The organism is Mycolicibacterium sp. lyk4-40-TYG-92, assembly GCF_030209435.1.
Taxonomy (GTDB): domain Bacteria; phylum Actinomycetota; class Actinomycetes; order Mycobacteriales; family Mycobacteriaceae; genus Mycobacterium.
Genome location: NZ_JARVRX010000002.1, coordinates 1 through 56429, shown reverse-complemented (window position 1 = coordinate 56429; position 56429 = coordinate 1). Strand labels below are relative to the sequence as shown.

The following is a 56429-nucleotide window of genomic DNA, read 5'->3' as shown; positions in this document are numbered from 1 at the left end:
GGTTGGTCACCCAACGATCTGCACGAGTTCGCTCGCCGCCGCCTCGATACGTCAGCGGTTGGCTATGTGGCTGAGGCCGTCGTGCGCGAGTCCCGGCAGTATCCCGTCTCCACCTTGCACCCGCGGTGGCGCGCCGAACTCGCCGCGTTGCCCGCGACAGTCGTGCCCGGCGCTTGGCAGCTACGGGACTGGGCGGACCGCAATGCCGTCGACCACCACGCGGCGTTGACGGTCGTACTCAAGGTGCTTCGGTTCTTGGGAACCCTCCCGAAACTCCAGCCGTTGCAGCCGTTGCCCGGCGAGAACCAGCATTCGGCGGTCGAGCCGAATACGGCCGACGCCAAAGCGCTCAGCCGGGTGCGCGCGCTGCTGGCCAAGGCTGAGGCCACCAACTTTCCTGAAGAAGCCGAAACCCTGTCAGCCAAGGCGCAAGAACTGATGAGCAGATACTCGCTGCACCACGCGATCCGAGACCACGAACGCGGCCTCGCAGCCGAGGCCACCGCTCGACGAATCTGGATCGACAATCCCTACGTCATCGCCAAGTCAGCATTGGTGCAGGCCGTGGCTACCGCCAACCGGTGTCGCATCGTGTGCGCGGAGAAGGTCGGATTCGTCGCCGTCATCGGTGCCGACTGCGATCTGGAATTCGTTGAGCTGCTTTCTACTTCGCTGTTGGTCCAGGCCAACCGCGCGATGCTGGCGGTGGGCCGCACGACCACCGGCACGCAGGCCCGGACCCGCTCGTTTCGACAGTCATTTCTCCTCGCGTACGCCGCACGCATCGGTGAACGCCTCACCGCCACCTCGACGACGGCGGCCACCGAACTGGACTTCGACAGGCTCCTTCCCGTGTTGGCAGCGCGCAGCCAGGCAACCGATGACCTCACAGACAAGCTCTTCCCATCGACGATCCCTCGCATGATGTCGGCGTCCGACGGTGCCGGATGGTCAGCCGGGCGTATCGCCGCCGACCTTGCCCAGCTGGATGTGCGCCGCCCAATCGCGGGGTAAGCGGTGCTCGGCCCGACGGGTCGCGCTACCAGGGACTCTTCCCGTAGTCCTTCAAGAAGCACCCGTAGAGGTCCTCGCCCGATTCCCCACGCACAATCGGGTCATACACGCGCGCAGCACCATCCACCAGATCCAGCGGTGCGTGGAATCCTTCCTCGGCGAGCCGCAGCTTGGTGGGATGCGGACGTTCGTCGGTGATCCAGCCGGTGTCGACGGCGGTCATGAGAATGCCGTCCTGCTCCAGCATCTCCCCGGCACTCGTGCGGGTCAGCATGTTCAGCGCGGCCTTGGCCATGTTGGTGTGCGGATGCCCGGGCCCCTTGTAGCCGCGGCTGAACTGGCCTTCCATGGCCGACACGTTCACCACGTACTTGCGCCGGGCGGGCGAGGCGGCCATCGCGGGACGCAGCCGGCTGACCAGAATGAACGGCGCCGTCTGGTTGCACAGCTGCACCTCCAGGAGCTCCATCGCGTCGACCTCGTGCACGCGTTGGGTCCAGCTGTTGATCGACGCGGTATCCGGCAACAGCCCACCCGCATCGATCGCAAGGCCCGCGGCAATCCGCTCCGGAGACGCGCTACGGGCTTGCAGCGCAAGCGATGTCAGAGCGTGCGCCGTCGGATGCTCGCCGAGACTTCCCGCCAGGGCATGCGGATGCGCGTCACTGACGTGGTCGAAGGTGACGACGTCCACCAACTCCGGCGGCGGGGTGCGCTCGGCCTCCACCAGCGCGGCATACGAGCCGGGCGGGCGGCGCACCGTCTGCGCCGCGTTGTTGATCAGAATGTCCAGCGGCCCCTGCGCGGCCACCTCGTCGGCCAGAGCGACCACCTGGGCCGGATCCCGCAGGTCGATCCCGACGACCCGCAGTCGGTGCAACCAGTCGGCGCTGTCGTCCATCGCGGCGAAGCGGCGCACCGCGTCGTTGGGGAACCGGGTGGTGATCGTGGTGTGCGCGCCGTCGCGCAACAGCCGCAGCGCGATGTACATGCCGATCTTGGCGCGTCCACCCGTGAGCAGCGCGGTGCGCCCCGTCAGATCGGTGCGGGCGTCGCGCTTGGCCCGGTTGAACGCTGCGCAGTCGGGGCAGAGCTGGTGGTAGAAGGCATCGACCACGGTGAAGTGGTTCTTGCAGATGTAGCAGTGCTGTGAACGCAGCAGCGTGCCCGCCGTGGCCCCGGCCGCGGTGGACACCAGGGGCAGACCCTGCGTCTCGTCGTCGATCCGTCCTGGCGCACCCGTGGCGGTCGCGGCGATGACGGCGCGGTCAGCCGCCGCAATCTTGTCGCGCGCGGCGGCCCGGCGCTCCTTCTTCAGCTCCTTGAACATCTTCGCGGTGGCCTGCCGTACAGCAATGGCGTCGGGGTGCTCGGGCGGCAGCGCGCTCACCTCGGACAGCACCTTCAGGCAGGTGCTGAGCTGGTCAGGATCGATCGCGGTCACCGTGGAAGGGTACGGCGACGGGGCCGCAGCAGGCCAACAAGCGAACCGTCTCGCTCAATCTGCGGTCAATGTCAGTGCCTGCTCGTACGGTGGCCCTCATGAGCGAAGACACGACTCCCGACCTTGGCGTGTTGGCCACGGAGGCCCTCGACCTGCTCACCGCCGCCGTCCGTGACGTGCCAGCCGAACGGTGGGACGATCCGTCGATCTTGCAGGACTGGACGGTGCGAGAGTTGGTCGCGCACGCGACGGGCAGCGCCACCCGGATCATCGTGCTCGTCGAAGACGGTGAGCTCTGGGACGGACCTTCCGCACCGTCGGACTGGATGTACGACAATCCGGCAGACCAGTTGAGCGCGTTGGGTATTCGCCTTCGCGAAGCCATGCCCACCGCTGATTTCGATGCCCCGCGCAAGTCCCCGCAAGGCGAGGTTCCGCTGCGCCGGGCACTCATGTTCCCGATTGCCGACCTTGCTCTGCACACCTGGGATCTACGCCAGTCGCTGGGCGAGTCGATCGAGCTCTCCGACGACCTGCTGACCCTGGCCGAAGGACTGGTCCAGTCGGTGCCGGCACAGATGCTGCGGCGCCCGGGTGCTTTCGGGCCGGAGCAGCCCGCACCGGCGGGCGCGTCGCGCACCACCAAACTGATGGCGTTCCTCGGCAGGACCGTCAGCCCGGATGCGTAAGGCCGCCCCGTCGATGACAGGGGCGGCCTCAGCGGGGACAGAGAGTCTCAGCGGTGGTTGTGCTGGTGGTGGTGATGCACCGGGCTGCCCGGCTGCGGGGCGTTCTGCTGGTGCGGGAACGCGTGGTGCGTGCCGACCGGGCTGCTGGCGGTCGTGACGTCCGCGTGGGCGGTGGCGGCCCCCAGGAAGATAACGGCGGGTGCGGCAGCGAGGGCGAATCCGGCGGCGATGCGGCGGGTGATGGTCATGTTGACTCCTTTGTGCGAGAAGGCTTTTCAAGTTCTTTCCGGGGTGTTCCGGTGTTGAACTAAGAATGCCGCGCACAGCCGTCGCCCGGTATCCGCCGACCGGCCCCTCCGCCGGGTGAAAGTCCTGTCCCCCGATTGGCGGACAGGACCGGACCACGACGAGGATCCACCAGCCCCAGACCAGCGCTCCGTACTTGTCACGGCCTTGCCGTCGGCCGGTTAGCTCGGCCCCAGCGCCGGGCTCGCGTCAACTCCCAGTGGGTTAGCGGTCAGCTCGGCAGGCGGCTCAGCCACTCTTCGTCGTTGATGACCTGTCCATCGATGACGACGAGCGGCACGCCCGGCTCCGGAAACTCGTGCAGGAGGGTGAGGTTGTTGGCGGCGATGACTTTGGAGTCGTACCCGACGGGCAGGCCGAGACGGATCAGGTCCTGCGCCGACTGCGGCGCACCCGCCCGGCCTGCCAGCTCGGCCAACTGCTCGTTGCTCAGGTCCCTGTCGCCGCCTTCACGCGGCTGGTTCTCCTTCGAGAAAATCTGCTGAATGAAACGCCACGCGACATCACTCGACTTCGACTCGCCGGCCACGGCGAATGCCGCGTAAATGGCGCGCCGATCGTATGTGCCACTGGCCGAGTACTTTTCGAGGAAGTTCACGAACCGCACGTTCACCCGCAGCGCCCCGTTGTCAATGCGCCGCCCCAGCTCCTCGCCGTCGGACCGGATCAGCTTGCCACTGAACGGGCAGATGGGATCCAGGTAGAGGTCGATCTGCCCGAGCGCGTGCGGGTCGCCGATGGAGATGACGTCCCCGGCGGGTGCGGCAGCGGCGGCGTGCGCCTGGCCGGCGATCGGTCCGCCCATGAGCAGCCCGATCAGCAGCCCGACAACGACCCCGAGTACACCACGCCAGTTCACGTTCACGCCTCCATTCTGGCGCAACGTGGCAACACCCGGCCGCTAAATCCCGAGGCGTCCCGACAACCGGTTCAGTCGGTCCGCGCTCGCGTCATCAAGCCCGACGAACCGCACCGTCTTTCCCCGTGACGCGTACTTCAGCCGGATGGCGTCCAGCGTCGCGACCGACGAGGCATCCCACACCGCGGTGCCCGATAAGTCGACCACGACGTCGGCGGGGTCGCCCGCGTAGTCGAACTGATGCACCAGGTCATTGCTCGAGACGAAGAACAGGTCGCCGCACACCCGATACGTCCCCGGTTCCACCAAGGACACCGAGGTGAAGTGCGCGACGCGGCGGGCGAACGCGACCATCGCGGCCAGCACCCCGAGCGCGACGCCGATCGCCAGGTTCCCCGTGGCGACCGTTGCACAGACGGTGATCCCCATCACAAGAGTTTCGCTGCGCGGCAACACTTTCAGCGTCCGCGGCGCCACGCTGTGCCAGTCGAAGGTGGCCACCGAGACCACGATCATCACCGCGACGAGCGCTGCCATCGGAATCCGGCCGACCAGGTCCCCGAGTGCCAGCACCAGGATCAGAACGAACACCCCGGTCAGCAGCGTCGAGAGCCGGGTCCGGGCGCCGGCGATCTTGACGTTCATCATGGTCTGCCCCACCACCGCGCAACCGCCCATGCCGCCGAACAGCGCGGTCACCACATTGGCGATGCCTTGCCCGCATGCCTCGCGCGTCTTGTTCGACGGGGTGTCGGTGATGTCGTCGACAAGCTTGGCTGTCATCAGCGATTCCAGCAGCCCGACCAGCGCCGCCCCCACCGCGTACGGTGCGATGATCTGCAACGTGTGCAAGGTGAACGGCACGTCCGGAATGCCGGGTAGCGGCAACGAATCCGGCAGCGCCCCTTGATCTCCCACGTTAGGTACGTGCCACCCGAAGGCCACGACGGCGACCGTCAGCACCAGAACCACGACCAGCGGCGGCGGCACGGCGGTGGTCAGCCTGGGCAGCAGCACCATCAACGCGATGCCCGCGGCGGTGAGCGGATACACCAGCCACGGCACATCGATCAGGTGCCGAAGCTGGGCGACAAACACCAGAATCGCGAGGGCGTTGACAAAGCCGACCATCACGCTGCGCGGGATGAACCGCATCAGCTTGGCCACCCCGACGAACGCCAGCAGCATCTGGATCACCCCGGCCATCGCGATGGTGGCGACCAGATAGCCGACACCGTGTTCGTGCGCCACCGGCGCCACGACCAGGGCCACCGCCGCCGTCGCGGCCGACACCATGGCCGGGCGTCCCCCGGCGAACGCGATGGTGATGGCCATGGTCACCGACGAGAACAGCCCGACGCGGGAATCGACGCCCGCGATGACGGAGAAGGCGATGGCCTCCGGGATCAGCGCCAGCCCGACGACCAGCCCGGCCAGCACCTCGGTGCGCAGCACGGCGGGTGACAGCAGGGACGGCCGATCGGGACCGGACGCGGGCGCGCGGAACCCAGGCAGGGTGATGCTCATCGAATCTCCTTGGCGGGAAGCCAGTTTGGTCAGGCGGCCGGACGGTGACCGAGGAAGTCCAGGATGTCGCGACGGCGCCGCTGGTAGGACTCCTCGAATTGCGCCTCGGGGGTGCGGGGTTGCTCGATGGTGATGACGTCGGCGACAGTGGCAGGCCGGTGGCTGAGCAGCACGACGCGGTCGGCCAACAGCAGCGCCTCGTCGACATCATGGGTGACGAACAGCAGCGTCATCTTATGGTCCGCCCACACCGACATCAGCAGCTGCTGCATCTCCAGCCGGGTCTGCGAATCCAGGGCGCCGAACGGCTCGTCCATCAGCATCACCCGCGGCTTGCACGCCAGGGTGCGGGCCAGCTGCACCCGCTGACGCATGCCGCCCGACAGCTGGCTCGGTAGGTGGTGCAGGTAGGCGCCGAGCCCGACCTGCTCGAGCCGCGCCGTTGCTGTCTCCTTGAGCTCCTTGCCGCGCACGCCACGGAGCTTGAGCGGGAACTCGACGTTCTTGAGGGCACTGCGCCATGGGAACAGCGCGTCTTCCTGAAACACCATGGCGCACTGGGCCGCATTGCCGGTGACCGGCGCACCGTCCACCGTGGCGGTGCCACCCATGGGCTTGAGCAGCCCGGCCAGCGCCCGCAGGATGGTCGACTTGCCGCAGCCGGACGGCCCGAGGAAGACGACCACTTCGCCCCCCTCGATAGCCAGGCTGATATTGGCCGCGACCACCCCGTTGAAGCCCAGTTGCAGCTGCTGCAGATCGACAGCGCCGGCGCTCATCGGGCGGCCCTCGGCAGCCAGCGGTTGACCCGCCGTCCGACCCGTTCCACCAGCCACGCGGTACCGAGCCCCAGCGCGCCGATGGAGATCATGCCGACCACCACACCGGCGTAGTCGAGCAACCCGTAGGCCTGCCAGGTGTAGTACCCGATGCCGTACTGGCCGGAGATCATCTCCGCGCTGACCACGCAGATCCACGCCACGCCCATCGCGACCGAGAGTCCGGCGAAAATCCCCGGCAGCGCACCCGGGATGATCACGTGGAGCAGCAACGACATTCGCCCGGCGCCCATGGTCTGCGCGGCTTCCTCCCACACCTTCGGCATCGAGTCCATGGCGTGGATGGTGCTGACCACCACCGGGAAGAACGCGGCGAAGAACGTGATGAACACGATGCCCTGCTCGCTGGACGGGAACAGCAGGATGGTGAGCGGCACCAGCGCGATCGCCGGGATGGGCCGGATCAGTTCGATGAACGGCCGCAGCGTCATTCGGGCGATCTCCGAGCGGCCGATCAACACGCCCAACCCGATGCCGACCACGGCGGCCAGGCCGAAGCCCAGCAGGATGCGTTGCAGGCTGGCCAGCAGGTCGTCGTAGAAGCCGCCCGAGCTGGCCCGCGTCAGCAGGGTGTGGAACACGGCCTCCGGTGCCGGCATCCGGTTGAACCGCAGCCAGGCCACGACGTTGTGGGCCGTCAGCAGATGCCACAGCGTGAGGAAGACTGCGATCGGGATCAGGGGCAGCAGCACCGCCGGCAGTCGCCGGGCGATGGCGCTGGACCGCAGATCGGTGAACTTGTGCCGCATCGGTTTTCCGGTCCGGTTCGCCGGTGACCACAGTCGAGGGACGGCCAACGTAGGTCTGGTCATGAGCTCGGTCATGCGGTTCCTTTCTCTCCTGGTGGTGTGATCAGCCGGCGGCGCGGGGCTGCCCGATGGCAGCGGCGTAGCCGACGGTGACTGCTTGCGGGTGGTTGGTCCGGTACGTGTCCGCACCGGCGGCCGTGGCGAAAGGCTTGTAGCGCTGGGCCGGCGGTGCGTCCGGATCATCAAGCCAGACAGCGTGATCGGCGAAGATGCGCAGTCCGGTCGATGCATCGGGAACGTACGACGCCCGGACGTGCGGCGTCGCGGCCAGTCGGCGGAGCAGACAGGTCGGGGTGGCGGAGACCGCGGTATCGGTGCCGGACACCCACACTTCGGAGGCCTGCGCGGCGTCGTTGACCGGCAGTCCGCACACCTCGTCGAAACCGGTGAGTGTCATGGGATTGGCCACGCTGGCCTGCCGCTGCGTATAGCCGGGTCCGAACAACTGCCGCAGGTATCCGTCGTTGACGAACTGGGGAACGTCGAAATCCTTTGTCACCGCGCCACGCCCGACCAGGTAGGCCTTGATGGGCTTGAACGCCGCGAGCACCTGGTCCTTGAGTGTCATGTCGAAACTCACAAAGCCGTTGGGGCCGTTGTACAGATAGATCACTTCAGGTTCGATCCCGGTCAGCGCACTGACCCGCAGGGCCGACTGGAGCGGGTGCGCCACGATCTCGTCGGTGGTGCTCTTCATGGCCCGCAGGAACGCCGCCATGACTTCAGGATGGCCGTCGACGAACTGCCGGCGCGCGACGACGCCGTGGGAGGTGGGCACGTTGTTGTCGCCGCCGTCGTACAGCAGCCGCCCCTGGTTTCGGTAGATCACGAGTTGTGGCCACGGCACGAATTGCGCAAGGGCGTCGACCTGGCCGCCATCGATGGACGACGCTCCGACCGACGGATCCTGATTGACAATATGTAGCGAGTCCTTGTTGATGCCAACGGTTTTCAGCGCGGTGGACAGCATGCCGTCGCCGGCCGATCCGAGGCTGGTGGACACCTTCTTACCGCTCAGATCGGCGAGGGTCCGTGCCGGCGAGTCCGACCGCACCACCACCTGATTCAGCGAGCCGCGCAAGTTGTAGCCGGTGGTTGCGACCAATTCCGTTGCCGCGTCGCCGTATTTGCGGGTCTTGGAGCCGTTGGTCAGCAGCGGGTAGTCGCCCATCGAACCGATGTCGACGTGGGTGGCGATCATCTGTGCCGTCAGCGGGGCACCGGACGCGAAGTCCTGCCACACCACCCGGTACTTCGTGTTGGTCGCCGCGCCCAGTTCTTTGAGCTGGTTCTCGAAGTCCCCACGGTCGCGCAGCAGCGTGCCGGCGTTGACCGTGTTGATGGTCTTGGATTGGTAGCCAACGTTGACGACGACGGTCGGTTCCGACAGCAGGCCGCACCCCGTCAGCAGTGGAGCCCCACCAACCGTGAGCGCGGCCAGCAGAGCAACCGAGCGGGCCTGCCACGGGCGGCCAGTGCGCTGTTGCTTGTCCATGTCCACAAGAGTCGACCGTTTCTGTTACCTCGCTGTCATCTGAGGTTGCGCGATAGTTACGCCATCTACGGCAGCAGAAACCACAGGTCAGGCACCCAATCGCGCGGATTGCGCCGCGCCGCCGACACCGTGAATTAACACTCTGTTACGCCACCACCGGCGCCCTGGCATGACACAGAGTTTTCGGAAACCCTTGTACCCATGGACATTTCGAGCGTGACGGCTACCCGCACCCCGATCGAGCCCGATTACCGGTTCACCCTCGCGAATGAGCGCACGTTCTTGGCGTGGCAACGCACGTCGCTGGGGCTGATGGCCGCCGCGGTGGCGGTCGTCCAGTTCATGCCGGAGCTGGCCATACCGGGCCTGCGGCACGTCCTGGGCGTCGGCGTCGGCGTCATGGCGGTGTTGACGGCGGTCGCGGGACTGCGGCGCTGGAGCCAGGTGGACCGGGCCATCCGCAACGACGAGCCCCTGCCGCAGGCCTCCGCCCCCACGTTCCTGACCACCGGCCTGGCGCTGATCGGACTGATCACCATCGTCCTGGCGATCAGCGCCACAGTGCGATGACGCTCACCCAGGATCGCGGCCTGCAGGCCGAACGCACGGCGCTGGCCTGGAACCGCACTGCACTGGCGATCGCCACGTCGGGCGTTCTGGTGCTGTTGCGCAACGCCGATACGTTACACGGCGGTCACGGCGCCACGCGGATCATTCTCGTCGCCGCGGTCGCGGTGCTCGCCGCTGTGGTGTGCGGGTTCGGTGCGAGCCGGCGCCGCCAGTTGGCGCGCGGGCACTATGCCGCGATGCGGCACCTGCCGGCAGTTGGCCTCGCGGTGATCGCCGAGGGTGTGCTGGTACTGATGTATCTCATGCCGCTCGGCTGACCGGTCAGACGTCCAGAAACCGAATGTCTTTGGCGTTGCGGACGATGAAGCTCCGGCGTGCTTCGACGTCCTCGCCCATCAGGATCGAGAACAGTTCGTCGGCAGCTGCGGCGTCATCGAGGGTGACCTGACGCAGGACCCGGACGGACGGATCCATGGTGGTTTCCCACAGCTCCTTGGCGTCCATCTCACCCAGACCCTTGTAGCGCTGGATGCCATCGTCCTTGTTGATCTTCTTCCCCGCCGTGAGCCCCGCATCCAGGAGCGCGTCCCGGTGCCGGTCGGAGTAGGCGAATTCCGGTTCACTGCGTTGCCATTTCAGCTTGTACAGCGGCGGCTGGGCCAGGAACACGTGGCCATGCTCGATGAGGGGTCGCATGAAGCGGAACAACAGGGTCAGCAGCAGGGTCGAGATGTGCTGGCCGTCGACGTCGGCATCGGCCATCAGCACGATCTTGTGATACCGCAGCTTCGACAGGTCGAACTCGTCGTGGATACCGGTGCCCAGCGCCGTGATGATGGCCTGGACCTCGTTGTTCTTCAGCACGCGGTCGATGCGCGCCTTCTCGACGTTGATGATCTTGCCGCGCAGCGGCAGGATCGCCTGGAACATCGAGTCACGACCACTCTTGGCCGAGCCACCGGCCGAATCGCCCTCCACCACATACAGTTCCGACGTCGTCGGGTCGGTGGAACGGCAGTCGGCCAGCTTGCCGGGCAGGCCACCGATATCGGTCGCGCTCTTACGCCGCACGAGCTCCCGCGCCTTCCGCGCGGCCACCCGTGCCTGAGCCGAGGACGCGACCTTGGTGACGATGACCTTCGCCTCAGCCGGATTCGCCTCGAACCAGTGCGTCAGCTCCTCATGGCAGACCCGCTGTACGAATGAGCGGATGGCGGCGTTCCCCAGCTTGGTCTTGGTCTGCCCTTCGAACTGCGGTTCGGCGACCTTGACGGAGATGATCGCGGCCAGGCCCTCCCGGATATCGTCACCGGTGAGGTTCGGGTCTTTGTCTTTCAACAACTTCTTGTCTTTGGCGTACTTGTTGACCACGCTCGTCAGCGCCGCACGGAAGCCCTCTTCGTGGGTACCACCCTCGTGCGTGTTGATGGTGTTCGCGAAGGTGTGCACCGACTCCGAGTAGCCGGCGTTCCACTGCATGGCGACCTCGACCTCCTGGCCGGGTCCCACACCGTCGAACGCGATGATGCTCGGCTGGATGGGCTCTTTCACCCGGTTGATGTGGTGGACGTAGTCGATCAGTCCGCCCGGGTGGTGGAAGACGCGGGTCTCGGGGTCGGGCACGCGTCGGTCGGTCAGCGACAACACCAGGCCTTTGTTGAGGAACGCCATCTCCTGAAGGCGGCGGGCGATGGTCTCGGCGCTGTACGTGGTCGTCTCGAATATCTCTGGGTCCGACCAGAATCGGACCGTGGTGCCGGTGCGGGTCGACGCCTTCCTCTTATCGAGGGTGCCGGGCACCGAGCGGTCGTAGTGCTGGAACCATTCGTGCCCGTCCCGGTGGATGTGTACCTCCAGCCGCGTCGACAACGCGTTGACCACCGAGACGCCGACGCCGTGCAGACCACCGGATACCTGATAGGAGTCGCCATCGAACTTGCCGCCGGCATGTAGTTGGGTCATCACGACATCGACGGTGGGAATCCCCTTGGCGTGCATGGCAACCGGGATGCCGCGGCCGTCGTCGCTGACTTCGACGCCACCGTCGGCGAGCAGCGTGACATCGACACGGCTGGCGTGGCCGGCCATGGCTTCGTCGACGCCGTTGTCCACCACCTCCCACACCATGTGGTGCAGGCCGCGCTCGCTGGTCGACCCGATGTACATACCCGGGCGTTTGCGGACGACGTCGAGCCCTTCGAGGATCGTGATCGATTGGGCGCCATAGCTGGACACGGCTGCACTCCTTTGACAGTCGAGCACGGCCCCCGACATGCGGGGGCCGTGCTGCGCCGGTGCTACTGGTTACGTTCGGGGACGAAATCGATGGGCGCCCCGGCCGGGATGAGTTGTTCGGTCTCGACGCTGGCTTCGAATTCCTGGATGAACCGGTAGGCGTGTTGCATCACCCACCACCGCACCCACGTCTGGTTGACGGCCTCGCGTTCCTTCGGATCCTCGAGAAGGTTGGTGATGCGGGCGAAGCCCAACGGGATCTCCGGGTCGTGGAAATGCTGCTGCCGCTTGAAGTTGATCTTGAACTGCGACCACTTCACCGCGTGAAGCTCCTCGTTGAGCCAGACCATGCAGCCGTCCCGCTTGGATTCCTCGGCCCCGCCGAAGAATTCGCGCTGATCGATGCCGTCGATGATCCGGTCGTCGGGTACGTCGCAGCCCACCCACCGCAGCAGCGTCGGGAACATATCGGTGACGTGCACCATCTCGTTGCTCTCCCGCACCGGCACGTGACCGGGCCAGCGGATCAGACAGGGTGTCCGGATGCCGCCCTCGGCCGAGCTGAAGTACGAGCCGTCGAAGAAGCCCGCAGTACCCCGGCCGGCGAGGTGGTCTTCGGCACCGTTGTCGCCGGCCATGATGACGATGGTGTTGTCCTCGATGCCCAACTCGGTCAGGTAGTCCAGGATGCTGCCGAAGTCGTGGTCGAGCATCAGCAGCGAGTCGCCCCAGTTGCCGTTGGTGCTCTTGCCCTTGAACTCCGGACGGACCTCCATCGGGAAGTGCATCAGCGAGTGGTTGTGATACAGGTAGAACGGCTTTCCCGCTTCGACGCTGCGCTTCATGAAAGCCTTGGCCCGGCGGTCGTATTCGCCGTCGACCTCACCCTTGAGCTTGACGGTCAGCTGCTGGTCGGTGGTCGTGACGCCACCTTCCTTGGTGCCGTCGTACATGAAGGAGTAGCCGTCGCGTTCGGCTTTGTACCAGGGGTCGTCGGGCCACAGGCACTCGTCGTAGGTGCGAGCCGGACCGTACCATTCGTCGAAGCCGTGGTCGGTCGGCCAGCGACCGTCCTCGGCGCCGATATGCCACTTGCCGAAACATGCTGTGGCATAACCGGCTTCGGACAGGATGTCACCCATGGTGCGTTCCCACGCCACGATGCCGCCGCCATTGCCGCCGAGCGCGATGGTGTGGTTGCCGGACCGGATCGGGTACCGGCCGGTCATCAACGCCGAACGGGTTGGCGTGCACTGCGGTTCGACGACAAAATGCGACAGCTTCAGTGACTCGGCGGCGAAGGCATCCATCCGGACCGTGTCGGCCCCGCGCAGGATGCCGCCGCCGTAGCAGCCGAGCTCCCCCATGCCGAGATTGTCGACGTGAAAATAGACGATGTTGGGTTGTTCGGGCATGGCTGTACTGCCTCTCTATCGATTGCGTTAATCGGTAAGGGGATCGGGTGATTGACTGCAGAAGTGCCGGCTACGCTGGCGGCGGCGTGGAATCTCTTGCGGCGGTGGTGATCAACGAACAGCGGTCGCCGCGGTACCGCACGGTCTCGAGGTCGAACGGTGTGCCGTCTTCGAGGTGGGTCAGCCGGTGCAGCAGCAAAAGCGGTGCGCCGGCACGTATTTGCAGGAGCTTGGCGGTATCGGCGTCGGCCGAGACCGATTCCACGGTGATCTCGGCCCAGCCCAGGCGCATCCCCAGTTCGGTCTCGATCAGCGAGAAGACGTCCTGGTCGGCCAGATTGGCGTCGACCGGGATGGCTCCGATCCGCAACGACGTGGTGTCCAGCGACAGCGGCACCCCACCCACCGACCGCAGGCGCTCGATGAAGAGGATCGGCGCGCCTTCGGGCACTTGAAGTTTCGCCGCGACGAACGGGGAGGCCACCGACTCACGCGCCGACATCACGGTGTTCTCCACCGGAAGCTGATGCCCCGCAAGCGATTCCGCGAGGCCTTCCAGGCGATCGATCCGTTGGCTGAGCTTCGCGCCCGTGACAAACGTCCCGGCGCCCTGCACCCGGGTGATCAATCCCTCGCCGCGCAGGAGCTCCAGGGCCTCACGAATCGCGTTGCGGCTGACGCCCAATTCGGCGGCCAGTTCGTTCTCCGGCGGCAGCAGCGGACGCGCCGCGGCCAGGCCGCCGTACACGCCGTCGAGGATTTGGCCGCGCAACACGTCGCGCGCCCACCGGGCCGCATCGGCGCGGGTGCCCGCGTACTCCCGGGGCGCAGGACGGGGAAAGTCCTTTGGCGGGATGTGCGGGCGGCGGGTCATGAACTCACTGTGCCACCGATGGGCACGGGTGGCGATACGTAGCGTGTTACGCCACCTGATCGAAGGTAAAGCCCTAGGCCAGGAACTATGTAGCGGCGTTTGACGGCCGCTTTCGCCACCTCAGTCGGCGATGCAGCGGAAGCCGATGTGCGATGTCGCGCTGTCCTGCGACTGCGACGACCGCGCCGCGGGCCGGTAGCGATGGCAGTACTCCGGCGCGCACAGGTGCGAGCCACCCTTGAGGGTCTGCATCACCGACGGATCGCCACCGGGCGGCGGACAACAGCCGGACACCTCGGCGTGCGCTTGATGCCGCGGCGTGTACCGGGTGCGGGTCCATTCCCACACGTTGCCGATCATGTCGAGCAGGCCAAAACCGTTGGGAGGGAACGTGCCTACCGGTGACGTCCCGACCCAGCCCAGGGCACCGGTGTTGTGATACGGGAATCGGCCCTGCCACGTGTTGGCCATCAACTGCCCGTCCGGCCGTACCTCGTCACCCCAGGCGTAGGCCGTGGTCGCGCCGGCGCGAGCCGCGTACTCCCACTGCTCTTCGGTGGGTAGCCGCCGGCCCGCCCACGCGGCGTACGCCGCAGCATCCGGGTAGGCGACCTGCACCACCGGATGGTCGAGCCGGTCCTCGGTGGTCGAGCCCGGCCCCTTCGGGTGCTTCCAGCACGCGCCGGGGACCCACGTCCACCAAGCCCTCCAGTTCCGCAGGTCGACCGGGCCCGCGGTCGGCTGGAACACCAACGCGCCGGGAACGAGTTCTTCTGCGGGGACGCCCGGAAAAGCGGCCGGGTCCAGCTGTTGCTCGGCGACGGTGACATATCCCGTCTCCGCGACGAATTCGGCGAACTGACCGTTGGTGACCGGGTGCCGTTCGATCGAGAACGGCGCGACGGTCACCTCATGCACCGGCGCTTCCTCGGGGTAGAAATCCTGTGAACCCATGCGGTACGACCCGCCGGGGAGGGCAGCCAGTTCCGTGAGCATTCCGACAGGTTAACCAGCCGACGAATGATGCGCCTGCGAGGTTTCGCGCCACAACGCTCCGCCGATAGACCAGACTGGGGCCATGACGGATACCACCGCCACCCGAGTCGCGGTGTACCTCGACTTCGACAACATAGTCATTTCCCGCTACGACCAGGTCCACGGTCGCAATTCATTTCAGAAGGACAAGGCCAAGGGACTCGAACCGGACAGACTGACCCAGGCCACCGTCGACGTCGGCGCAGTGCTCGACTTCGCGTCATCGTTCGGGACGCTGGTGCTCACCCGCGCGTACGCCGACTGGTCGGCCGTCGTCAACGCGGGCTACCGCCAGCAACTGGTCGGCCGGGCCGTCGACCTCGTGCAACTCTTCCCGGCGGCCGCGTACGGCAAGAACGGCGCCGACATCCGATTGGCAGTGGACGCCGTCGAAGACATGTTCCGGTTGCCCGACCTCACCCACGTCGTCATCGCCGCCGGCGACTCGGACTACATTCCGCTGGCTCAGCGTTGCAAGCGCCTCGGCCGGTACGTGGTCGGCATCGGAGTGGCGGGCTCCTCGAGCCGCGCGCTCGCCGCCGCCTGCGACGAATTCGTCACCTACGACTCGCTGCCCGGCGTCCCGGCGCTCGAACCCTCTGCAGACCCGGCGCCGCCACGACGCTCCCGCCGCAAGACCGAGCCAGACGAACCCGAATTGCCCGACCCGCAGACCGCCGCCACCGCCCTGCTGACTCGTGCCCTGCAGATCGGGCTGGAAAAGGACGACGTCGAATGGCTGCACAACTCCGCGGTCAAGGCACAGATGAAGCGGATGGATCCGTCATTCAGCGAAAAGGCGCTGGGTTTCAAGTCTTTCAGCGACTTCCTGCGATCGCGCACCGACGTCGTCGAATTGGACGAAAGCTCGACGACGCGCTTGGTGCGGCTGAAGAATGCCCAATAGAACCCTAGAGGCGCAGTACCGCCAACAGCTCCGATAGCGCCACCGTGGCGAAACCGATCGCGGCGTCGCCGATGCCGTACGGCAGCACCAGGGTGTCGCCGTGGACCAGCGCGCCACACGAGTACACCACGTTGGGCACGTACCCGTCCTGTTCGTCGGGCGCGGGACTCAGCAGCGGCTCCGACAACCGGCCGATGATCCGGGTGGGATCATCGAGGTCGAGCAGGATCGCTCCGATCGAGTAGGTCCGCATCGGACCGACCCCGTGGGTCAGCACCAGCCATCCGGCCTCGGTCTCGATCGGTGCGCCGCAATTGCCCAATTGCACTGCCTCCCAAGCCTCTACCGGGTTCTGGCACGGCGAGGAATCGGTCCACACCGACAGCTGGTCGGAGAACGCCACCGTGTTCGATTCCCGGTCCGACCGTGACATGGCCGCGAACCGCCCGCGGATCCGGCGAGGAAAGAGCGCCAGACCCTTGTTCGCGGCAGCCGGGCCAACCATCGGCACCGAGGTGAACGACCGAAAGTCGTCGGTGGTCAGCAATTGCTGGCTGATCTCCGATCCGCTGTATGCGGTGTAGGTGGCGTAGTAGGTAGCGGCGCCGTCGTCGTCGACGAAGCGGACAAACCGCGCGTCCTCCATACCGGCCGCCTCGGCACCGGTCGCCGGCCACAAGACCCGCTCGGATATTTCTGTGGCAGAAGAGAATTCGACGGCGTAGGACCGCTCTGCGATCGCGCGCATCAGAGCGATGGTGCCGGCGGCATGTTTGCGGGTACTGCGGTGCAGTTGCAGCCTGTCCAGCTGCTCGTCCAGATCGTCGCGGGTGAACTGATCACCGAGCGCGCCGAGCACATAGTCGGCAGACTCACCGGCGTCGCCCCGCCGCACCAGCTCAGTACGGATCACGGCCGCGTCCAGCAGCGTCGGCACCACCGTTCCGGCAGTGGCGAACGGGGCCGGGTCGTCGATGGTGACCCGACCCGCGTGGTCCACGATGCCCGTACGAAAGCCGATCGAGGACCGGTGCCCCTCGCCGATCCCTCGCACACTCAGCACGAAGCGGAGGCTGCCGGCGGGCGTGCCGGACTGATCGGGGTGGGCGACGATGCTCGGGTTGCAGAGCGCGGCCGCCTCGATGGCGAACTCGTTGGTGAACGTCGCGCCCAGCAACAACATTCGGGCCTCGGAGACCTTCATACCGGGCCCCAAGCGATCGGCCAGCTCCTGCGCGTGCCGCCGAAAGGTCTCAGCCAATCCGCGGTGCCGATGATCGAACCGCACGACGACACTGTCGAGCGCCGACCGCACCTCGGCTTCATCCAGAGTCAGAATCCGGGCCAGCACCGCGCCGGCGCGGGACTCCTGGAGTTCGAAGCCTTCCTGTCCCGGCACGAACAGGCGGGTGATGACGCGCGTCGGGTCAGCTGCCAGCCGCAGTGGCAGGCGCGTGACCAGCGCCGACCGCACAGAAGTCATTACGACACACCCACAAGGCGACGAGCCTGCTGAAAAGTGGACAGCACCGCGAGGGTCGACTCAGCCCCCTGGTTGAGGTTGACGCAGTCGGCCCGCAACCCGTCGAATCCCCCGCCGGTGGTCGAATTCCACATCGGGACGCCGATGTCGTTGGCGCCCTCGAACCAGGCCGCGGCAGCGCGCACCGTGTTCGGCCAGATGGCGCTGGCATCGATGTCAGCGGCCCGGGCGCACGCGTCGGCCAACGTAGCCACCTCGATGGGTTGCTGGTCGAAGCCGGGCCGAGGTTCCCCGGCCGTCCAGCCCGCTGCCGGGCTCACCGACAAATGGCCGTCAAGGGTCTCGCAATCGATCAACCATTCCAGGAGGTCCAGGCCGCGTTGGGTGAGTGCCGAGTCCTCGAGAGTGGTGCCCGCGGCGATCATCGCCTCGGGCAGCAACGCGTTGGCGTAGGTCAGGCGCGCTTCGGGCCACGGCCAGTCGAGGTCGGTGCCCACGGCGGCAACCCCCGCGGCGTAATCGGCGATGAGTTGCCGGGCGGCCCGGTGGCCGGGGTCGACACCGAGCAACTCAGCGGCACCCAGCGCCGCAAACGCCATGGCTCTCGGCCAGACCGATCGACCTCGTGCGGCGCGCTCGAACTGCACGACCGAGAGGCTGCGGACCAGCCCGATACCGCTGTGGGCCGCGGCAGTGCCCAAGCCCCACAGGCATCTGCCCCAACAGTCTTCGAAGGCGAAGTCGTCGGTCCAGCGGCCATGGCGGTCCATCCGGTTGCGGCATCCACCGGCAAATGACTGTGCCTCATTCAGAAACCGCACCGCCAGCTTGGCCAAGGCAGTCACACCGTCGGAGGCGTCCGGTTCGCGACTGACGACGACCAGGACCCGGGCCATATCGTCGGTGCAGTAACCGTGTTCGAGCCGTGGTTCGGCGAGGCATGCGTGCTCGAAGGTGCCATGCCGATCGGTCATCGCCAGCAGATGGTCGAACTTCGGCTCCGGCGCTAACGCAGCCACGCCCGCTCCGGTCGTTTGGCCAGAATTCGTTGTGCCACTGCTTGATACGATCTGGCGACGATCGGCCACGACATCGACGGGGCCAGCCGCCTGGCTTCTGCGGCCATGGCACCGGCCAGCCGGGGCTCGGTCAGAACCGCGCGCAATGCCGAACTCAGCGCGTCGGGGTCGTCATGGCCCACCACGATGCCCGCCCCTGTCGAGAGCATTTCGACCGCGTGCGGGAAGGCCGTCGCGACGACCGGCCGACCGCAGGCGATGGTGTCCACCAGGACACCGGAGGTGGCCTGGTCGGTGGAGTCGTAGGGCAGCACGACCACCGCCGCGGACAGCATCAGCTCGATCAACGACGGCACGTCGCGGAAACTGGCATCGAACTGCACCGCGTCCGCCACCCCGATACGCTGCGCCCGCGCGATAGAGCTTTCGCGATACGCGTCACCATCAGCGGCAAGCACCTGCGGATGCGTCTCACCGGCGACCAGATAACGCGGCCGGCTGTTGAGCCGGTGCAGCGAGCCCATCGCGTCGATGACCCGCTCGACGCCTTTGCCCGGCCCCAGCAGGCCCCAGGTCAACAACGTCGGCCGGCCACCGCGCTTCGTGTAGCCGGCCGGTGGCACGGTCGCGCCATGCGGAATCGTGGTGACCTTCCGGCGATCGAAGTCGAAGCCGGCATTCAGCTGCGCTCGGGCCGCGTCAGACATCACGACGACGTGGTCGGCGAGCGTCATCACCGCCTCCAGCACGCTCCGCTGGCGCCGGGTCGGATGTTTGAGGATGGTGTGCGCCACCACGATCGACGGGACCTGCAGCCCACCGATGAGATTGACGATTTCGTCCCCGTCAGGGCCGCCGTAGATGCCGTACTCGTGCTGGATCACCGCGACGTCGCTCATGCTGAGCAGGTCGGCAGCCTCGGCAACGGATGCGGCCGACCCGTTGGTCAACTCGCCGATGACGCGGCTGTCGCCGATCGACGGTCCGTCGCCGACGCGCACCACGCTGACGTCGGCGCCGTTGGTGGCCAGCCCCCGGCTCAGGGCCGCGCTGAACGTCGCCAGCCCGCATCGCGTCGGCGGATAGGTGCTGAGCATCGCAAAGCTCGAAGCGCCGGAGTGCCAGGTAGGCAATAGCGGTGCATCTGAAAGCTGAAGGCTGGTTTGAGATTTCAAGGGTGATCCCATCGCGTGGTTGTCACCGATGTGTCCGGCGCGAGCGGCTGCTCGGGGAATTCAACGGCGAAAGGCCGACTACGCCTGGGCAGACTGGGTTCCCAACCTCTTCAACGCTACACCCCCGCGCCCATTCCAGCGGGGGCAGCGGCTGCTCCGCTGACCCGCTTTGGCCGTTTATGCAGCCCAAACGGGTGTAGAGTGGCAGGTGCAGAGGATTTCAGTTGTGTCGAGCCCAATCATCGACGGCTCCGGCGCCGACGGATCACCGTGGCCCACAACTCGCCGACGTGCCCGTCTGGGCGGTCGAACGCCAAAACCTAAGCCGCATAACGTGTTCCAGCCCGTCACCGTTATCGACGCGTTCGACGGCGAACCAGGAGCCCGGCTTCGAATGCCGGCGCGCAGTTGCACACTGCACCCGAACCAACAACAGAGAGACCTACGATGAATATCGGAAAAACCATGGCACGCAAGGCCAAACGCGCGTCGAATGCCGCCAAGAGCTATTTCGGCTTCGCTACCGCCGACTACAACCTCAACGACGAAGGAGCCGTGCAACGGGCCACCGACGCCGGTCAGGCGCGAGCCAAGATCAAGCGCGCCTTCGAGCGCTGACGCCGTCGGGCAGCGCCAGCCGGAAATTGGTCCGGAGGGTCTGCAGGTATTGCCGGGCGAGCGGGCCGGTGGTGTAGGGCACGTCGTACTTCTCGCACAGCTGACGTACCCGCACACTGATCTCCGCGTACCGGTTGCTCGGCAGATCCGGGAACAGATGATGCTCGATCTGGTAGCACAGATTGCCGCTCGAAAACGCCAGCGCACGACCGGCTTTGAAGTTCGCCGCACCGAGCATCTGGCGCAGATACCATTCCGATCTGGTCTCGGACCGCAGGACTTCCCGGTCGAACGTCTGCACGCCGTCGGGAAAATGCCCACAGAAGATCACCACGTATGACCAGAGGTTTCGCAGCAGGTTGGCTGTCGCGTTGGCGGTCACCGTGCGGCGCCAGCGGCGCAGGCTGAGCGCGGGCACGACGAGATAGTCCTTGGCCGTCTGCCGGCCGATCTTGGCCAGCATCACCTTGCGCGCAGCCCGTCTGCCGTCCTCGGAGCCCGCCCTCTCGGTTTCGGCGTGATAGCCGTGACGGGCGATTCCCCATTCGAAGACCAAGGCCAACAACAGATTTCGCAGTGGCTGCCACAGATGTTCCGGCTTCCACGGTTGATCGCGGGTTACGCGCAGCACCCCGAAACCGAGGTCGTCGTCCACCCCAACCACGTTGGTGAACACATGGTGACGGTAGTTGTGCGAATACCGCCACTGCGCCGAGGACGCCACCATGTCCCACTCCCAGGTGGTCGAGTGGATTTCCGGATCGTTCATCCAGTCCCATTGACCGTGGCTGACGTTGTGCCCGATCTCCATATTCTCAACGATTTTCGCGTACGCCAACGCCGCGGCCCCCACCAACCAGCCGGCCCTCGACCGACTGCCGGCAATGTGCAACCGGGCCACCGCGTCCAGAGTCCGCTGGAACGTGATGACGCGACGGATATACGTCGCATCCTTGACGCCGAGGGAGTCCTCCACGTCGAGCCGAATAGTGTCCAGTTCAGCGCCGAACGCCTCGACGTCTGCCGAACTCAGCCGCGCATACACGGCAATATCATTGATAGCCAAAAGAATTCCGGATCCGTCTACGTGCGGCAGCGGGATCTCTCGGCTACCTGGGCGGGTGTCATGTCCAGCCTAGGCTGCTGCGCCCGTCCGTGCCACATGTCACCCGGTCGACAACCACGCAAAAATCCAGAGTCAGCGCACAGCGACGCCGAGGCTCCGCCATTGCACGCCCATTCGCGGTGCGCGTAGGGTCGGGTTATTGGGACCATCCAGGCCCCCGAACAAAGGGGCCTGTCATGTCCGACAAATCTCCGCGCCAGAGCATGACCAAGAAATCCGGCAAGTCGCTCAAAGAGAAACGCGCGGACAAGCGCGCCAAGTCCGACCAACCGTCATCGCCGACCGACGGGGTACTGCACTCCAAGCGGCACTGAACCGCGCAGCGGTCGGCTGTACTTCACGCTGCCCACTGCGTGGCGGAATCACCGCAAGAGTGCGCGAGGGGGGACTCGAACCCCCACGCCCAAAGGACAATGGGACCTAAACCCATCTCGTCTGCCAATTCCGACACTCGCGCTCAAGCGGTGTCAGCCTACCGCCAGGCCGACGAAGGAGATCTGTCGGTGGTCCGTCTTACTTTGGCTGCGTCACGCGACCGAAGGGGGAAACCGCGTGAGATCAGCCGACGAATTCGACACCGTCCGACGACTCATCGCCGATGGGGAGAATGACTGCGCCATCGCGAGGACGACGGGAATCCCACGAACGACGGTGCGTGACTGGAGGCGAAAGACCGGCATCTGGCGCCGACAAGGAGCCGGCGATTCCGTATGCGGCGTCGACCACGACTTCACAGCCCTACCGCCAGCGGAGTACAGCTATCTGCTCGGGTTGTACCTAGGAGATGGCTGTATCTCGGATGCGCTCCGCGGCGTATGGCGGTTACGAATCGTCCTCGATGAGAAGTACCCGGCCATCATCGAGCGCTGCTGCGAAGCGATCGCTGCTGTCATCCCAGGTAAACAGGCTGGCGCGACGCAGCGCAAGGGCTGCGTCGAGGTGTACGTGTGCTCCAAGCACTGGCCGTGCCTGTTCCCACAGCACGGCCCCGGCAAGAAGCACACCCGCGCAATCGCGCTGCAACCGTGGCAGCAGGCCCTCGTCGACCAAGCCACCGAAGAATTCGTCCTCGGCCTCATCCACAGCGATGGCTGCCGCGTCGTCGCCAACGATCGCGGCGTCAAGAGCGTCCGTTATCACTTCACAAACTTGTCCGAGGACATCGTCAATCTGTTCACTGGCGCGCTGGACAAACTCGGCATCCACTGGCGCCGCTCATCGAGAAAGCAGCTCTCGATCTATCGCAAGGCCGACACCGCTCGCCTCGATGAATTCATCGGCCCCAAGTCCCGCCCGGTGCCGTGGCCATGCATCGAACGTCCGGCGTCCTAGCAGGCACGAATCGCAAACCCAAACCCGCGCGCGGTACCGTTGCCCTATGTCCACTACACGGCGTAGGAGGCCGGCGCTCATCGTGCTGGTGACCGTCGCTGCCCTGGGCTGCATGGCTCTGGCGTGGTGGCAGTGGTCGCGCTTCCAGTCAAGCGCCGGGACTTTCCAGAACCTGGGCTACGCCCTGCAGTGGCCGATGTTCGGCGCCTTCTGCTTCTACGGGTACTACAAGTTCGTCCGCTACGAAGACGAAGGCCCGGTAGCACCGGCAACCGACGAGCCCACCGAAATCCCCGAGGGCCTGCTCCCCGAGCGCCCCAAAGCCGCCAAAGACACGGCGGACCCGACCCTCAACGAATACAACGCCTACCTCGCCGAACTGGCCGAGAACGACAAACAGGACAGGACGCCCACATGACCGAGTCGCAGCCGACCACCCTGTCGAAAGACACCATCCGCAAGGCGCTGACCGCCTACCGCGTGATGGCCTGGGCGACCGGTCTCTGGCTCATCGCCCTGTGCTACGAGCTGGTCGCGCATTACATCTTCAACGACGCCAGCCTCAATTGGATCGGCATCGTCCACGGCTGGGTCTACTTCGCCTACCTGCTCTGCACATTCAATCTGGCGGTCAAGGTCCGTTGGCCGCTCGGCCAGACCATCGGCGTCCTGTTCGCCGGCACCGTCCCGCTGGTCGGCATCATCGTCGAGCACTTCCGCACCGAAGATGTGAAGAAGCGCTTCGACCTCTGACAGGTCGATACGGAGTCGCGAATGTAACCACAGGGCGGAAATCGAGCCCGAAAGCCGCCGTGGCGTTACGGTCGCGGGGCCTGCCAAACCAGCCGTCACGACGCCTGCCGCCCAGCGGGCCATACTGTGTCGGTCAGGTCGCGTGAGAGTCGGACCGTGACGTCGTCGATCGCACCCCGCGATGACCTCGCATACGCGATCCTGCGCAGCACGACGCCACTGGGATCGCGCGACGTAACGCGGATGACGAGCCAACCCATCTCGATCATCTCCTCGATCCGCGCAATGTCCTTGCGAATCTGGTCGGGGTCCATGTGGTGCCGCCCCTCGTACTCGACTGCGATCTTCAGGCCCGGCCACGCGAGGTCAACCTCGCCAATCAGCACCCCGAATTCGTTGTAGACGGGGTGCTGGCTGACCGGCCGAGGGAAGCCCGCTTTCACGATCAACAGCCGCAGCCGCGTCTCGCCTGGCGAATCGGCGCCGGGATCGACCAACCCAATCGTCAACCTGGCTTGTTTCAGTCCTCGCTGCCCAGGATGGCGTTCGATCGCGGCCCGCATGTCAGTGACAGTCAAACGCGCCGCGTGTGCCAGCGCGTCGATGGCGGCGACCGCGACGTCTTCTCGACACCTGCGGGCAAGATCGACGGCCGTGCGCAATGGCGTGGTCAGCTGCATCTCACCGATCGCGCACACCTCGTCACCATCCAATGTGTCCGCCCACACCACGATGCCGCGGGCGGGGCGGCGATTGCTGTGAATGATGTTGGCGGGCAAGGCCGCATCGATGTACCGAGCTCCATGGAGCGCGGCTGCCGAGAAGCCTGCGAGCACACCCGTGCGCCGGGAACGCAGCCATGCCGCTTTTGCGCGAATGATCGCGTTCGGGCGAGTGCCGCGAGGCACATACACGTCTTGATGCACGGCAACGAAATTCGTTCGCAATTGGTGGCGCGTCAGCGTCCCGGCAGCCAAGGCCTCGCTGCCGATGAATGGCTCCCCCATGGTGGCAGTGTGCCCAACCGAGGGCTGATGACCAAGACTCGGCGGCATTGCCCTGTGGATAGATCGGCCCACGCCGCCGCGACTGTAACCACAGGGCGGAAATCGAGCCCGAAAGCCGCCGTGGCGTTACGGTCGCGGCGGCTACACCTAGCTCAGGCGCTTGAGCACCTCGACGGCCAACTGCTCGCCGCGGTCCTCCTGCAGGAAGTGCGACGCCCCTTCTATCCGCACCTGTTCGTCGACTGTCGGGATCAGGTCGACGAACGCCTCGCCCGCGCGCGGATACGGGAACACCGGATCCTGGTCGGAGAACGCCACCAGTGCCGGCTTCTCCCACCGAGACAGCGCGTCGGTGACGGCCTTCATCTCCGTCGCGCCCGCGGCGTCCTCTGTGATGGGCACCAACAGCGGGAACTGCGCGGCGCCGGCCTTCGACTCCGCGGTCGGGAACGGCGCGTCGTAGGCCGCGACGATCCCGGGCGACAGGTCGGTCGTCGTCGCGCCTTGAATGACGAAACCGACAGGCAGATCGGGGTTCCGCTCGGCGAAATCCCGCCACGCCATGAAGCCCTTGGACACCCGGCCGGTGAACAGCCCGGTGTTGAAAATCGCCAGCGCGCCAACCTGATCCGCGTTCTCCACGGCCCAGCGCAACCCGATCGGCCCGCCCCAGTCCTGCACAACCACAGTGGCGTCCTGTAGCCCCAGCCCGCCCAGCACCCGCGTGACCAACGAGACGTGCCGGTCGTAGCTGTACCACCGGCGGTCGGTCGGCTTGTCCGAACGACCGAAGCCCGCGTAGTCGGGGACGATCACCCGATGCCCGGAGTCGACGAGCGGGCCGATCATCTTGCGGTACAGGTACGCCCACGTCGGCTCGCCGTGGAAACAGACGATGGGCTTGCCGTCACGCGGCCCCTCGTCGAGGTAGTGCATGCGCAGCCCGTCGACGTCGACGTAGTTCGGGGCGAAGTCGTAGCCCGGCAGATTCGCGAAGCGTTCGTCAGGCGTACGGAAGACCTCAGCGGTAGTCATGTCGTCAAGCTAGCCATTGTTGACCGACCGGTCAACTACCAAATACGCTGAACCCGTGCCCCGAAGTTCCGACGCCCGCGACCGCCTGGTCGCCACCGCTGCCCGCCTGTTCCTCGAACGCAGCTACCAGGCCGTCGGCGTCGACGAGCTGTGCCGCGCGACCGACATCAAGAAGGGCAGCTTCTATCACTACTTCCCGTCGAAATCGGAACTCGCCAAGGCCGTTATCGATCTACACGCCAAGGCATTTCAACGCCAGCTGACCGGCTCCCCCACCGCGACGCCGGCCGACAAGCTGCATGCCATCCCCGACGCCATCGGCGCGATCCAGTCCGCGCTCGAAGCCCAATTCGGCCGAGCCGTGGGCTGCCCGTTCGGCAACTTCGCCGCCGAACTGTCGACGACCGACGACGATCTCCGCGAACATCTGGCGCGCACCCTCAATGCGATGGAGCACCACCTGGCGGTCATCGCCACCGAGGCCGCAGCGGCCGGAGCCTTACGTCCGGGTACCGATCCAGAGCTGCTCGCGCACGCGCTGCTCGCGCAGTATCAGGGCATCATCCTGCTGGCCAAGCTGAACGATTCCGGCGTCGCGCACCTCGCCCCCGCGTTGCACGATTTCATCGACGGGTACTTGGCCGCCCCAGACGGCCGCGACGTCTAACCCGCAGCCAACTCCCGCAGCGCCGGCACCAACTGCGCCAGCGCCCGTCCGCGGTGCGACGCCGCGTCCTTCTCCGCCGGCGTCAGCTCCGCAGCCGAAACCGAACTACCGGTCGGCACGAAGATCGGGTCATAACCGAACCCGCCCGTGCCGCGCGGCTCCCGTGCGATGGTGCCCGGCCACTCACCTCGCACCACCACCGAACCCGACGAGGAGACCAACGCGCAGCACGATACGAAGGCGGCACCACGCCGCTCGTCGGGCACGTCCTGAATCTGGCCCAGCAACAGCGAAAGGTTCGCCGCATCATCCCCGTGCCGGCCAGCCCACCGGGCTGACAGCACCCCGGGCATGCCGTTCAGCGCATCGACCGACACTCCGGAATCATCTGCTACACAAGGAATTCCAGTCGCACGAAAACCGTCCGACGCCTTGGCCAACGCGTTCTCTTCAAACGTAGCCCCCGTCTCGGGCGCCTCGGGGAACGCCGGCACATCGTCCAACGACAACAACGTCAGACCCGTAATACCGGCGGCGTCCAACACCCGCCGCAACTCCACAAGCTTCTTCGCATTGCGCGAAGCGACGAGGAGCTCAGGCACCAAATGCCTTCTTCGCGGGACCCGACGGCTCCGGCAGCACACCCGGGTACGGCAGCTCCAGGGCTTCACGCTGCAGCGCGAACAACTGGTCGCACGCGGCCAGCGCGGCATCGAGAAGCTTGTCGAGCGTCGAGCGCGGGAACGTCGCGCCTTCGCCGGTGCCCTGCACCTCGACGAGGGTCCCGGTGTCGGTGGCGACGACGTTCATGTCGACCTCGGCGCGCGAGTCCTCGGTGTAGGGCAGGTCCGTGCGGACGCGGCCGTCGACCACACCGACCGACACGGCGGCGATCGCACACGACAGCGGGCGCGGATCCTTCAGGCGTCCGGCGGCGGCCAGGTAGGTCACCGCGTCTGCCAACGCCACGTAGGCACCAGTGATCGCCGCGGTGCGGGTACCGCCGTCGGCCTGCAGCACGTCGCAGTCGATGGCGATGGTGTTCTCGCCGAGGGCACTGAGGTCGATGCACGCGCGCAGCGAGCGGCCGATCAACCGGCTGATCTCCTGGGTCCGTCCACCGACTCGGCCCTTCACCGACTCGCGGTCGGAGCGGTCATGCGTGGCGGCCGGCAGCATCGCGTATTCGGCGGTGAGCCAGCCCAGACCGGAACCCTTTCGCCAGCGCGGCACCCCTTCGGATACCGAAGCGGTGCACATGACCCGCGTCTCGCCGAACTCCACCAATACCGACCCTGCCGGGTGCTTGGTGAATCCTCGGGTGATCTTTACCGGGCGGAGTTCGTCGTCAAGGCGACCGTCTTCTCGTCTGGACACCCGACAACCCTAGCGGGCCGCCGAACCGAGGGCGGCGGGTTACCGGCGGGTGATGTCGAACGACTCGTTGCACACCACGCCGTGCACGGGTCCGTCGAACTCGGCCTTGGCCTCGCTGATGACGTCCTCGCGGGAGGTCCACGGCGGGATGTGCGTCAGCAGCAACTCTTTGACGCCGGCCTCGCGGGCCGCGCGTCCAGCCTCGGTGCCGGACAGGTGCAGCTTCGGCGGACGGTCCGGCGAGTCGGTCCACGACGCCTCGCAGAGGAACACGTCGGCACCGCGGGCGAGGTCGATCAGCGCGTCGCAGTAGCCGGTGTCCGCGGAATAGACGAGGGTCGCGCCCGACGGATCGGTGAAGCGCATGCCATAGGACTCGGTCGGGTGGCACACCAGCCGCGGCGTCACGGTCAGCGAGCCGATCTCGACGTCCTGGCCGTCAACCCAGACCTGGATGTCGAAGATGTCGGTGATGTCGTCGATCTCGCCGCCCTCGGGCGACGACGCCGCACCGAGTCGGTGCCAGGTGGCCGCCGGGCCGAACATCAGCGCGCGACCAACCGGAGGATTGGGGTGATACCGACGCCAGACAAAGAGCCCGGGCAAGTCCAGACAATGGTCGGCATGCAGATGTGACAGCAATATATTTACGGCGCCCGGATCAGCATGACGCTGCAGTGCGCCGAGCACGCCACCACCGAAGTCGATGACCATCGGTGTGGTGTCCGGCGCGGTCAGCAGATAGCCCGAGGCCGGAGAATCCGGCCCACCCACGCTGCCGGAGCAACCGAGAATGGTGAGGCGCACACCCCTAGCTTGCCACGTCAACACGTCCTGCGACGAAAAGACGGCACCATTGGGCGGCCAGTTTCTCGATTGGTCCTGAAAGCGATACCGATCACGCTTCCGGCAACGGCGCGTGCGGCGAATTCGAAATTCAGCAAATTACGTCGGAATCGACGGCAGGGCCGAACCCTTACGCCGTTCGCGCGCTTCCCTTTCGGGACTGCTCAGCAAATACGCGGCGAGGACGCCCGCGATGCCACCGCACAGATGGCCCTGCCACGACACACCGAACGTCCCCGGCAGCGCGCCCCACAGCACACCCCCGTAGACGAACAACACGATGATGCCGACGACGATCTGCCACGCGTGCCGCGTGAAGAAGCCGAACACGATGAGGAACGTCAGCCAGCCGAAGATCAGGCCGGACGCCCCGATGTGGACGGACTCCACACCGCGCGGCGCGCCGATGTTGCCGATCAGCCAAGTGCCGAAGCCGCCGAGAATCCAGATGATCAGCGTCGCCCCGAGGAAGCGGCCCATGCCGGCGAGCGTCACCAGGAACCCGAGCACCAGGGCCGGGCCGGTGTTCGCGATCAGGTGCGCCCAGTCGGCGTGCAGCAGCGGCGCCCACAAGATGCCCCAGAGCCCGTCGGACTCCAGCGGGCGGATGCCGTCCTGATTCAGCTCCTGATTGTGCAGCGCATCCCAGCCTTCGATGAGCCACAGCAGCGCGACGAAGCTGACGATCGTCACCCCGCCGACCTTCCACGGCGCGGGCGGCTTCGGTTTCGACGAGGTCGTCGAAAGTTCGTAGCTCATAGGCCCAGGTTACCGGCGCAGAGCCTCAGGCGAAGGCTCCCGGCAGCAGGTCGCGGTAGGTCGGAATATCGGCGATCGACTGGGCGGCCAGCACCCCGACCATCACGGCGGTCGCGAGGGCGTCGGCGGCGGCCGCCCCGATCTCGGAGATGAGTCGGGTCTCGGGGTTCATCTGCTCCGGCGTCGCGGGGTCCGGCTCGATGTGCACCCGGCCGGTCGCGAGCGCGAAGACGGTGTCACCGTCGACGGCGGTGTGTGCCGGACGGATCGTGTGCGCCAACCCGTTGTGCGCGGCGACCGCCACCTTCTTGCAGCCGGCCGGGCTGAGCGCGGCGTCGGTCGCGACGACCGCGATCGTCGTGTTGAGCGGCTTCGGGTTCTTCACCTGGGTCGCGTACGCCTCGATCTGGTCGGGCGGCGGAGGCCGCAGCCCGAAACGGGCGATCTGGTCGGCCGACCACGGGAGCCCGGTCTGCGGGTCGACGACGTGGCCCGCCGCATTGACGATGACGAGCGCGCCGACGGTGACGCCGCTGTCCAGCGTCACCGACGCCGTGCCGAGCCCGCCCTTGAGCGCTCCGGCCCGCGCGCCCGCGCCCGCGCCGACGTTGCCGGTGGGCACTTCGGTGCCGGCGTGGTCCGCCGCCTGGTAACCGAACTCGGCCGTCGGCCGGTTGGCCCAGGCACCGACTGGCAGGTCGAAGATCACCGCGCCGGGCACGATCGGCACCCGCCCGCCTGGCATCTTCACGCCGCGGTCGTGTTCCTCAAGCCAGGTCATGACGCCGTCGGCGGCGGCGAGTCCGTAGGCGCTGCCGCCGGTGAGCACGACCGCGTCGACGTGCTGCACGCTGTTGGACGGGTCGAGCAGGTCGGTCTCGCGGGTGCCGGGCGCTCCCCCACGGACGTCGACAGCGCCGATGGTTCCCGGCGGCGCAAGGACGACGGTGGTGCCGGTGGCCCAGCCGCCGCCCAGGGTGGCGTCTTCGATGCGCTGGTGGTTGCCGACCAGGATGCCGGCGACGTCGGTGATGGCGCCCGTCACCGCTCGTCCAGCAGGCTCAGCACCAGGTACTCCTGCAGATATGTCAGCCACTGGTACACCTCCACATGCCCCGCCATCGGGTGGTCCGGCGAAAGCCGTTGCGGCCCATCGGGTCCGATGTCCAGCATGGCGCCCAGGGCCAACCGGACGTCGTTGATCGCGGTGGCCCAGGCCTCAGCCTGCTGTTCGGTCAGCTCGAATTTTCCGGCCGGGTCCGGCAGCGAATCCAGAAGCCCCTGGGCGGCTTGGCGTTTGGCGTCGACGATGGTGGGCTCGTGCAGGCTGCGCAGGGCACCGTTGAGGCGCTCGCCGGCGGCGCGGCCGTCCGGATGCTGGGCCGGATCGTGGTAGAAGTCCGGCAGCAGCCGGCGCATGGTGTCGTCGTCGGGGGCCTGCGCCGGCCCGACCTTCATGCCGGTCAGCTCGGCGAGTTCGTCACGCGGTGAGGAGGATTCGCGGTCGTCGAGCATCTCGATGAGCGAGCCGACGAGGTTCCTGAGCATCGTGACTTCATGCGATTCCAAGCCGGATTTGATCCGCACGCCCGACGACGTGTTGACCCGCTTCCACTTGCGCACCGCTCAGCGGTCCTGCTGCATGGTTGCCCACAGTCCGGCTGCGTGCAGTTTGGTGACGTCGACCTCCATCGACTCCCGGCTGCCCGCCGAGACGACGGCCTTGCCCTCGGTGTGCACCTGCATCATCAGCTCGGTGGCGCGCACCTCGCTGTAACCGAAGAGCTTCTGGAAGACATACGTCACATAGGTCATCAGATTCACGGGGTCGTCCCAGACGATGGTCACCCACGGACTGTCCAGGCCGGCCACCTCTTCGACATCAGTCGCGGGGCTCGTCCGCGCGACTACCGCCGACGAGCTGGCACCCAGAACCATGAGCCCAGAATAGCCGGGTGGTCGCGGGTCGCAGAACCAGTACGGTGAGGTCTGTGACCGCCGCGTTGCTGACCGACAAATACGAGCTCACGATGCTCGCTGCCGCCCTGCGCGACGGCACCGCACATCGTCGCGCGTCGTTCGAAGTGTTTGCCAGGAGACTGCCCTTCGGTCGCCGATACGGCGTGGTCGCCGGGACCGCGCGGTTCCTCTCGGCCCTCGCCGAGTTCCGGTTCGACGACGCCGCGCTCGCCTCACTGGACTTCTTGGACGCCGAGACGCTGCGCTGGCTGGCCGACTACGAGTTCCGCGGCGACATCGACGGCTACCCCGAGGGTGAGCTGTACTTTCCGGATTCCCCGGTGCTGTCGATCCACGGCACGTTCGCCGAGTGCGTGATCCTCGAGACCCTGGTGCTGTCGATCTTCAATCACGACACCGCGATCGCCTCGGCCGCTGCCCGCATGGTCAGCGCCGCGAGCGGCCGGCCGCTGATCGAGATGGGCTCACGGCGCACGCATGAGCACGCGGCTGTCGCGGCCGCGCGCGCGGCGTACATCGCCGGTTTCTTCGCGTCCTCGAACCTGGAGGCCCAGCGGACCTACGGCGTCCCCGCACGGGGCACCAGCGCGCACGCCTTCACCCTGGTGCACACCGCGACCAGCGGCCCCGACGAGGTCGCCGCGTTCCGCGCCCAGGTCGATGCGCTGGGCGTCGGGACGACGCTGCTGGTAGACACCTACGACATCACTCAGGGCGTGGCCAACGCCGTCGCCGTGGCCGGGCCCGAGCTGGGCGCGGTGCGCATCGACTCCGGCGACCTCGGCGTCATGGCCCGCCAGGTGCGTGACCAACTCGACGGCTTGGGCGCGAACAAGACCCGCATCGTGGTGTCCGGCGACCTCGACGAGTACTCGATCGCCGGTCTCGCCGCCGCGCCGGTCGACGTCTACGGCGTCGGTACGTCGGTGGTCACGGGATCCGGTGCGCCGACCGCGTCGATGGTCTACAAGCTGGTCGAGGTCGACGGCATGCCTGTGGCAAAACGCAGCAGCCACAAGGAATCTCACGGCGGCCGCAAGGCGGCACGGCGGCTGGCGAAGGAGTCGGGAACCATCGTCGAAGAGGTGGTACACCCCGCCGACTCGGTTCCCGACGACGACGGCCGGGTGTTGACGGTGCCGCTGGCCCGTTCGGGTTCCGTCGTGTACGACTCGTCACTGGACGACGCCCGCGCACGCGTCGCCGCCGGCCTGCACAGCCTGCCGTGGGACGGGCTGAAGCTCTCCGCCGGCGAACCCGCCATCCCGACCCGACTGGTGGGCGCGTGAAGACGGACGCGACAAACGTTTCCGGGCTGCTGTCCATCGCGGTATCCGCCCTCGGCGGTGCCGAACGCAGCGGCCAGATCGAGATGGCCGAGGCCGTCGGCAACGCCTTCGACAAGGGTGAGCACCTGGCCGTCCAGGCCGGAACCGGCACTGGAAAGTCGTTGGCGTACCTGGTCCCATCGATCGCGCACGCCATCGCATCGAATCAGCCGGTGGTGGTGTCGACGGCCACCATCGCACTGCAACGCCAGTTGGTCGACCGCGACCTGCCCCGCCTGGCCGACGCACTGGCCCCGCATCTGCCCCGCCGGCCCGAGTTCGCATTGCTCAAAGGCCGCGGAAACTACCTGTGCCTGAACAAGGTTCACAGCGGCGCCTCCGTCGAGGAAGACCTCCCGCAGGAGGAGCTGTTCAACCCCGTCGCCGCGTCGGCATTGGGCCGCGACGTCAAACGGCTCATCGAGTGGTCGTCGGACACCGAGAGCGGCGACCGCGACGAGGTGGTGCCCGGCGTGCTGGACCGCGCCTGGTCGCAGGTCAGCGTCGGCGCGCGCGAATGCATCGGCGCCACCCGGTGCCCTTACGGCACAGACTGTTTCGCCGAGAAGGCCCGCGCCAAGGCCGGTGCGGTCGACGTCATCGTCACCAACCACGCGCTGTTGGCCATCGACGCCATCTCCGAGGTCAACGTGCTACCCGAGCACCAGCTGCTGGTGGTCGACGAGGCCCACGAGCTCGTCGACCGCGTGACCAGCGTGGCCACCGGCGAGCTGTCCGCCACGTCCATGGCGGTGACGCTCCGGCGGGCCTCCCGGTTGGTGGAACCTGAACTGGCAGAACGCCTCGAGGCCGCCATCGCTACGCTGGGTTCAGCGATCCACGACATGGAACCCGGCCGCATCGACGTGCTCGACGACGAGCTGGCGACCTACCTGACGGTGGTCCGCGACTCCACCGACAAGGTCAAGATGGCGATCGATGCCACGCCCTCGGATCCCACCGCGGCGGCCGCGCGCAGCGAGGCCGTCACCGCACTGACCGATCTGAGCGACACCGCGTCGCGCATCATCGACTCGTTCGTGCCGGCCATCCCCGACCGCTACGACGTGGTGTGGCTGGATCGCGAAGAGTCCAGGGGCTCAGTGCGATACATCCTGCGCGTCGCGCCGTTGTCGGTGGCCGGGCTGCTCCGTGGCCGGCTGTTCGGCGAGGTGACCGCGGTGCTGACCTCCGCAACGCTGACCATCGGCGGGCGCTTCGAATCGATGGCCCGGGCGTGGGGTTTGTCGGTGCCCGAGGATTCGACCGCGACACCGCCGAAGTGGAAGGGCATGGACGTGGGATCGCCCTTTTCCCATGCCAAGTCGGGCATCCTGTACGTCGCCAAGCACCTGCCTCCGCCGGGCCGCGATGCCGCGGCGCCGGAACAGCTCGACGAGATCTACGAGCTGATCACCGCCGCCGGCGGACGCACCCTCGGGCTGTTCTCGTCGATGCGGGCCGCGAAGACCGCCGCCGAGATCATGCGCGAGCGCCTGGAGACCCCGGTGCTCTGTCAGGGCGACGACTCGACGTCAACCCTGGTGCGCCACTTCACCGACGACGCCGAGACCTCGTTGTTCGGCACGCTGTCGCTGTGGCAGGGTGTCGACGTGCCGGGACCGTCGCTGTCGCTGGTGATCATCGACCGAATTCCGTTCCCCCGCCCCGACGATCCGCTGTTGACCGCGCGGCAGCGGGCCATCGCAGCACGCGGCGGCAACGGGTTCATGGCGGTGGCGGCATCGCACGCGGCGCTGTTGTTGGCGCAGGGCGCCGGACGGCTGCTGCGCAGTGTCAACGACCGCGGAGTCATCGCCATCCTGGATTCGCGGATGGCGACGGCCCGCTACGGCGGATTCCTGCAGTCGTCCCTGCCGCCGTACTGGTCGACCACCGACCCGGTGCGGGTGCGCAGCGCACTGGAGCGGTTGGCCGCGTCGAGCTGAGGCGGCCGATTCACCCGCGGCCCCTCCACCCGACGCCCCTCCACGCGCGGCCGATCCACCCGACGCCCCTCCACGCGCGGCCGATCCACCCGACGCCCCTCCCCGCGACGCCCCTCCACGCGACGCCGGAGCTCTCTGCTCACCACATCGCGCCGAGACCTGTCAGCCGAGGCTGACATCGTCACCACATGTTGACAATGTCAGCTTCAGCTGACGGGTCCAGATCGCACATGCCGCAGGTAGAGCCGACACGCCCGGCCTCGTCGCCCGACGCCGGGCCCACATCCCGACGCCGGGCTCACATCCCGACGCCGGGCTCACACCGCGACGCCCGCGCTCACATCCCACGCAACCGCGCGACGTGCTCGCGCTGCAATTCGGCTGCGTTCGTGAGGAATTCGGTGATCAACTCCAGTTGCTTGGCGCTGTAGCGGCTGAGCAAGGTGCGCTCCCCGTCGTCGACCAACGGGCCGATCAGCTCAAAGGCCCGCTCTCGGGCGACATCCGTGACGTGGACCAGGAGCTTGCGCCGGTCACTGGGGTGCGCTGTGCGCGTGACGTACCCGACCTTCTCCAAACGGTCGAGCATCGTCGTGGCGCTGCCGGTGGTGAGGCCCAGCCGGTCGGCCAACTCGCGTGGAGTGACACCCGTCGCTTCCTGGATCAGGATCTCCAGGCATCGCGCGTCCGTCGTGTTGATGCCAAGCAGGCGCGCGACCTCGCGGTCGAAGTCATCGACTGCGGCTTGGTAGGCCTGCACCGCCGCACCCAAACGATCTGCCATCAGATTTTCGCTTGACAATCGAGCGATCCACCTTTCATCCTATTGCTTGACTATCAAGCTATCTGATTGTCGAGCTATCCGAGCGCGAACCAAGGAACACGCATGACCGAAGCACTCATCATCGGCGCCGGGGTCGCCGGCCCGGTGCTGGCCATCGCGCTGCAGCGGGTGGGTATCGACGCCCACGTCTACGAACGCTCGCCGTCCGGCGCCGACCTGCGCGGAGCCTGGCTGAACTTTCAGGCCAACGGCATGGACGCGCTGCGTGCCGTCGATGCGGCCGGACCGCTCCAGGACCTGGGTTACCCGAACGACACGATCAGCTTCATCACGGGCCACGGCAAGAAGCTAGGCCGCATCCCCATGGCCGCACCACGTCGGGACGGGCAACTGTCGGTCATGATGCGTCGCGCCGACCTCTACCGCGAACTCAATACCCTGGCCGCGGCACGTGGCGCCCGATACCACTACGGCAAGGAATTCGTCTCCGCAACAACGGCTTCCGACGGCCGCGTCCAGGCTCAGTTCGCCGACGGCAGCACCGCTACCGGGGATCTGCTCATTGGCTGCGACGGCATCCACTCCACGGTGCGCCGCGTCCTCGATCCGGCGGCACGGGCGTCCCGCTACGTGCCGGTGCTCAACGTCGGCGGTTACCTCCCCGACTTCACCGTCGACGTGCCGCCCCGGGAATTCCGGATGCAGTTCGGCACCCGCTGCTTCTTCGCCTGGTTTCCCACCCCGGACGGCGGCACCGTCTGGTTCGCCAATCCGCCGATGGCCCACGAGCCGGAACGCGGCGCATTGTCCGACATGACCGATGCCGAATGGCGAAAATGGCTGCACCAGTTGATGTCCGGAGATGCCGGGCCGGCCCACGACATCATCGACGCCGCGCCCGGTCCGATGGTCGGGTGGGCCACGTACGACCTGCCGGTGGTGAAGCGCTGGCACAACCACCGCAACCAGATCATCATCGGTGACGCCGCCCATGCCACCGCGCCATCGGCCGGTCAGGGCGCGTCGATGTCCGTCGAAGACGCCGTGATTCTCGCGCAGTGTCTGCGCGATTGCCCGGACACCCCAACGGCATTCACGACTTTCGAATCGCTGCGCCGGCGCCGGGTCGAGAAGATCGTCCGGCACGGGCACCGGTCGGCCAACAGCAAGGCCGCAGGCCCGGTGGGGCGGCTGCTGCGTGATCTGATCCTGCCCTTGGTGTTTCGGCAGGCTGCGAAAAACGGTGGTCGCTCGATGATGTGGCTGCAGGGCCACCACATCGACTTCGACAAGGCGATCCAGCCGGTGTCGGCCTAGGCCCTACACCGGCAGCCGCACCACGAACCCGGACTCCAGCGCCACCCACAGCGCGCCGTCACGATCAACGGCCAGCCCGTGCGGCTCGCTGCCCGGCGGCAGGTCGAATGTCGAGACCTCGCCGTCGGCGCTGACCCGCGCGATCGCGTCGGCGCCCCACAGGCTCACCCACACGCCGTCGGCCTCGTCGGCGACCACCGCGTGCGGCTTACCCGGCAAGTCCAGCTCCTGGATGGCGTCGTTCAGCGGGATGCGGCCCAGCTTGTCCGCGCCGATTGCGGTGAACCACACCGCATCATCGTGCGTCGCGCAGATACCGACCGGCCCCGACGACGGTGTCGGCGTGGGCCGGGTCGAGAGCTTGCCGGCGACCGTCAGCCGCCCGATCGCGGACTTCTGGTTCAACGTGAACCACAGCGCGCCGTCACCACCGGTGGTGATCATCGACGGCATCCCCCGCGGCACGGCAACCACCTCCACCGCGCCGTCGGCCCCCACCCGGCCGACCGTCCCCGCGTCCATGGCGGTGAACCACACCGCATCGTCTGGGCCGACGGTGATGCCGAACGGCGCACTGCCCGCGTCCAATTCGACGAACGTCAGGGCACCGTCACCGGTGATCCGGCCCAGCCGGTCAGTGCCCGCGCACGTGAACCACACGGCCCCGTCCGGCCCCGCGCAGATCTGCATCGGCCGGCTGTCGGTACCGACGTCGAACCGTCGCACCCCACCCCGGGCGTCGATGCGGGCCACCGACCCTGCCGACACCAACGTCACCCACATCGCGCCATCCGGGCCGGCCGCCAGCGCATACGGTCCGCCATCGACCGCAACAGTCAGTGCGCTCACGCCAGCGTGACCAGCCCGAGTTCGTTGTCGGCGGCCAGTAATGCGTTGTGCGGCAACACTCGGACGGTGTACCCGACGGGGCCTGCCACCGGCAGCGGGGTGGTCGCCGAGAACACCTCCACGCCGCCCTCACCGGAACCCGTGTGCGCCATCGGCACGGTCACTGGGTCCACCAACTGGTCACCGGCATCGACCCGACCCAGAACTGCTTGCACCGCAACCTCATCGGTGCGCAAGCCGGCCAACTGCACGGTGGCGGTCAGCGACAACTCCGAACCCAGCAGCGGCGTATCAGGCAGCCCGTAGCTGTCCACGTCGGTGATCTGGATCTTTGGCCACGCCTCGGTCACCCGCGCGCGATACGCCGCGAGCGAGCGGGCCGCACCGAACGGCACGCCGTCGATCGGCTCCACCGTGCGCCGGAACGACTGTGCCGCAGGGCCGTAGTACTTCTCGGTGTAGTCCCGCACCATGCGCGAGGCCAGCACCTTGGGCCCCAGCGACTGCAGCGTGTGCCGCACCATCTCGACCCACCGCATCGGCACGCCGTGCTCGTTGCGCTCGTAGAACTTCGGCGCCACCGAGTGCTCCATCAGGTCGTACAGCGCCGCGGCCTCCAGGTCGTCGCGGCGAGTCTCGTCGGTGACGCCGTCGGCGGTCGGGATTTCCCAACCATTTTCACCGTCGTACCACTCGTCCCACCAGCCATCGCGGATCGACAGGTTGAGCCCGCCATTGAGCGCGCTCTTCATGCCCGATGTGCCACACGCTTCCAGCGGACGCAGCGGGTTGTTGAGCCACACGTCGCAGCCCCAGTACAGCAAGCGGGCCATCGACATGTCGTAGTCCGGCAGGAACGCGATCCGGTGCCGCACGTCGGGCCGGTCGGCGAACTTCACCACCTGCTGGATCAGTGCCTTGCCGCCGTCGTCGGCCGGATGCGACTTGCCGGCGACGATCAGCTGCACGGGCCGCGACTCGTCGAGCAGCAGCCGTTCCAGACGTTCCGGGTCGCGCAGCATCAGCGTCAGGCGCTTGTACGTCGGCACCCGGCGGGCGAAACCGATCGTCAGCACCGATGGGTCGAAAGCCGTTGCGATCCAGCCCAGTTCAGCCTCGGTGGCACCGCGCTCGAGCCACGAACGTCGCAGCCGGGCCCGCACATCGGCGATGAGCATCTCGCGCAGCTGCGAGCGGATCCACCACAGGTGACCAGGATCGACGTCATGCAGCCGCTGCCACAGCTGGGGTTCCCCTGCGGCCTGATCGACGGCCGTCATCCCCTCGACACCGACCAGCTCGCGTCCCAACTCCAGCCATTGCGGCGCCGCCCAGGTGGGCGCGTGCACGCCGTTGGTGATGGACCCGATCGGCACCTCTGCCCGGTCGAAGCCCGGCCACAGTTCGTTGAACATGCCGCGACTGACCCGGCCGTGCAGCAGCGACACCCCATTGGCCCGCTGCGCGAGCCGTAAGCCCATGTGCGCCATGTTGAATTTGTCCGGGTCGTCCTCTGCACCGAACGCGACCACCCGGTACAGCGGCACCTCGGGCAGCAGCGGTGAGGCGACGGTGTCGTCGAAGTAGCGGCGGACCATCTCCACCGGGAACCGGTCGATACCGGCCGGCACCGGGGTGTGGGTGGTGAACACCGTCGATGACCGGACCACTGCCAACGCGGTCTCGAAGTCCAGTCCCGAACCGCTGATGTACTCCCGAATGCGTTCCACGCCAAGGAAACCCGCGTGACCTTCGTTCATGTGGTAGACCTCGGGCGCGTCGATGCCCTCGATCTCGGTGAACGCCCGGATCGCGCGGATGCCACCGATGCCGGCGAGCAGCTCCTGCTTGATCCGGTGCTCCTGGTCGCCGCCGTACAGCCGGTCGGTCACCGAACGCAGCTCGTGATCGTTCTCCGGAATGTCAGAGTCGAGCAACAGCAACGGAACTCGCCCGACCTGGGCCACCCACACCCGTGCCCGCAGCACCTGCGATTCCGGCAGGTTCAGCGACACCAACGTCGGTTGACCGTCGGCACCGGTCAGCAGGCGAAGAGGCAGGCCCTGCGGATCGAGCGACGGATAGTTCTCGTTCTGCCAGCCGTCGGCCGTCAGCGACTGCTTGAAGTAGCCGGACCGGTAGTACAGCCCCACCGCGATCAGCGGCAGGCCGAGATCCGACGCCGACTTGAGGTGATCGCCCGCGAGGATGCCCAGACCGCCCGAGTAGTTCGGCAGCACCTCGGCGACACCGAACTCCATGGAGAAGTACGCGATGCCCTTCGGCATCGCGGGGCCACCGTCCTCGACGAGGTCGGCCTGCTCCTGGTACCACAACGGCCGGCTCAGATAGCTGTCCAGATCAGCGGCCCGGTGGTGCACGCGGCCCACGAAGTCGTCGTCTGCCGCCAGCTCATCCAGCCGCGCGGGGCTCACGGCCCCCAGCAACGCCACCGGGTCGGCACCGACCTGTTCCCACAGCACAGGATCGATCTCCGCGAACAGCTCCTGGGTCGGCGTGTGCCAGGACCAGCGCAGGTTGATGGACAGCCGCTCCAGGGCGGCGAGGCGTTCGGGCAGATGGACACGGACGGTGAACCGGCGGAGGGCTTTCACACGAGCCAACCTTACTGACAATTTTTTCACGCGCGGGGTCAGTTCAGCTGCCGCGCTCAACACATCAAGTCGCTCACTGCCCCTGTGGTGTCATCGGCTACTACGGTGGGTATCAGAGCACGGACGGGCCATCGAGGCCACTACGGTGCGTAGTGGCGTATGCCCGGGTAAGGAGTGGTTTGGGTGGCCGGTCGGATCGAGATCGACGACGTCGCACCAGTGGTGTCCGCAGGCCGATATCCCGCCAAGGCCGTGGTCGGCGAAGTGGTTCCGATCAGCGCGACCGTGTGGCGCGAAGGCCACGACGCCGTCGCCGCAAGCCTGGTGGTGCGATATCACGGCCCGCTCTACCCGCAGCTTGCCGAAACTCCGCCGGGGGCAACCCCGGTGCCGGCCCCGCCGCGGGCCAAGGTCAAGCCGACCCGGCTGCCGATGGCGCCGGGCTTCACGCCCGACGTGTTCCATGGCCAGTTCACCCCTGACGCGGTCGGCCTGTGGACGTACCGTGTCGACGGCTGGGGCGATCCGATCGCGACGTGGCGGCATGCCATCACCGTCAAGCTCGAAGCCGGCCAGAGCGAGGCCGAACTGACCAACGATCTGCTGGTCGGTGCAACCCTCCTGGAGCGCGCCGCCACCGCGGTCCCCCAGGACGACCGCGCCCCGCTACTCACAGCCGCACGTCGACTGCGGGAAGCCGGCGACCCGTACATCCGGGCCGCAGCAGCGTTGGCGCAGGACGTCACGGACCTGCTGCGCAAGTACCCCCTGCGTGAATTAATCACTCGCGGAGAGCAATACGGTATCTGGGTCGACCGTCCGCGCGCGCGATTCAGCGCCTGGTACGAACTGTTCCCCCGGTCCACGGGCGGCTGGGATGCCGACGGGAAGCCGGTGCACGGCACGTTCTCGACCACCGCCAAAGCCATCCCGCGTGTCGCCGCAATGGGTTTCGACGTCCTTTATCTGCCGCCGGTGCATCCGATCGGCAAGGTGCACCGCAAGGGCCCGAACAACAACGTCACCGCGGCACCCGGCGACGTCGGCTCCCCTTGGGCCATCGGCAGCGACGAAGGCGGGCACGACGCCGTGCACCCGGACCTGGGCACCATTGCCGAGTTCGACGACATGATCGCCGCCGCCCGCGAAAACGGGCTGGAGGTGGCGCTCGATCTGGCGCTGCAATGCGCGCCGGATCACCCGTGGGCCAAGGACCACCCGGAGTGGTTCACGGTGCTGCCCGACGGCACCATCGCGTACGCGGAGAATCCGCCGAAGAAGTACCAGGACATCTACCCGCTGAACTTCGACAACGACCCGGCCGGCCTGTACGACGAGGTGCTGCGCGTGGTCAAGTTCTGGATGTCGCACGGCGTCAAGATCTTCCGGGTCGACAACCCGCACACCAAACCGGCGAACTTCTGGGCCTGGCTCATTGCCCAGGCCAAGAACATCGACCCCGACGTGCTGTTCCTGTCCGAGGCGTTCACCCGCCCGGCGCGGCTGTACGGGCTCGCGAAACTCGGCTTCACGCAGTCGTATACGTACTTCACGTGGCGCACCGCGAAGTGGGAGATCACCGAGTTCGGCCAGGAGATCGCCGCATACGCGGACTTCTACCGGCCGAACCTGTTCGTCAACACCCCCGACATCCTGCATGGCAGCCTGCAGCACGGCGGTCCGGGAATGTTCGCGATCCGCGCGGTGCTGGCTGCCACGCTGAGTTCGTCGTGGGGTGTCTACTCCGGCTACGAACTGTTCGAGCACCTGGCCGTCCGCGAGGGCAGCGAGGAGTATCTCGACTCCGAGAAGTACCAGTTGCGGCCACGGGACTTCGAGGCGGCGCTGGCGGGCGGTCGGTCCCTGGAACCGCTGCTGACCCGGCTCAACGAGATTCGGCGCGTGCATCCGGCGCTCAGCCAATTACGGACCATCAAGTTCCATCACGTCGACAACGATGCGTTGTTGGCGTACAGCAAGTTCGACCCCGTTACCGGCGACACCGTCCTCGTGGTGTTGACGCTCAATCCATTCGGCCCCGAGCAGGCAACAGTGTGGCTGGATATGGGCGCCCTCGGCATGGAGGACCACGACCGGTTCTGGGTACGAGACGAGATCACCGGTGAGGAATATCAATGGGGCGCAGCAAATTACGTGCGACTGGACCCGGGCAGAGCGGTAGCCCACATACTGAACATGCCGCAAATCCCGTACGACAAGCGGCTGACTCTCCTGCGGAGGCAACCGTGACCAGTCACCTCCGTCCACCCGCAGCCGAGCAGGCTCGGCTACTGGCCGGCGAGCACCACGATCCGCATTCCATCCTGGGTGCGCACGAGTACGGCAAGCGCACGGTCATCCGGGCGCTGCGCCCGCACGCCACCGGCGTCACGGCATTGATCGGCAAAAAACGCTACTCGATGGAGGCCATCGAGGGCGGCCTGTTCGCGGTCGAGGTGCCGTTCACCAACCTGGCCGACTACCGCTTCGAGGTCGAGTACCCCGGCGATGTCGTGCACACCACAGCCGACCCCTATCGCTTCCTGCCGACGCTCGGCGACATGGACCTGCACCTGCTGGCCGAGGGCCGCCACGAGCGGCTGTGGGAAATCCTTGGTGCACAGCCCCGTTCGTTCACAACACCCGACGGAGTGGTCGAGGGCTTCTCGTTCGCGGTATGGGCCCCCAACGCCAAGGGCGTCAACCTGATCGGCGACTTCAACCACTGGGACGGCAGCGAGGCCCCCATGCGGGCTTTGGGTTCGTCCGGGGTGTGGGAACTGTTCTGGCCCGGATTCGAAGTCGGCAGCCTGTACAAGTTCCGCATTCACGGCGGCAACGGAGCCGTCAGCGATCGTGCTGACCCCATGGCCTTCAACACCGAGGTACCGCCGCTGACCGCGTCGAAAACCTTTGTCAGTTCACATGTCTGGCAGGACGACGCCTGGATGGCTGCCCGCGCCGAGCGCAATCCGATCTTCGAGCCCATGAGCACCTACGAGGTGCACCTCACGTCCTGGCGCCCGGGGCTGAGCTACCGCGAACTGGCCGTCGAGCTCACCGAATACGTAGTGGCACAGGGCTTCACACACGTCGAGTTACTCCCCGTCGCCGAGCACCCCTTCGGCGGGTCCTGGGGTTATCAGGTGACGTCGTACTACGCGCCGACGTCACGGCTCGGCACCCCCGACGACTTCCGGTATCTGGTCGACACACTGCACCAGGCCGGCATCGGTGTGATCGTCGACTGGGTGCCCGCACACTTCCCGAAGGACTCGTGGGCGCTGGGCCGCTTCGACGGCACGCCGCTGTACGAGCACGCCGATCCCCGCCGCGGCGAGCAACTCGACTGGGGCACCTACGTTTTCGACTTCGGCCGCAACGAGGTCCGCAACTTCCTGGTGGCCAACGCACTGTACTGGCTGCAGGAGTTCCACGTCGACGGCCTCCGCGTCGACGCCGTCGCCTCCATGCTGTACCTGGACTACTCCCGCCCCGAAGGCGGTTGGACGCCCAACATCTACGGCGGCCGGGAGAACCTGGAGGCGGTCCAGTTCCTGCAGGAGATGAACGCCACCGTCCACAAGCTGGTCCCCGGCATCGTCACCGTCGCCGAGGAATCGACGTCGTGGCCCGGCGTCACCCGCCCGACAAACCTTGGTGGCCTTGGCTTCTCGATGAAATGGAACATGGGGTGGATGAACGACACCCTGGACTACATCAGCCACGATCCGGTGCACCGCAGCTACCACCATCATGAGATGACGTTCTCGATGTTGTATGCCTACAGCGAGCACTACGTCCTGCCGATCAGCCACGACGAAGTCGTGCACGGCAAGGGCACGCTGTGGACCCGGATGCCGGGTGACGACCACGCCAAGGCGGCCGGCCTCCGTCAGCTGCTGGCCTACCAGTGGGCGCACCCCGGCAAGCAATTGCTGTTCATGGGACAGGAATTCGGCCAGCGCGCCGAATGGTCCGAGGAACGCGGGCTCGACTGGTTCCAGCTCGGCGAACACAGTTTCTCAACCGGTGTGCAGCAGCTCGTCCGCGACATCAATGGCATCTACCGGGACAACCGGGCGCTGTGGTCCCGCGACAGCAGCCCCGAGGGCTACTCGTGGATCGACGCCAACGACTCCAACAACAACGTGCTGAGCTTCCTGCGGTTCGGCGACGACGGGTCGGCCGTCGCCTGCGTCTTCAACTTCTCGGGCAGTGAGCACTCGCGTTACCGGCTGGGTCTGCCGCACGCCGGGACGTGGCAGGAGCTGCTCAACACCGACGCCACCGTCTACAACGGTGCGGGCGCGGGCAACATGGGCGCGGTCGAGGCCACCGACGAGCCGTGGCACGGCCGACCCGCCTCGGCCGTCCTGGTCCTCCCGCCGCTGTCGGCGCTCTGGCTCAAGCCTGCCTAGAGTCCCGCAGTCCGTCGAGCAGACGGCGCACCGCGGCACCGATGTCGCGGCGTGCGCGAACGGGATCCGAAGCCCCCGCGATTGCCGCGACGGCTTGATTGCTGAGTCCCATCAGCAGCACTGCCAGCGGTGAAATCGGCTGCGGCGCAATCACACCCTGCTCCAGCAGGCTGACGAGGCCGGCCTCGATATTGGCCAGGGTGTACCGCGCGTTGCGCTCCTGCCATTTCCGCCAGCCGAGCACCGCGGGCGCGTCGACGACGCGGATGCGCTGCAGCGGAACGTCAACCGCAGTGTCCAGTACGGCATCCCAGCCGGCGACGAACACCGACCACGCGTCCTCACCACGTTCGGCGGCCGCCGCGGCAGCGGACCGAACCCGGGCGCTCACCACCTGGTCGGCGCGGTCGAAGACCTCCTCGAAGAGCGCTTCCTTGTCCGCGAAATGGTGATAGAGCGAGCCACGCGTCACGCCGCTACGGCGGACGATCTCCTCGGTACCGGTCTGGTGATAGCCCTGCTCGCCGAACAACTCGGTCGCGACTGCGACGAGCCGCTCCCGTGAATCCCCCTTGACCGTGACCATACAAGTTGTATGGTATCAGCATACAGACTGTACGGAGGTCGCAATGACGATACTCGACACCCACGTCCCCACCTGCCTCGGCGATCTGCACGTACGTCGCACCGGGACCGGACCTCCCGCCGTCTTGTGGCACAGCCTCTGGGTGGACTCGCGCAGCTGGGGCCGGCTTGTCGACACCCTGGCCGCCCAGCGCCAGGTGGTGACCATCGATGGACCGGGATACGGCACGAGCAGCCCCATCGACCGGGATTTCACCCTCGACGAATGTGCAAGTGCCGCAGGCGAAGTGATCGATGCGCTCGGCCTCGATGCGGTCGACTGGATCGGCAATGCCTGGGGCGGCCACGTCGGCATCACGCTGGCGGCCACCGAACCGCACCGGCTGCGCAGCCTGACCACCATCGCCGCGCCGGTCCTGCCGGTGAGCCGGCGGCAGCGCTGGACCCAGACCTACCCGCTCGCCGCGGCATACCGGCTGCTCGGACCCAATCCCCTGCTGACCGAGATCCTGTTCGACGTTCTGCTCGGCGGCGCGCGCATCGCCCATACCGAACCGGCCGCCGAACTCAAAACCGCGTTCCGCGCAATGGACCGCGAATCAGCTAGGCGCACAATCCGATACATGCACAGCTGGCAGTCGCTGGCCGACCAGCTCGTCGCCGTCACCGTCCCGACGCTGATGATGACCGGCGACCTCGGGGATCAGCACTGGAGTCCCGCCGACGCCCGCGCCGCGGCCAAAACCATGCCGGACGCGCGGGTCGTCCCGCTCACCGGCTCCGGACACGTCGGCCCGCTGTTGGTCGATACCGACTTGATCGCCGATGCCGTCACCAACTTCTGGAATTCGGTGCGGGCTTAGCGCGCGAGAGATCAGTACAGGGCGTTGGCGAGGTTGCGGCGGCCGGCGATGACCTCGGGATCGGCCGGGTCGAACAGGTCGAACAACTCGATGAGCCGGGTACGCACACGGGTGCGGTCGTCGCCCGAGGTCTTCTTGACGAGCGCGATCAACCGGTTGAACGCACCGTCGACGTCGCGCTGGAAGAGCTGCACGTCGGCGGCGGCGAAGGCCAGGTCGATGTCGTCGGGCGAGGCATCGGCCAGACGCACGGCCTCCGGACGCTGTGCGGACGCCCGCTGCAGGAACGCGATCTGCTGCACGGCGCCCTTGGCCTCGACATGCGCCGGGTCGGCCTCGAGGATCGCCTGGTACGCAGCCAGGGCGCCGTCGAAATCGCCGTTGTCGAGGAACTCGCGGGCCTGCGCGAGCGCCGGGTCGACCTGCTCCTCTTCGCCCTCGGCACCGCCGCCCAGCTTGCCGGCTGTCGCCTGCAGCAGCGAGTCCACCCAGCGCCGCAGCTGATCGGCCGGCTGGCCACCCTCGAACGACGTGATCGGCTGCCCGCCGGCGAGCGCGACGACCGTCGGGACGCCCTGGATACCGAACATCTGGGCAATGCGCGGCGAGGTGTCGACGTTGACCGTGCCGAACGACCATTTGCCACCGTCCTCGGCGGCCAGCGCGGACAGCGTCTGCCCGAGCTGGACACTCGAGTCACTGCGCGGCGACCACAGCAGCACGACGACCGGCACCTCACCGGAGCGGATCAGCACCTCGGCTTCGAGATTGGCCTCGGTGATCTCGATGCCACCGGGCGCGCCACCGGCAGCGGCAGCACCTTCAGCGGGACGATTCTTGAGTGCGGAAAGGTCCACCGCGCCAGCCAGCGCGGGACCGATAGGACGCGGACGAGTCACGCTGTCCAGTCTGTCACGCGACGGCCGACGGTTCCGGTTCACCCTCAGCGGTAGGGGCCCCGACGGCCAGCGCGCCGCTCCGTTCGGCCCACCGCAGGAAGACCACGCTGGCCAGCGGCACGATGCTCGCCAGCGCCGCCGACACCCAGGTGGCCAGCGACCAGCGTGCGGCCCGCCCGACGACCAGTCCGGTGACCAGGAAAGCCAGGAACACCACGCCGTGGACCATGCCGAAGATGTGCACGCCGACCTCGGTGCGGGGCGTGCCGAGGTACTTGAAGTACATCCCGATCAGCAGTCCGACCCAGCTGACGGCCTCGGCCATCGCGATCAGACGAAACCAGCCCGCCACCCGGGACACCACAGCGCTCATGGCGCCATTGTGCCCGAGTGACGGGCTGACTACTACGAGGCGTAGTTCACACCTCGCGAAAACTACGGACGACGCAGGATCAGGGCGTCGCCCTGGCCACCGGCACCGCACAGCGCCGCGACGGCGTAACCCGAACCCTTGCGGGCCAGCTCCAGCGCCGCGTGCAGCGTGATACGGGCGCCCGACATGCCGATCGGGTGGCCGATGGCGATGGCGCCACCGTTGACGTTGACCTTGTCGCCGTCGACGCCCAGTTCCTTGGTCGAGGCCAGCGACACCGCCGCGAAGGCCTCGTTGATCTCGATGACGTCCAGATGGTCGACCGTGATGCCCTCGCGCTCGACGGCCTTCTTGATGGCGTTGGCCGGCTGGCTCTGCAGCGTCGAGTCCGGGCCGGCGACGACGCCGTGCGCGCCGATCTCGCACAGCCAGGTCAGGCCCAGCGACTCGGCCTTGTCCTTGCTCATGACCACGACCGCACACGCGCCGTCGGAGATCTGCGACGCCGAACCGGCGGTGATGGTGCCGTCCTTGCGGAACGCCGGCTTCAGGCCACCGAGGGACTCGGCGGTGGTGTTGCCGCGGATGCCCTCGTCCTCGGAGAACTCGATCGGGTCGCCCTTGCGCTGCGGGATGGACACCGCGACGACCTCGTCGGCAAAGACACCGTCCTTCCACGCGGCCGCGGCCTTCTGGTGCGACTGCGCGGCGAACTCGTCCTGCTCGGCGCGGGTGAACTTGTCCTGGTCGTTGCGCTGCTCGGTCAGAGCGCCCATCGGCTGGTCGGTGAACACGTCGTGCAGACCGTCGTATGCGAGGTGATCGAGCGCGGTGACGTTGCCGTACTTGTAGCCCTCACGGCTCTTGGGCAGCAGGTGCGGGGCCTGGCTCATGGACTCCTGGCCACCGGCCACGACGACCTCGAACTCACCGGCGCGAATCAGCTGGTCCGCGAGGGCGATGGCGTCGATGCCCGACAGGCACATCTTGTTGATGGTCAGCGACGCGACGTCCCACGGGATGCCCGCGGCGACGGCCGCCTGACGGGCCGGCATCTGCCCGGCACCGGCGGTCAGAACCTGGCCCATGATCACGTAATCGACCGCAGCGGGCTCGACGCCGGCCTTCTCCAGGGCGCCCTTGATGGCGATGGCGCCCAGGTCGCTACCCGAGAAGTCCTTCAGCGAACCCATCAACTTACCTACCGGCGTGCGGGCTCCAGCAACAATTACCGAGGTCGTCATTTCCATCCTCCAACAAATCTGTAACGGCTAATGTGGCCGATCACACAGGCGCAAATTCGGTCGTATCAGGTTACCTTTACGTTATGACCACCGAACACGTCGATGCCCGTCCGGCGCTGGCCAGCGCCCTCGTGACCGCTGTTGATCACGTCGGTATCGCCGTGCCGGATCTGGACGCGGCGATCCGGTGGTACCACGACCACCTCGGCATGATCGTCCTGCACGAAGAGGTCAACGAGGACCAGGGCGTCCGTGAGGCCATGCTCTCCGTCCGTGGCGCGCCCGTCGGCAGCGCCCAGATTCAGCTGCTGGCCCCGCTCGACGAGAAGTCGACCATCGCCAAGTTCATCGATACCCGCGGCCCGGGCCTGCAGCAGCTGGCCTACCGGACCAGCGACATCGACGCCCTGTCCGAGCGCCTGCGCGCCGACGGCGTCCGCCTGCTGTACGAAGCGCCGCGCCGTGGCACCGCCGACTCGCGCATCAACTTCATCCACCCGAAGGATGCCGGTGGCGTGCTGATCGAGCTGGTCGAGCCCGCCGCCGAAGGACACTGACGCGCTGCTCGCGCGCTGACTAGGACCACCGTCGCGTCGGTCCTCTGTTTCCCCGATTCGTCCAGCACGGCGTATGCCAATGCCGGCGGTCCTCGGCGTCGTCGACCCGCAGTACCACCACATGCGCTGTGCCCGGGCGGATTTCGTGATCGCATCCCGGGCACCGATACATCTTGACGGCGCGTGATCCGGCCACCGACCGCACCTCGTAGTCATATCCGTCGGGTCCGGTCTCCACCCGGCGTGACGACACCCCGAGCAGTGGCGGCGGGTCCCGCCGGGGCCGCTCCGGACGTCGCCGCGGCATCAGAACAACCGGAACTCGTCGTTGTCCATGCCGCGCATCTTGTCGTAGTCCAAAGTCACGCAACGGATTCCACGATCAGTGGCGAGCGTGCGCGCCTGCGGCTTGATCTGCTGAGCGGCGAACACCCCGGCCACCGGCGCCAGGACGCTGTCCCGGTTGAGCAGGTCGAGGTACCGCGTCAGCTGCTCAACCCCGTCGATCTCACCGCGGCGCTTGATCTCCACCGCGACCGACGCGCCGGTCTCGTCGCGGCACAGGAGGTCCACAGGGCCGATCGGCGTCGGGTACTCGCGCCGCACCAACGTGTATCCGACCCCCAGCAGCTCGACGTGCTCGGCGAGCAGCTCCTGCAGGTGCGCCTCCACGCCGTCCTTCACCAGGCCGGGATCGACGCCGAGCACGTGACTGGAGTCGTGCTCGATGTCCTCGACGGTGATCCGCAGCTGCTCACCGGCTTTGTTCTCGACGACCCAGACCAGAGCCGAAACGCCGTCCACCGGCGCCTCCTCGACGGTCCAGCACGGCGGCGTCATCCAGTTCAGCGGCTTGTAGGCGCGGTCATCGGCATGCACACTCACCGATCCATCCGCCTTGAACAACAGCAGGCGGCGGGCCGACGGCAGATGTGCGGTCAGACGTCCGACGTAGTCAACGGTGCACTGGGCGATCACGAGACGCACCCGAACCACCTTAGGGGTATTGAATCCCGCTCCGGACTCGCCCCACGAACTAGGCTGACGGCCAATGACTGCGGACCAGAGCGGGACGACGCGCCTGGCGCGGATACGGGAAGCCATCACCCCGCGTACGAGCTTGCAGTCCACACCCGAATACGGATCGTGGATTCTGGGCCGTGTTTCCGAGACTCAGCGCCGGCGACGTATCCGCATCCAACTCATCCTGACCACGTTCGTGATCGTCGCGAATATGATCGGCGTCGGCGTCTCGATCTTCATCGAGACGGTGCTGTTCCCGACCCCCAACGTCTTCCGGGCCGACGTCTGGTGGATCACCACGATCGTGGCACCCGCGTACATCGTGTTCGCCTTCCTCGTCGGCGTCGTGTGGGCGACCAACAGGGTGATCCAGAGCGTGCGCTGGGCCATCGAAGAACGCACTCCCACCGTCGAGGACCAGCGCAACACCTTCCGCGCGCCGGGCCAGCTCACGCGCGTGCTGCTGTTCCTGTGGGGCTCCGGCGCCGTACTGCTGACGACGCTCTACGCGCTGCACGACACCCAGTTCATCCCCAAACTGCTGCTGGGCGTCACCTTCCCCGGCATCGTCGTATCCACCAGCTGCAACCTGTACACCGAGTTCGCGCTGCGCCCGGTAGCTGCCGACGCCCTTCAGGCCGGACGGCCGCCATCGCGGCTGGCGCCGGGCATCATGGGCCGAACCATGGTGGTGTGGGCGTTCGGCTCGGGCGTGCCGATGCTGGGCGTGCTGTTGGCCGCGGTGTTCGCGCTCACCCAAAGCACCCTCACCCCAACCCAATTCGCGTTCGCCGTGCTGGTGCTGGCGGTGTTCGCGTTGGTGTTCGGCGCGTTGCTGATGTGGATCGTGGCATGGCTGACCGCCAGCCCGATCCGTATTGTGCGACAGGCACTCAGCCGCGTCGAGCAGGGCGACCTGACCACCGATCTCGTGGTCTTCGATGGCACCGAGCTCGGCCAGCTGCAACGCGGATTCAACTCCATGGTGCACGGACTGCGGGAACGCGAACGGGTCCGCGACCTGTTCGGCCGGCACGTGGGACGTGAGGTCGCGGCGCTCGCCGAGCAGGAGAAGCCGCAACTCGGCGGCGAAGAGCGGCATGCCGCGGTGATCTTCGTCGACGTCATCGGCTCCACCCAATTGGTGACGAGCCGTCCGGCCGTCGAGGTCGTCGAGCTGCTGAACCGCTTCTTCGCCGTCATCGTCGACGAGGTGGACCGGCACCACGGGTTCGTCAACAAATTCGAGGGCGACGCGGTGCTGGCGGTGTTCGGGGCGCCGGTGTCGTTGCAGTGCACCGAAGGTGACGCCCTGGCCGCCGCCCGGGCCATCGCGTCGCGACTGCGTGACGAAGTGCCCGAATTGAAGGCGGGCCTCGGCGTCGCGGCCGGCACCGTGGTGGCCGGCAACGTCGGAGCCAAGGAGCGGTTCGAGTACACGGTGATCGGCGAGCCGGTCAACGAGGCGGCTCGACTGTGCGAGCTCGCCAAGTCTGTGCCGGGCCATCTGGCGGCCTCCGCGAGCATGCTCGACGCGGTCAGCGAATCCGAAAGCGCGCACTGGACCCTGGGTGACACCGTGACGCTGCGTGGGATGTCCGAGCCGACGCAGCTGGCCATCCTGGCCTGAAATTCACATCTGCTTCACACAGATCCGGAGGATCATGGTGGTTATGAAGCGACATTCCGTCATGGCTGCCGCCGCCGGCGCACTGGCCGTGTCGCTGGCGCTCGCTCCTCAGGCCGCGGCCGACACCTACAACACCGGCGGTTCGGCGGCTGACGTCATCAACAATCTCCAGGCCGAGGGCTACCTCGTACAGATCAACTGGACCAACGGTTTCGACGTCAAGCCGCTCGACACCTGCTGGGTGACCGGCGTGAACAACCCCGGCAATTTCAAGCCGGGCGGCCCGGTCGCGGCGACCGTCTACGTCGACGTACAGTGCCCCAACCACGAGTATTGAGTCACGCCTGCGGGTAGGGCGCAAAACGCTTGTCGAATCCGGCCTTCCGTTCGTCGAGTGCCGCTTGCCGTTGCGCCGCAGTGACATACGTCGTCCCGGCCGGCAGCACCGTGCTGAGGTCGCTGAGCGCAACCACCTGTGAACTCACCTTCGGCAGATTGGTGTCCGTCGTGTCGATGTCCTGGAACCGGATCGAGATGGTCCCCTGGTTGAGGCCACCGGTAGACACCCAGTTCGCCACCCCGGGATCGGTCGGCGACACCACGATGGTGTAGCTGCCGTCCGCATTGGCCACCGACTGCGCGATGTTCAGGCTGGTCTGCTGGTCCCAGTAGTTCTTGGTGATGGTCCAGTCATTGGTCACCGGCACGACGAAATAGCCGGCGTCACCGGGCTTGATCGTCAGCACCAGCGCCTGGTCGTCGGCCAGCTGGAAGTACCCCGGGCTCTGCACCTGGGTCGACAGGAACGTCGCGTTGCTCTCGGGATCGGTGAAGACGTTGGGCGGCTTCGCCTTTCCCGACGAATCCTTGGTCGCCACATCCATGTACTGCGGTTCCATCCGCAGCCCGAGGGCGAGAATCACCGACGCCTCCAAGCCCTGCAGGAACCTCGGCATCACCGGCAGCGGCGGGACCAGCGAGACCAGGTTGGTCAGGAACGGATTACCGGAGACGGCCGGTCCCAGACCAGGGATGTCGAAGCCGCCGATCTGTGCGAACAGGCTGTTTCGGGGGCCGCCGACCCGCTCGATCGACAAGCTCATCGGATCCTGAGCGTTCCAGTCCGACAGGGTGTTCCGCGCGACGATCAAGGTGGTGTCGGTCGGGATCTGCAGATGATTGGTCTGACCCGGTTCGGCCGGACGCGAACTCACCGTCACGGTGAAGGTGCCGTCCGGGTTGATCTGCATGTCCTTGGCATTCAGCACCGCGGCTGTCTTCCCGCCAAGGCCTGTCAGCACACTGAAGGTCGTCTCCGCGGGCCTCTCTCCCGGACCGAACTTCCCGCTGATCACGTACGTGGACGTCGAGTTGACCGCCATCATCCGGTAGATGGTGTCCGGGTTGTCGTACAGGATGCGCGTGCCGGTGATCGACTGGCCGAACCAATCGTGCGGCGGCATAACCATTTCCAGCACCGTCGGTCGCATCGGGTTGAGCAGCTGGTACTCCATGGCGGCCTGCTGGGCGTACTCATCCACGGCCTGCTTCAGCTGATCCAGGTTCTCCTGGTCGGGTCCACCGACCTGGGAGTACTGCTGCTTGGCATTCAGCTGGAACGCGAATTTGAGGATCGCCTTCATGATCTGCATCGGCAGCGTGTTCACGATGGCGTTGGCGTTCCGTTCGCCGGCCAGCTGCTGCGACGTGCCGAGCACCGTGGTGGCGCTCTGCAACGACGTCGGCGCGGCCGCCAATGACGTTGTCGCGGAGGCGGATGCGGTCTCCCGGCGAGTGACGCCGAGCAGCGCGGACAACGCGGCGTTCTGCAGCGGGGCGACGGGATTCCCGGACGCATTCGCCGTCCCGTTGAGGCCCACTGCCGAGAGCACATGCGACACCGCTGCGGTCGCGGCCGCAACCGGTGCGCCGATCGAAGCGACCGGCACTGCCACATGCGCCCGTGGCGCGGTGCTCACAGGTGCGTCCTCCTTGGCCGCCGCCTGCACCTTCGAGGGTTTCTGCGCGGTTTGGGCGGTCGGTGTGGTGGCGACCTTCTTGGCCGCGGGTTTCGCGTCAGGCTCAGACGTCTTGCCGGCGTCGGTCGCATCCTTCGCGGTCGACGGCTTCCCCGCGTCGGCCTGCCCCGCGGGTCGCTTCGACGACTTCTTCGCCGGATTCACGCCGCCAGAGCGCTTGCCGCCCTTATCCTTCTTCGGGTTGTCCGCGTTGGCGTTGTCCGCATCACCCTTGGCGGCGTCACCCTTGGCGGAACTGTCGCTCTTGGCATGGTTGCCCGATGACGCCCCAGTAGCGTCGCTCGGTGCGGCGAGGGCGATGCCAGGGCTACTCGCCACCGCGACGCCGATCCCCAGGGCAACAGCCAACGCACCAACCCGTCCGACGAATCTGGCTGCGCCAGTTGACAACTGCCCACGACTGCTGTTTGGCATGTGACTCCCCTGAACCCCGACTAGAACGCGTTCCAGTTATAACAGGGCCACAGTCGCCCGTCAGCCATTTACGAGACAAATGATTAAATATGTCTCGCCAGCCACGTTGATGTCGGTTTCCCGCTAGTACTCGGGTCTGCCGCATGCCATTGTCGAAGGTATGTACGACGATTTCGACCGCTGCTATCGGGCAGTCCAATCCAAGGACGCCCGGTTCGACGGTTGGTTCGTCACGGCCGTCCTCACCACAGGCATCTATTGCCGTCCCAGTTGCCCGGTCCGGCCTCCGTTCGCACGCAACGTCCGCTTCTACCCAACCGCCGCAGCAGCGCAGCGAGCCGGCTTCCGGGCCTGCAAACGCTGTCGGCCCGACGCATCTCCCGGGTCCCCGGAGTGGAACATCCGCACCGACGTCGTCGCCCGCGCCATGCGGCTGATCGCCGACGGCACCGTCGACAGAGAGGGCGTCACGGGGCTGGCCGCCAGGCTCGGCTACACCACCCGGCAGCTCGAGCGCCTGCTCCAGGCGGAGGTGGGTGCGAACCCGTTGGCGCTCGCCCGAGCTCAGCGGAGCCAGACCGCACGGGTACTCATCGAGACCACGAAACTGCCCTTTGGTGACGTCGCGTTCGCCGCGGGCTTTTCCAGCATCCGCCAGTTCAACGACACCATTCGCGAGGTGTGCGCACTGACGCCGACCGAGCTCCGGAACCGGGCGCAGACGCGCTTCGAGCCCAACGAAACCCCAGGCACGGGAACGCTTTCCGTCCGGTTGCCGGTGCGGACGCCGTTTGCCTACGAGGGCGTGTTCGGCCACCTGTCGGCCGGCGCGGTGTCCGGCGTCGAAGAGGTCCGCGACGGTGCGTTCCGACGTACCCTGCGGCTGCCCAACGGCACCGGCATCGTCGGGCTGTCACCGCGCGTCGACCACGTCCAATGCACGCTGATCCTCGACGACTTCCGGGACCTGGCCACCGCCATCGCCCGGTGCCGGCGACTCCTCGACCTCGACGCCGACCCAGAGGCCGTCATCGACGTCCTGAACACCGACCGGCACCTGGCGCCCATCGTCGCCAAGGCGCCCGGGCAACGCATCCCCCGCACGGTCGACGAGAACGAGTTGGCACTGCGGGTGGTGATCGGCCAGCAGGTATCCATGAAAGCCGCGGCGACGCACACTCGCCGGCTGGCGCTGGCTTACGGCACGCCAATCAACGACCCGGCGGGGGCCTTGACCCATGTCTTCCCGTCCGTCACACAACTGGCCGAGATCGATCCCAGCCACCTGGCCTTCCCGGAGTCCCGCCGACGCACGCTTGTCGCGCTGATCGACGCGCTCGCCGCCGGCACTCTCGAACTCGACGCCGGGTCGGACTGGTTGCAGGCCAGAAGTCAGTTGGCCGAACTGCCCGGCATCGGGCCGTGGACTGCCGAGGTCATCGCGATGCGGGGACTCGGCGATCCAGACGCGTTTCCGGCCAGCGACCTCGGCGTGCAGGCCGCGGCCAAACAAGCTGGGTTACCCGACAATTCACGCCAGTTGATCGCGCACAGCACGCACTGGCGTCCGTGGCGCGCGTACGCCACCCAACACCTGTGGACCTCCCTGGATCATGCGGTCAACCAATGGCCGCCGCTGAGCACCAACCCTCCGCTATCACCACAACAGGAGCAGGCATGACCGCCACGTTGCAGACCAGGACCATGCACAGCCCGGTCGGAACCATCACGATCGCCGGGTGCGACGGGCGCATTCGGCACCTGCGGATGGATGATCAGACATACGAGCCCAGCCATGACGGCTGGGAGCCCGACGAGACGGCATTTCCGGAGGCCGTCGACCAACTGACCGCCTACTTCGCCGGCGAGCTCCAGGAGTTCGAGCTGGAACTCGACCTCATCGGCACCGAGTTCCAGCGCCGAGTCTGGGGCGCGTTGTTGACCATCCCCTACGGCGAAACACGCTCGTACGGCGAGATCGCCCTGCAGGTCGGATCACCGGGCGCTTCTCGTGCGGTCGGATTGGCGAACGGACACAATCCGGTCGGCATCATCGTGCCCTGCCACCGAGTCATCGGGGCGAATGGCAGCCTGACCGGGTACGGCGGCGGATTGGACCGCAAGAGGCTGCTGCTCGATCTGGAGAAAAGTCGGTCAGGAGCCGAAGAACCGACGCTGTTCGATTGACGAAATAGCATTTCGGCGCCACACATTGCCGCGGCGCCGAAATGCGAAAGTGTCCGGAACGCAAAATGCCTCAGCCCCCCGATTTTCATCGGGGGGCTGAGGTAATTTGTGTTCGGCGGTGTCCTACTTTTCCGCCCGTGCAGGGCAGTATCATCGG

General features: G+C 66.9%; 56 protein-coding genes and 1 tRNA gene (1 of these 57 running past the window's edge). 22 read left to right on the top strand and 35 right to left on the bottom strand.

The window, feature by feature from the left end:
• Positions 1–1014 carry the 3' portion of a DUF2786 domain-containing protein gene (locus tag QRN63_RS05045; protein WP_285029772.1) on the top strand. 276 nt of this gene lie to the left of the window's left edge, so 1014 of the gene's 1290 nt are visible here — the last part of the coding sequence; the start codon falls outside the window, past its left edge; it ends in the stop codon at positions 1012–1014.
• A 25-nt stretch (positions 1015–1039) separates the two neighbouring features.
• Here QRN63_RS05045 and QRN63_RS05040 read toward each other — a convergent pair whose 3' ends face one another.
• On the bottom strand, positions 1040–2458 hold the full coding sequence (locus QRN63_RS05040) for an SDR family NAD(P)-dependent oxidoreductase (protein WP_285029771.1): 1419 nt from the start codon (positions 2456–2458) through the stop codon (positions 1040–1042).
• Between the two features lie 98 nt (positions 2459–2556).
• Between QRN63_RS05040 and QRN63_RS05035 the strand changes: the two genes are divergently transcribed.
• Positions 2557–3147 (top strand): TIGR03086 family metal-binding protein, encoded by a 591-nt coding sequence (locus QRN63_RS05035; protein ID WP_285029770.1) that lies wholly within the window; start codon positions 2557–2559, stop codon positions 3145–3147.
• Between the two features lie 47 nt (positions 3148–3194).
• Here QRN63_RS05035 and QRN63_RS05030 read toward each other — a convergent pair whose 3' ends face one another.
• The 6 genes from QRN63_RS05030 to QRN63_RS05005 form a co-directional block, all read right to left on the bottom strand.
• A complete protein-coding gene (locus tag QRN63_RS05030) occupies positions 3195–3395 on the bottom strand; it encodes a hypothetical protein (protein WP_285029769.1) in 201 nt (66 codons plus the stop codon).
• A gap of 269 nt (positions 3396–3664) precedes the next feature.
• Positions 3665–4258 carry a DsbA family protein gene (locus QRN63_RS05025; protein ID WP_285030009.1) on the bottom strand — a complete coding sequence of 198 codons (594 nt, stop codon included), beginning with the start codon at positions 4256–4258 and terminating at the stop codon, positions 3665–3667.
• A gap of 96 nt (positions 4259–4354) precedes the next feature.
• Positions 4355–5839: a SulP family inorganic anion transporter gene (locus QRN63_RS05020; RefSeq protein WP_285029768.1), complete on the bottom strand. Its 1485-nt coding sequence runs from the start codon at positions 5837–5839 to the stop codon at positions 4355–4357.
• 29 nt (positions 5840–5868) lie between these two features.
• Positions 5869–6618, bottom strand: coding sequence for an ABC transporter ATP-binding protein (locus QRN63_RS05015; protein ID WP_285029767.1), 750 nt, complete (start codon positions 6616–6618; stop codon positions 5869–5871).
• Positions 6615–7502 carry an ABC transporter permease gene (locus QRN63_RS05010; RefSeq protein ID WP_285029766.1) on the bottom strand — a complete coding sequence of 296 codons (888 nt, stop codon included), beginning with the start codon at positions 7500–7502 and terminating at the stop codon, positions 6615–6617. The genes QRN63_RS05015 and QRN63_RS05010 overlap by 4 nt, the downstream gene beginning before the upstream one ends.
• Positions 7503–7530: 28 nt before the next feature.
• Complete coding sequence (locus tag QRN63_RS05005) at positions 7531–8982, bottom strand: ABC transporter substrate-binding protein (protein WP_285029765.1); 1452 nt, start codon at positions 8980–8982, stop codon at positions 7531–7533.
• A 201-nt stretch (positions 8983–9183) separates the two neighbouring features.
• Here QRN63_RS05005 and QRN63_RS05000 point away from each other — a divergent pair, with 201 nt between their 5' ends.
• Positions 9184–9552, top strand: a complete 369-nt coding sequence (locus QRN63_RS05000; RefSeq protein ID WP_285029764.1) for a YidH family protein — start codon at positions 9184–9186, stop codon at positions 9550–9552.
• A complete protein-coding gene (locus tag QRN63_RS04995) occupies positions 9549–9869 on the top strand; it encodes a DUF202 domain-containing protein (protein WP_285029763.1) in 321 nt (106 codons plus the stop codon). Before QRN63_RS05000 ends, QRN63_RS04995 begins: the two co-directional genes overlap by 4 nt.
• 4 nt (positions 9870–9873) lie before the next feature.
• Here the strand turns inward: QRN63_RS04995 and gyrB are convergent, their stop codons facing one another.
• The 4 genes from gyrB to QRN63_RS04975 all read right to left on the bottom strand — a co-directional run bounded on the left by gyrB (position 9874) and on the right by QRN63_RS04975 (position 15072).
• Entirely contained in the window at positions 9874–11826 is a 1953-nt protein-coding gene (gene gyrB, locus QRN63_RS04990; RefSeq protein WP_285029762.1) for a DNA topoisomerase (ATP-hydrolyzing) subunit B, read from the bottom strand.
• Between the two features lie 23 nt (positions 11827–11849).
• Positions 11850–13202 (bottom strand): arylsulfatase, encoded by a 1353-nt coding sequence (locus QRN63_RS04985; protein WP_285029761.1) that lies wholly within the window; start codon positions 13200–13202, stop codon positions 11850–11852.
• A 70-nt stretch (positions 13203–13272) separates the two neighbouring features.
• Positions 13273–13977, bottom strand: coding sequence for a GntR family transcriptional regulator (locus QRN63_RS04980; RefSeq protein ID WP_285030008.1), 705 nt, complete (start codon positions 13975–13977; stop codon positions 13273–13275).
• A 219-nt stretch (positions 13978–14196) separates the two neighbouring features.
• Positions 14197–15072, bottom strand: a complete 876-nt coding sequence (locus QRN63_RS04975; protein ID WP_285029760.1) for a formylglycine-generating enzyme family protein — start codon at positions 15070–15072, stop codon at positions 14197–14199.
• An 82-nt stretch (positions 15073–15154) separates the two neighbouring features.
• Here QRN63_RS04975 and QRN63_RS04970 point away from each other — a divergent pair, with 82 nt between their 5' ends.
• On the top strand, positions 15155–16018 hold the full coding sequence (locus QRN63_RS04970; RefSeq protein WP_285029759.1) for an NYN domain-containing protein: 864 nt from the start codon (positions 15155–15157) through the stop codon (positions 16016–16018).
• A gap of 4 nt (positions 16019–16022) precedes the next feature.
• Here QRN63_RS04970 and QRN63_RS04965 read toward each other — a convergent pair whose 3' ends face one another.
• The 3 genes from QRN63_RS04965 to QRN63_RS04955 are packed head-to-tail and all read right to left on the bottom strand — an operon-like array spanning position 16023 to position 19617.
• A complete protein-coding gene (locus QRN63_RS04965; protein WP_285029758.1) occupies positions 16023–17501 on the bottom strand; it encodes a glycoside hydrolase family 130 protein in 1479 nt (492 codons plus the stop codon).
• Entirely contained in the window at positions 17501–18520 is a 1020-nt protein-coding gene (locus tag QRN63_RS04960; protein WP_502888088.1) for a glycosyltransferase, read from the bottom strand. Before QRN63_RS04960 ends, QRN63_RS04965 begins: the two co-directional genes overlap by 1 nt.
• The gene (locus QRN63_RS04955; protein WP_285029757.1) at positions 18508–19617 is read right to left on the bottom strand and encodes a glycosyltransferase; all 1110 of its coding nucleotides are present in this window, start codon (positions 19615–19617) and stop codon (positions 18508–18510) included. The genes QRN63_RS04960 and QRN63_RS04955 overlap by 13 nt, the downstream gene beginning before the upstream one ends.
• Before the next feature lie 525 nt (positions 19618–20142).
• Here QRN63_RS04955 and QRN63_RS04950 point away from each other — a divergent pair.
• On the top strand, positions 20143–20313 hold the full coding sequence (locus QRN63_RS04950; protein ID WP_285029756.1) for a hypothetical protein: 171 nt from the start codon (positions 20143–20145) through the stop codon (positions 20311–20313).
• Here the strand turns inward: QRN63_RS04950 and QRN63_RS04945 are convergent.
• Positions 20291–21379 (bottom strand): fatty acid desaturase family protein, encoded by a 1089-nt coding sequence (locus QRN63_RS04945; protein ID WP_285029755.1) that lies wholly within the window; start codon positions 21377–21379, stop codon positions 20291–20293. The genes QRN63_RS04950 and QRN63_RS04945 overlap by 23 nt on opposite strands.
• A 236-nt stretch (positions 21380–21615) precedes the next feature.
• Between QRN63_RS04945 and QRN63_RS04940 the strand changes: the two genes are divergently transcribed.
• Positions 21616–21753, top strand: a complete 138-nt coding sequence (locus QRN63_RS04940) for a hypothetical protein (RefSeq protein ID WP_285029754.1) — start codon at positions 21616–21618, stop codon at positions 21751–21753.
• Positions 21754–21813: 60 nt separating this feature from the next.
• Here the strand turns inward: QRN63_RS04940 and QRN63_RS04935 are convergent.
• Positions 21814–21896: transfer RNA gene (locus QRN63_RS04935), tRNA-Leu, on the bottom strand.
• Positions 21897–21991: 95 nt separating this feature from the next.
• Here QRN63_RS04935 and QRN63_RS04930 point away from each other — a divergent pair.
• Genes QRN63_RS04930 through QRN63_RS04920 form a run of 3 tightly spaced genes read left to right on the top strand, consistent with a single transcriptional unit; the run spans position 21992 to position 23524 of the window.
• Positions 21992–22771, top strand: a complete 780-nt coding sequence (locus QRN63_RS04930) for a helix-turn-helix domain-containing protein (RefSeq protein ID WP_285029753.1) — start codon at positions 21992–21994, stop codon at positions 22769–22771.
• A gap of 46 nt (positions 22772–22817) precedes the next feature.
• Positions 22818–23189, top strand: coding sequence for a hypothetical protein (locus QRN63_RS04925; RefSeq protein ID WP_285029752.1), 372 nt, complete (start codon positions 22818–22820; stop codon positions 23187–23189).
• Positions 23186–23524 (top strand): DUF3817 domain-containing protein, encoded by a 339-nt coding sequence (locus tag QRN63_RS04920; RefSeq protein ID WP_029119231.1) that lies wholly within the window; start codon positions 23186–23188, stop codon positions 23522–23524. Before QRN63_RS04925 ends, QRN63_RS04920 begins: the two co-directional genes overlap by 4 nt.
• Positions 23525–23619: 95 nt before the next feature.
• On the opposite strand, the gene QRN63_RS04915 is transcribed toward QRN63_RS04920, so the two are convergent.
• Positions 23620–24531 (bottom strand): endonuclease domain-containing protein, encoded by a 912-nt coding sequence (locus QRN63_RS04915; protein WP_285029748.1) that lies wholly within the window; start codon positions 24529–24531, stop codon positions 23620–23622.
• Between the two features lie 147 nt (positions 24532–24678).
• A complete protein-coding gene (locus QRN63_RS04910) occupies positions 24679–25566 on the bottom strand; it encodes a haloalkane dehalogenase (protein WP_285029746.1) in 888 nt (295 codons plus the stop codon).
• A 55-nt stretch (positions 25567–25621) separates the two neighbouring features.
• Here QRN63_RS04910 and QRN63_RS04905 point away from each other — a divergent pair, with 55 nt between their 5' ends.
• Positions 25622–26233 (top strand): TetR/AcrR family transcriptional regulator, encoded by a 612-nt coding sequence (locus QRN63_RS04905; protein WP_285029744.1) that lies wholly within the window; start codon positions 25622–25624, stop codon positions 26231–26233.
• On the opposite strand, the gene rdgB is transcribed toward QRN63_RS04905, so the two are convergent.
• The 7 genes from rdgB to clpS form a co-directional block, all read right to left on the bottom strand.
• Positions 26230–26838: an RdgB/HAM1 family non-canonical purine NTP pyrophosphatase gene (gene rdgB / locus QRN63_RS04900; RefSeq protein WP_285029742.1), complete on the bottom strand. Its 609-nt coding sequence runs from the start codon at positions 26836–26838 to the stop codon at positions 26230–26232. The two genes, QRN63_RS04905 and rdgB, sit on opposite strands and share 4 nt — an antisense overlap.
• A complete protein-coding gene (gene rph, locus QRN63_RS04895; protein ID WP_133763829.1) occupies positions 26828–27610 on the bottom strand; it encodes a ribonuclease PH in 783 nt (260 codons plus the stop codon). The genes rdgB and rph overlap by 11 nt, the downstream gene beginning before the upstream one ends.
• A gap of 39 nt (positions 27611–27649) precedes the next feature.
• Positions 27650–28417: a cyclic nucleotide-degrading phosphodiesterase gene (locus QRN63_RS04890; protein ID WP_285029736.1), complete on the bottom strand. Its 768-nt coding sequence runs from the start codon at positions 28415–28417 to the stop codon at positions 27650–27652.
• A 138-nt stretch (positions 28418–28555) separates the two neighbouring features.
• Positions 28556–29215, bottom strand: coding sequence for a rhomboid family intramembrane serine protease (locus QRN63_RS04885; protein WP_285029734.1), 660 nt, complete (start codon positions 29213–29215; stop codon positions 28556–28558).
• A gap of 25 nt (positions 29216–29240) precedes the next feature.
• Positions 29241–30260 (bottom strand): P1 family peptidase, encoded by a 1020-nt coding sequence (locus QRN63_RS04880; protein ID WP_285029732.1) that lies wholly within the window; start codon positions 30258–30260, stop codon positions 29241–29243.
• Positions 30257–30838, bottom strand: coding sequence for an oxidative stress transcriptional regulator AosR (gene aosR / locus QRN63_RS04875; protein WP_285029730.1), 582 nt, complete (start codon positions 30836–30838; stop codon positions 30257–30259). Before aosR ends, QRN63_RS04880 begins: the two co-directional genes overlap by 4 nt.
• 3 nt (positions 30839–30841) lie before the next feature.
• Entirely contained in the window at positions 30842–31153 is a 312-nt protein-coding gene (gene clpS / locus QRN63_RS04870) for an ATP-dependent Clp protease adapter ClpS (RefSeq protein WP_285029728.1), read from the bottom strand.
• 53 nt (positions 31154–31206) lie between these two features.
• Here clpS and QRN63_RS04865 point away from each other — a divergent pair, with 53 nt between their 5' ends.
• Both QRN63_RS04865 and QRN63_RS04860 read left to right on the top strand, forming a co-directional pair.
• On the top strand, positions 31207–32484 hold the full coding sequence (locus tag QRN63_RS04865) for a nicotinate phosphoribosyltransferase (RefSeq protein ID WP_502888087.1): 1278 nt from the start codon (positions 31207–31209) through the stop codon (positions 32482–32484).
• Positions 32481–34472 (top strand): ATP-dependent DNA helicase, encoded by a 1992-nt coding sequence (locus QRN63_RS04860; protein ID WP_285029725.1) that lies wholly within the window; start codon positions 32481–32483, stop codon positions 34470–34472. The genes QRN63_RS04865 and QRN63_RS04860 overlap by 4 nt, the downstream gene beginning before the upstream one ends.
• Before the next feature lie 337 nt (positions 34473–34809).
• On the opposite strand, the gene QRN63_RS04855 is transcribed toward QRN63_RS04860, so the two are convergent.
• Positions 34810–35256, bottom strand: coding sequence for a MarR family transcriptional regulator (locus QRN63_RS04855; protein ID WP_285029724.1), 447 nt, complete (start codon positions 35254–35256; stop codon positions 34810–34812).
• A 102-nt stretch (positions 35257–35358) separates the two neighbouring features.
• On the opposite strand from QRN63_RS04855, the gene QRN63_RS04850 reads away from it, so the two are divergent.
• Positions 35359–36573, top strand: a complete 1215-nt coding sequence (locus QRN63_RS04850; protein ID WP_285029722.1) for an FAD-dependent oxidoreductase — start codon at positions 35359–35361, stop codon at positions 36571–36573.
• Between the two features lie 3 nt (positions 36574–36576).
• On the opposite strand, the gene QRN63_RS04845 is transcribed toward QRN63_RS04850, so the two are convergent.
• Positions 36577–37422, bottom strand: a complete 846-nt coding sequence (locus QRN63_RS04845; protein WP_502888086.1) for a virginiamycin B lyase family protein — start codon at positions 37420–37422, stop codon at positions 36577–36579.
• Positions 37419–40037, bottom strand: coding sequence for a glycosyltransferase family 1 protein (locus QRN63_RS04840; RefSeq protein ID WP_285029720.1), 2619 nt, complete (start codon positions 40035–40037; stop codon positions 37419–37421). The genes QRN63_RS04845 and QRN63_RS04840 overlap by 4 nt, the downstream gene beginning before the upstream one ends.
• Before the next feature lie 183 nt (positions 40038–40220).
• Here QRN63_RS04840 and QRN63_RS04835 point away from each other — a divergent pair, with 183 nt between their 5' ends.
• Together QRN63_RS04835 and glgB are read left to right on the top strand one after the other, a co-directional pair.
• A complete protein-coding gene (locus QRN63_RS04835; protein ID WP_285029718.1) occupies positions 40221–42287 on the top strand; it encodes an alpha-1,4-glucan--maltose-1-phosphate maltosyltransferase in 2067 nt (688 codons plus the stop codon).
• On the top strand, positions 42284–44458 hold the full coding sequence (glgB, locus tag QRN63_RS04830) for a 1,4-alpha-glucan branching protein GlgB (protein ID WP_267315144.1): 2175 nt from the start codon (positions 42284–42286) through the stop codon (positions 44456–44458). The genes QRN63_RS04835 and glgB overlap by 4 nt, the downstream gene beginning before the upstream one ends.
• Here the strand turns inward: glgB and QRN63_RS04825 are convergent.
• The gene (locus QRN63_RS04825) at positions 44445–45044 is read right to left on the bottom strand and encodes a TetR/AcrR family transcriptional regulator (RefSeq protein ID WP_267315145.1); all 600 of its coding nucleotides are present in this window, start codon (positions 45042–45044) and stop codon (positions 44445–44447) included. The genes glgB and QRN63_RS04825 overlap by 14 nt on opposite strands.
• A gap of 43 nt (positions 45045–45087) precedes the next feature.
• Between QRN63_RS04825 and QRN63_RS04820 the strand changes: the two genes are divergently transcribed.
• The gene (locus QRN63_RS04820; RefSeq protein WP_285029715.1) at positions 45088–45906 is read left to right on the top strand and encodes an alpha/beta fold hydrolase; all 819 of its coding nucleotides are present in this window, start codon (positions 45088–45090) and stop codon (positions 45904–45906) included.
• Positions 45907–45917: 11 nt separating this feature from the next.
• On the opposite strand, the gene QRN63_RS04815 is transcribed toward QRN63_RS04820, so the two are convergent.
• From QRN63_RS04815 to QRN63_RS04805, 3 genes are all read right to left on the bottom strand, one after another.
• Positions 45918–46805 (bottom strand): tetratricopeptide repeat protein, encoded by an 888-nt coding sequence (locus QRN63_RS04815; protein WP_285029714.1) that lies wholly within the window; start codon positions 46803–46805, stop codon positions 45918–45920.
• Positions 46806–46818: 13 nt separating this feature from the next.
• Positions 46819–47178 carry a DUF3817 domain-containing protein gene (locus tag QRN63_RS04810; protein ID WP_267315150.1) on the bottom strand — a complete coding sequence of 120 codons (360 nt, stop codon included), beginning with the start codon at positions 47176–47178 and terminating at the stop codon, positions 46819–46821.
• A 62-nt stretch (positions 47179–47240) separates the two neighbouring features.
• Positions 47241–48422, bottom strand: coding sequence for an acetyl-CoA C-acetyltransferase (locus QRN63_RS04805; protein WP_285029711.1), 1182 nt, complete (start codon positions 48420–48422; stop codon positions 47241–47243).
• An 83-nt stretch (positions 48423–48505) separates the two neighbouring features.
• Here QRN63_RS04805 and mce point away from each other — a divergent pair, with 83 nt between their 5' ends.
• Entirely contained in the window at positions 48506–48979 is a 474-nt protein-coding gene (gene mce, locus QRN63_RS04800) for a methylmalonyl-CoA epimerase (RefSeq protein ID WP_267315152.1), read from the top strand.
• A 19-nt stretch (positions 48980–48998) separates the two neighbouring features.
• Here the strand turns inward: mce and QRN63_RS04795 are convergent, their stop codons facing one another.
• Together QRN63_RS04795 and nucS are read right to left on the bottom strand one after the other, a co-directional pair.
• Positions 48999–49286 carry an Rv1322 family protein gene (locus tag QRN63_RS04795; RefSeq protein WP_285029709.1) on the bottom strand — a complete coding sequence of 96 codons (288 nt, stop codon included), beginning with the start codon at positions 49284–49286 and terminating at the stop codon, positions 48999–49001.
• Positions 49286–49966 (bottom strand): endonuclease NucS, encoded by a 681-nt coding sequence (nucS, locus tag QRN63_RS04790; RefSeq protein ID WP_285029708.1) that lies wholly within the window; start codon positions 49964–49966, stop codon positions 49286–49288. The genes QRN63_RS04795 and nucS overlap by 1 nt, the downstream gene beginning before the upstream one ends.
• Positions 49967–50030: 64 nt before the next feature.
• Between nucS and QRN63_RS04785 the strand changes: the two genes are divergently transcribed.
• Together QRN63_RS04785 and QRN63_RS04780 are read left to right on the top strand one after the other, a co-directional pair.
• Complete coding sequence (locus QRN63_RS04785; protein ID WP_285029707.1) at positions 50031–51632, top strand: adenylate/guanylate cyclase domain-containing protein; 1602 nt, start codon at positions 50031–50033, stop codon at positions 51630–51632.
• Between the two features lie 43 nt (positions 51633–51675).
• A complete protein-coding gene (locus tag QRN63_RS04780) occupies positions 51676–51969 on the top strand; it encodes a hypothetical protein (protein WP_267315155.1) in 294 nt (97 codons plus the stop codon).
• Position 51970: 1 nt separating this feature from the next.
• On the opposite strand, the gene QRN63_RS04775 is transcribed toward QRN63_RS04780, so the two are convergent.
• Complete coding sequence (locus QRN63_RS04775; RefSeq protein WP_285029705.1) at positions 51971–54019, bottom strand: DUF1214 domain-containing protein; 2049 nt, start codon at positions 54017–54019, stop codon at positions 51971–51973.
• A 226-nt stretch (positions 54020–54245) separates the two neighbouring features.
• Here QRN63_RS04775 and QRN63_RS04770 point away from each other — a divergent pair, with 226 nt between their 5' ends.
• The gene (locus tag QRN63_RS04770; RefSeq protein WP_285029704.1) at positions 54246–55766 is read left to right on the top strand and encodes a DNA-3-methyladenine glycosylase 2 family protein; all 1521 of its coding nucleotides are present in this window, start codon (positions 54246–54248) and stop codon (positions 55764–55766) included.
• The gene (locus QRN63_RS04765; RefSeq protein ID WP_285029703.1) at positions 55763–56272 is read left to right on the top strand and encodes a methylated-DNA--[protein]-cysteine S-methyltransferase; all 510 of its coding nucleotides are present in this window, start codon (positions 55763–55765) and stop codon (positions 56270–56272) included. Before QRN63_RS04770 ends, QRN63_RS04765 begins: the two co-directional genes overlap by 4 nt.
• The last annotated feature ends 157 nt before the right edge of the window (positions 56273–56429 follow it).

Coding starts and splice junctions, on each gene's coding strand:
- QRN63_RS04855 (WP_285029724.1), bottom strand. CDS start 35,256: ATGGCAGATCGTTTGGGTGCGGCGGTGCAGGCCTACCAAGCCGCAGTC.
- QRN63_RS05030 (WP_285029769.1), bottom strand. CDS start 3,395: ATGACCATCACCCGCCGCATCGCCGCCGGATTCGCCCTCGCTGCCGCA.
- QRN63_RS04925 (WP_285029752.1), top strand. CDS start 22,818: ATGTCCACTACACGGCGTAGGAGGCCGGCGCTCATCGTGCTGGTGACC.
- QRN63_RS04850 (WP_285029722.1), top strand. CDS start 35,359: ATGACCGAAGCACTCATCATCGGCGCCGGGGTCGCCGGCCCGGTGCTG.
- QRN63_RS04765 (WP_285029703.1), top strand. CDS start 55,763: ATGACCGCCACGTTGCAGACCAGGACCATGCACAGCCCGGTCGGAACC.
- gyrB (WP_285029762.1), bottom strand. CDS start 11,826: ATGTCGGGGGCCGTGCTCGACTGTCAAAGGAGTGCAGCCGTGTCCAGC.
- clpS (WP_285029728.1), bottom strand. CDS start 31,153: ATGGTTCTGGGTGCCAGCTCGTCGGCGGTAGTCGCGCGGACGAGCCCC.
- QRN63_RS05010 (WP_285029766.1), bottom strand. CDS start 7,502: ATGACCGAGCTCATGACCAGACCTACGTTGGCCGTCCCTCGACTGTGG.
- QRN63_RS04970 (WP_285029759.1), top strand. CDS start 15,155: ATGACGGATACCACCGCCACCCGAGTCGCGGTGTACCTCGACTTCGAC.
- QRN63_RS04910 (WP_285029746.1), bottom strand. CDS start 25,566: ATGACTACCGCTGAGGTCTTCCGTACGCCTGACGAACGCTTCGCGAAT.
- QRN63_RS04950 (WP_285029756.1), top strand. CDS start 20,143: ATGAATATCGGAAAAACCATGGCACGCAAGGCCAAACGCGCGTCGAAT.
- QRN63_RS04805 (WP_285029711.1), bottom strand. CDS start 48,422: ATGACGACCTCGGTAATTGTTGCTGGAGCCCGCACGCCGGTAGGTAAG.
- QRN63_RS04940 (WP_285029754.1), top strand. CDS start 21,616: ATGTCCGACAAATCTCCGCGCCAGAGCATGACCAAGAAATCCGGCAAG.
- QRN63_RS04955 (WP_285029757.1), bottom strand. CDS start 19,617: ATGCTCAGCACCTATCCGCCGACGCGATGCGGGCTGGCGACGTTCAGC.
- QRN63_RS04785 (WP_285029707.1), top strand. CDS start 50,031: ATGACTGCGGACCAGAGCGGGACGACGCGCCTGGCGCGGATACGGGAA.
- QRN63_RS04920 (WP_029119231.1), top strand. CDS start 23,186: ATGACCGAGTCGCAGCCGACCACCCTGTCGAAAGACACCATCCGCAAG.
- QRN63_RS05020 (WP_285029768.1), bottom strand. CDS start 5,839: ATGAGCATCACCCTGCCTGGGTTCCGCGCGCCCGCGTCCGGTCCCGAT.
- QRN63_RS04795 (WP_285029709.1), bottom strand. CDS start 49,286: ATGCCGCGGCGACGTCCGGAGCGGCCCCGGCGGGACCCGCCGCCACTG.
- QRN63_RS04915 (WP_285029748.1), bottom strand. CDS start 24,531: ATGGGGGAGCCATTCATCGGCAGCGAGGCCTTGGCTGCCGGGACGCTG.
- QRN63_RS05035 (WP_285029770.1), top strand. CDS start 2,557: ATGAGCGAAGACACGACTCCCGACCTTGGCGTGTTGGCCACGGAGGCC.
- QRN63_RS04965 (WP_285029758.1), bottom strand. CDS start 17,501: ATGACTTCTGTGCGGTCGGCGCTGGTCACGCGCCTGCCACTGCGGCTG.
- QRN63_RS05000 (WP_285029764.1), top strand. CDS start 9,184: ATGGACATTTCGAGCGTGACGGCTACCCGCACCCCGATCGAGCCCGAT.
- QRN63_RS04820 (WP_285029715.1), top strand. CDS start 45,088: ATGACGATACTCGACACCCACGTCCCCACCTGCCTCGGCGATCTGCAC.
- QRN63_RS04985 (WP_285029761.1), bottom strand. CDS start 13,202: ATGCCCGAACAACCCAACATCGTCTATTTTCACGTCGACAATCTCGGC.
- mce (WP_267315152.1), top strand. CDS start 48,506: ATGACCACCGAACACGTCGATGCCCGTCCGGCGCTGGCCAGCGCCCTC.
- QRN63_RS04975 (WP_285029760.1), bottom strand. CDS start 15,072: ATGCTCACGGAACTGGCTGCCCTCCCCGGCGGGTCGTACCGCATGGGT.
- QRN63_RS04885 (WP_285029734.1), bottom strand. CDS start 29,215: ATGAGCTACGAACTTTCGACGACCTCGTCGAAACCGAAGCCGCCCGCG.
- QRN63_RS04825 (WP_267315145.1), bottom strand. CDS start 45,044: ATGGTCACGGTCAAGGGGGATTCACGGGAGCGGCTCGTCGCAGTCGCG.
- QRN63_RS05025 (WP_285030009.1), bottom strand. CDS start 4,258: ATGGGCGGACCGATCGCCGGCCAGGCGCACGCCGCCGCTGCCGCACCC.
- QRN63_RS04780 (WP_267315155.1), top strand. CDS start 51,676: ATGAAGCGACATTCCGTCATGGCTGCCGCCGCCGGCGCACTGGCCGTG.
- QRN63_RS04770 (WP_285029704.1), top strand. CDS start 54,246: ATGTACGACGATTTCGACCGCTGCTATCGGGCAGTCCAATCCAAGGAC.
- QRN63_RS05005 (WP_285029765.1), bottom strand. CDS start 8,982: ATGGACAAGCAACAGCGCACTGGCCGCCCGTGGCAGGCCCGCTCGGTT.
- QRN63_RS05015 (WP_285029767.1), bottom strand. CDS start 6,618: ATGAGCGCCGGCGCTGTCGATCTGCAGCAGCTGCAACTGGGCTTCAAC.
- QRN63_RS04810 (WP_267315150.1), bottom strand. CDS start 47,178: ATGAGCGCTGTGGTGTCCCGGGTGGCGGGCTGGTTTCGTCTGATCGCG.
- QRN63_RS04995 (WP_285029763.1), top strand. CDS start 9,549: ATGACGCTCACCCAGGATCGCGGCCTGCAGGCCGAACGCACGGCGCTG.